The 45,348-nt window shown below is 72.3% G+C and carries 39 protein-coding genes and 1 riboswitch; of the genes, 11 read left to right on the top strand and 28 right to left on the bottom strand.

Annotation, left to right across the window (positions count from 1 at the left end):
* Positions 1–164: 164 nt before the first annotated feature.
* The 9 genes from dnaG to Q4A22_RS10910 all read right to left on the bottom strand — a co-directional run bounded on the left by dnaG (position 165) and on the right by Q4A22_RS10910 (position 12,473).
* Positions 165–2,171, bottom strand: a complete 2,007-nt coding sequence (dnaG, locus tag Q4A22_RS10950) for a DNA primase (protein WP_303179422.1) — start codon at positions 2,169–2,171, stop codon at positions 165–167.
* A 102-nt stretch (positions 2,172–2,273) separates the two neighbouring features.
* Positions 2,274–3,593 carry a deoxyguanosinetriphosphate triphosphohydrolase gene (locus Q4A22_RS10945; RefSeq protein WP_303179420.1) on the bottom strand — a complete coding sequence of 440 codons (1,320 nt, stop codon included), beginning with the start codon at positions 3,591–3,593 and terminating at the stop codon, positions 2,274–2,276.
* A gap of 5 nt (positions 3,594–3,598) precedes the next feature.
* Positions 3,599–4,789, bottom strand: coding sequence for a tRNA dihydrouridine synthase DusB (gene dusB, locus Q4A22_RS10940; protein WP_303179419.1), 1,191 nt, complete (start codon positions 4,787–4,789; stop codon positions 3,599–3,601).
* 97 nt (positions 4,790–4,886) lie between these two features.
* The gene (locus Q4A22_RS10935) at positions 4,887–5,699 is read right to left on the bottom strand and encodes a hypothetical protein (protein WP_303179418.1); all 813 of its coding nucleotides are present in this window, start codon (positions 5,697–5,699) and stop codon (positions 4,887–4,889) included.
* A 22-nt stretch (positions 5,700–5,721) separates the two neighbouring features.
* Positions 5,722–7,086, bottom strand: a complete 1,365-nt coding sequence (locus Q4A22_RS10930) for a galactokinase family protein (protein ID WP_303179417.1) — start codon at positions 7,084–7,086, stop codon at positions 5,722–5,724.
* A 55-nt stretch (positions 7,087–7,141) separates the two neighbouring features.
* Positions 7,142–8,563 carry a sugar porter family MFS transporter gene (locus tag Q4A22_RS10925; protein ID WP_303179415.1) on the bottom strand — a complete coding sequence of 474 codons (1,422 nt, stop codon included), beginning with the start codon at positions 8,561–8,563 and terminating at the stop codon, positions 7,142–7,144.
* Between the two features lie 127 nt (positions 8,564–8,690).
* Entirely contained in the window at positions 8,691–9,656 is a 966-nt protein-coding gene (locus Q4A22_RS10920; protein WP_303179413.1) for a GNAT family N-acetyltransferase, read from the bottom strand.
* Between the two features lie 4 nt (positions 9,657–9,660).
* Positions 9,661–11,043, bottom strand: coding sequence for a glycine--tRNA ligase (locus Q4A22_RS10915; protein ID WP_303179412.1), 1,383 nt, complete (start codon positions 11,041–11,043; stop codon positions 9,661–9,663).
* Between the two features lie 230 nt (positions 11,044–11,273).
* Positions 11,274–12,473, bottom strand: a complete 1,200-nt coding sequence (locus Q4A22_RS10910) for an acyl-CoA dehydrogenase family protein (RefSeq protein WP_303179410.1) — start codon at positions 12,471–12,473, stop codon at positions 11,274–11,276.
* A gap of 158 nt (positions 12,474–12,631) precedes the next feature.
* On the opposite strand from Q4A22_RS10910, the gene Q4A22_RS10905 reads away from it, so the two are divergent.
* Complete coding sequence (locus Q4A22_RS10905) at positions 12,632–13,192, top strand: MarR family winged helix-turn-helix transcriptional regulator (RefSeq protein WP_303179408.1); 561 nt, start codon at positions 12,632–12,634, stop codon at positions 13,190–13,192.
* On the opposite strand, the gene mmsB is transcribed toward Q4A22_RS10905, so the two are convergent.
* Together mmsB and Q4A22_RS10895 are read right to left on the bottom strand one after the other, a co-directional pair.
* Positions 13,134–14,090, bottom strand: a complete 957-nt coding sequence (mmsB, locus tag Q4A22_RS10900; protein WP_303179406.1) for a 3-hydroxyisobutyrate dehydrogenase — start codon at positions 14,088–14,090, stop codon at positions 13,134–13,136. The genes Q4A22_RS10905 and mmsB overlap by 59 nt on opposite strands.
* A gap of 103 nt (positions 14,091–14,193) precedes the next feature.
* Entirely contained in the window at positions 14,194–15,690 is a 1,497-nt protein-coding gene (locus Q4A22_RS10895; protein ID WP_303179404.1) for a CoA-acylating methylmalonate-semialdehyde dehydrogenase, read from the bottom strand.
* A gap of 192 nt (positions 15,691–15,882) precedes the next feature.
* Here Q4A22_RS10895 and Q4A22_RS10890 point away from each other — a divergent pair, with 192 nt between their 5' ends.
* Positions 15,883–16,119 carry an RNA-binding S4 domain-containing protein gene (locus Q4A22_RS10890; RefSeq protein ID WP_303179402.1) on the top strand — a complete coding sequence of 79 codons (237 nt, stop codon included), beginning with the start codon at positions 15,883–15,885 and terminating at the stop codon, positions 16,117–16,119.
* 45 nt (positions 16,120–16,164) lie between these two features.
* On the opposite strand, the gene Q4A22_RS10885 is transcribed toward Q4A22_RS10890, so the two are convergent.
* The gene (locus Q4A22_RS10885; protein ID WP_303179401.1) at positions 16,165–16,809 is read right to left on the bottom strand and encodes an alpha/beta hydrolase; all 645 of its coding nucleotides are present in this window, start codon (positions 16,807–16,809) and stop codon (positions 16,165–16,167) included.
* Between the two features lie 78 nt (positions 16,810–16,887).
* On the opposite strand from Q4A22_RS10885, the gene Q4A22_RS10880 reads away from it, so the two are divergent.
* Positions 16,888–17,763 (top strand): SGNH/GDSL hydrolase family protein, encoded by an 876-nt coding sequence (locus tag Q4A22_RS10880; protein WP_303179400.1) that lies wholly within the window; start codon positions 16,888–16,890, stop codon positions 17,761–17,763.
* 79 nt (positions 17,764–17,842) lie between these two features.
* On the opposite strand, the gene Q4A22_RS10875 is transcribed toward Q4A22_RS10880, so the two are convergent.
* Both Q4A22_RS10875 and Q4A22_RS10870 read right to left on the bottom strand, forming a co-directional pair.
* Positions 17,843–19,012 carry a homoserine O-acetyltransferase gene (locus Q4A22_RS10875; protein ID WP_303179399.1) on the bottom strand — a complete coding sequence of 390 codons (1,170 nt, stop codon included), beginning with the start codon at positions 19,010–19,012 and terminating at the stop codon, positions 17,843–17,845.
* Positions 19,009–20,514, bottom strand: a complete 1,506-nt coding sequence (locus Q4A22_RS10870) for a bifunctional o-acetylhomoserine/o-acetylserine sulfhydrylase (RefSeq protein ID WP_303179397.1) — start codon at positions 20,512–20,514, stop codon at positions 19,009–19,011. Before Q4A22_RS10870 ends, Q4A22_RS10875 begins: the two co-directional genes overlap by 4 nt.
* Before the next feature lie 76 nt (positions 20,515–20,590).
* Positions 20,591–20,709, bottom strand: a riboswitch (SAM riboswitch).
* Between the two features lie 131 nt (positions 20,710–20,840).
* On the opposite strand from Q4A22_RS10870, the gene Q4A22_RS10865 reads away from it, so the two are divergent.
* The 4 genes from Q4A22_RS10865 to Q4A22_RS10850 all read left to right on the top strand — a co-directional run bounded on the left by Q4A22_RS10865 (position 20,841) and on the right by Q4A22_RS10850 (position 24,937).
* Positions 20,841–22,112 carry a sensor histidine kinase gene (locus Q4A22_RS10865; RefSeq protein WP_303179395.1) on the top strand — a complete coding sequence of 424 codons (1,272 nt, stop codon included), beginning with the start codon at positions 20,841–20,843 and terminating at the stop codon, positions 22,110–22,112.
* Positions 22,109–22,807: a response regulator transcription factor gene (locus Q4A22_RS10860; protein WP_303179393.1), complete on the top strand. Its 699-nt coding sequence runs from the start codon at positions 22,109–22,111 to the stop codon at positions 22,805–22,807. Before Q4A22_RS10865 ends, Q4A22_RS10860 begins: the two co-directional genes overlap by 4 nt.
* Before the next feature lie 112 nt (positions 22,808–22,919).
* Complete coding sequence (locus Q4A22_RS10855; RefSeq protein ID WP_303179392.1) at positions 22,920–23,804, top strand: ABC transporter ATP-binding protein; 885 nt, start codon at positions 22,920–22,922, stop codon at positions 23,802–23,804.
* Positions 23,801–24,937, top strand: a complete 1,137-nt coding sequence (locus Q4A22_RS10850) for an ABC transporter permease (RefSeq protein WP_303179391.1) — start codon at positions 23,801–23,803, stop codon at positions 24,935–24,937. Before Q4A22_RS10855 ends, Q4A22_RS10850 begins: the two co-directional genes overlap by 4 nt.
* 65 nt (positions 24,938–25,002) lie before the next feature.
* On the opposite strand, the gene Q4A22_RS10845 is transcribed toward Q4A22_RS10850, so the two are convergent.
* The 5 genes from Q4A22_RS10845 to Q4A22_RS10825 all read right to left on the bottom strand — a co-directional run bounded on the left by Q4A22_RS10845 (position 25,003) and on the right by Q4A22_RS10825 (position 28,641).
* Entirely contained in the window at positions 25,003–25,761 is a 759-nt protein-coding gene (locus tag Q4A22_RS10845; protein WP_303179390.1) for a CPBP family intramembrane glutamic endopeptidase, read from the bottom strand.
* Positions 25,762–25,963: 202 nt separating this feature from the next.
* Positions 25,964–26,212: a DUF2630 family protein gene (locus Q4A22_RS10840; protein WP_303179388.1), complete on the bottom strand. Its 249-nt coding sequence runs from the start codon at positions 26,210–26,212 to the stop codon at positions 25,964–25,966.
* Entirely contained in the window at positions 26,205–26,804 is a 600-nt protein-coding gene (locus Q4A22_RS10835; protein ID WP_303179387.1) for an NADPH-dependent FMN reductase, read from the bottom strand. The genes Q4A22_RS10840 and Q4A22_RS10835 overlap by 8 nt, the downstream gene beginning before the upstream one ends.
* Before the next feature lie 32 nt (positions 26,805–26,836).
* The gene (locus tag Q4A22_RS10830) at positions 26,837–27,487 is read right to left on the bottom strand and encodes a CE1759 family FMN reductase (RefSeq protein WP_303179386.1); all 651 of its coding nucleotides are present in this window, start codon (positions 27,485–27,487) and stop codon (positions 26,837–26,839) included.
* Entirely contained in the window at positions 27,484–28,641 is a 1,158-nt protein-coding gene (locus Q4A22_RS10825) for an LLM class flavin-dependent oxidoreductase (RefSeq protein ID WP_303179384.1), read from the bottom strand. Before Q4A22_RS10825 ends, Q4A22_RS10830 begins: the two co-directional genes overlap by 4 nt.
* Before the next feature lie 238 nt (positions 28,642–28,879).
* On the opposite strand from Q4A22_RS10825, the gene Q4A22_RS10820 reads away from it, so the two are divergent.
* Both Q4A22_RS10820 and Q4A22_RS10815 read left to right on the top strand, forming a co-directional pair.
* Entirely contained in the window at positions 28,880–29,341 is a 462-nt protein-coding gene (locus Q4A22_RS10820; RefSeq protein WP_303179382.1) for a MarR family winged helix-turn-helix transcriptional regulator, read from the top strand.
* Positions 29,342–29,369: 28 nt separating this feature from the next.
* A complete protein-coding gene (locus Q4A22_RS10815; protein ID WP_303179381.1) occupies positions 29,370–31,694 on the top strand; it encodes a S9 family peptidase in 2,325 nt (774 codons plus the stop codon).
* A 46-nt stretch (positions 31,695–31,740) separates the two neighbouring features.
* On the opposite strand, the gene Q4A22_RS10810 is transcribed toward Q4A22_RS10815, so the two are convergent.
* The 9 genes from Q4A22_RS10810 to Q4A22_RS10770 form a co-directional block, all read right to left on the bottom strand.
* A complete protein-coding gene (locus tag Q4A22_RS10810) occupies positions 31,741–32,616 on the bottom strand; it encodes a hypothetical protein (protein WP_303179378.1) in 876 nt (291 codons plus the stop codon).
* Complete coding sequence (locus tag Q4A22_RS10805; RefSeq protein WP_303179376.1) at positions 32,613–33,737, bottom strand: FAD-binding oxidoreductase; 1,125 nt, start codon at positions 33,735–33,737, stop codon at positions 32,613–32,615. The genes Q4A22_RS10810 and Q4A22_RS10805 overlap by 4 nt, the downstream gene beginning before the upstream one ends.
* A gap of 192 nt (positions 33,738–33,929) precedes the next feature.
* Positions 33,930–34,256 carry a LysM peptidoglycan-binding domain-containing protein gene (locus tag Q4A22_RS10800; protein ID WP_303179374.1) on the bottom strand — a complete coding sequence of 109 codons (327 nt, stop codon included), beginning with the start codon at positions 34,254–34,256 and terminating at the stop codon, positions 33,930–33,932.
* 12 nt (positions 34,257–34,268) lie between these two features.
* Entirely contained in the window at positions 34,269–34,643 is a 375-nt protein-coding gene (locus Q4A22_RS10795) for a transglycosylase family protein (protein ID WP_303179372.1), read from the bottom strand.
* A 432-nt stretch (positions 34,644–35,075) separates the two neighbouring features.
* Positions 35,076–35,933 (bottom strand): inositol monophosphatase family protein, encoded by an 858-nt coding sequence (locus tag Q4A22_RS10790; protein ID WP_303179370.1) that lies wholly within the window; start codon positions 35,931–35,933, stop codon positions 35,076–35,078.
* A 7-nt stretch (positions 35,934–35,940) separates the two neighbouring features.
* A complete protein-coding gene (gene ligA, locus Q4A22_RS10785) occupies positions 35,941–38,280 on the bottom strand; it encodes an NAD-dependent DNA ligase LigA (RefSeq protein ID WP_303179368.1) in 2,340 nt (779 codons plus the stop codon).
* 91 nt (positions 38,281–38,371) lie between these two features.
* Positions 38,372–39,448 (bottom strand): MaoC/PaaZ C-terminal domain-containing protein, encoded by a 1,077-nt coding sequence (locus tag Q4A22_RS10780; RefSeq protein WP_303179365.1) that lies wholly within the window; start codon positions 39,446–39,448, stop codon positions 38,372–38,374.
* A 4-nt stretch (positions 39,449–39,452) separates the two neighbouring features.
* Positions 39,453–40,835, bottom strand: a complete 1,383-nt coding sequence (locus Q4A22_RS10775; protein WP_303179363.1) for a 3-oxoacyl-ACP reductase — start codon at positions 40,833–40,835, stop codon at positions 39,453–39,455.
* Positions 40,836–40,885: 50 nt separating this feature from the next.
* Entirely contained in the window at positions 40,886–42,286 is a 1,401-nt protein-coding gene (locus Q4A22_RS10770) for an acetyl-CoA C-acetyltransferase (RefSeq protein WP_303179362.1), read from the bottom strand.
* A 71-nt stretch (positions 42,287–42,357) separates the two neighbouring features.
* Here Q4A22_RS10770 and Q4A22_RS10765 point away from each other — a divergent pair, with 71 nt between their 5' ends.
* Positions 42,358–43,038: a TetR/AcrR family transcriptional regulator gene (locus Q4A22_RS10765; protein WP_303179361.1), complete on the top strand. Its 681-nt coding sequence runs from the start codon at positions 42,358–42,360 to the stop codon at positions 43,036–43,038.
* Positions 43,039–43,079: 41 nt separating this feature from the next.
* Positions 43,080–45,194: an acyl-CoA dehydrogenase gene (locus tag Q4A22_RS10760; RefSeq protein WP_303179359.1), complete on the top strand. Its 2,115-nt coding sequence runs from the start codon at positions 43,080–43,082 to the stop codon at positions 45,192–45,194.
* Positions 45,195–45,348 lie beyond the last annotated feature (154 nt).

Raw genomic sequence — 45,348 nt, 5'->3', positions numbered from 1 at the left:
CTCGAACCAGTAACCCTTCGATTAACAGTCGAATGCTCTGCCAATTGAGCTACGGGGGAATGCACGTGTTGCTCAGCAACGAGACGATACTTTACAGCCCCCTCCAGGCTTCCTCAAATCGCCCGGCCACGCGACCCCACACGTCTGTGGCTCCCGCGGCGGGGTCACACGCCCATGAGGCTGCGCCGCTGCAGCTCCAGGTCCAGGAGCTCGCGGTTGAGCCGCTGGTAGAGGTCCGGCTCGCGCTGGGCGTTGAGCCGGTTGAGGTGGGCGAGCTTGTCCGACTTCTCCCGGTTGATGTGCATCTCCACCAGCGAGGTCAGCACGCCCACCGCGTAGTTGCGCATCTGCTGCTCGGTGGCCGCGGGCAGCGGGGTCACGGACAGCTGCGCGAGGTAGCCGTGCAAAGGTTCGGGCAGGTGGTTCCGCACGGCCTCCAGCCACGCGCGCCCGCCCTGGAGCTGGTCACCCAGATCCGCGCGGGCACCCACCACGGCGTCGTGCACCACCTGGTGCACCCGGTACGTCATGCCCGCGGACTCGAAGTGCTCCCAGTAGGAGGCCGGCACGAGGTCCGGGACCTGCAGCACCACCTCCAGCGCCTCACGCTCCATCCGGGACACCGGCTCCCGGGGGTCGGGCAGCTCCACGGGACGCGGCCCCTCCGACTCCCCGGGAGAGTCGCCGCGAGCGCCCGCGGCGCCACGGGCACCCCGTGGATCGTTGCCCGTGGCCCCGCGCCCGGCCTCCTGGGTCTGCGGCCGGGACCGGGCGCCGTCGTGCGCGGAACCGGCAGGCCCGGAACCGGCAGACGCTGAGCCGGCGTGCCCCGAGCCACCGCGCTGCGCGGACTTCGCCGCCGCGCTCACCGCGCGCACCACCTCGTCCGTCTCGATCCCGAGCCACCCGGAGAGCTCCCGGGCGTAGGCCGGGCGCAAGGAGGGGTCGCGGATCTGCGCGACGATGGGTGCGCACGCCCGCATGGCCCGCAGCCGCCCCTCCAGGCTGTTGACGTCGTACTCCCTGATGGTGGCTCGCAGCGCGAACTCGAACAGCGGGGTGCGGGTCTCCACGAGGTCCCGCACGGCCACGTCCCCGCGGGCCAGGCGGAGATCGCACGGGTCCATACCGTGGGGCTCCACGGCCACGTAGGTTTGCGCCACGAACCGCTGGTCCTCCTGGAAGGCGCGCAGCGCGGCCTTCTGCCCGGCGGCGTCGCCGTCGAACGTGAAAACCACCTCGCCGCCGGCGGAGTCGTCGGAGAGGAAGCGGCGCACGATCTTGATGTGCTCCGCGCCGAACGCCGTGCCGCACGTGGCCACCGCCGTGGTGACCCCGGCCAGGTGGCACGCCATGACGTCCGTGTACCCCTCCACCACCACCACCTGCTTGGACCTGGCGATGGGTCGCTTGGCCAGGTCGATGCCGTAGAGCACCTGGGACTTCTTGTACAGCTGGGTCTCCGGAGTGTTGAGGTACTTGGGCCCCTGGTCGTCCTCGTACAGCTTGCGCGCGCCGAAACCGATCACCTCGCCGGCCACCGCGCGGATGGGCCAGATGAGACGGCCCCGGAAGCGGTCGTAGAGCCCGCGGTTGCCCTCCGAGAACATGCCGGTGAGCTTGAGCTCCTGGTCCGTGAACCCCTGGTTGCGCAAGTGGTGGAGCAGGTTGGACCACCCCTGCGGTGCGTAGCCCACGCCGTAGGTGCGGGCGGCGTCGTGGTCGAAGCCCCGCTCCCCCAGGAAGCGCTGCGCGGCGGCGGCCTGGCGGGTGTAGAGGTTGCGCTGGAAGAACTCGGCGGCCACCTTGTGTGCGTCCAGCAGCCGCTGGCGGCGGCCCACCTCCTCGCGGTTGGGAGCGCCACCCTGCTCGTAGTGCAGCTCGTAGCCGATGCGCGCGGCCAGCCGCTCCACGGTCTCCGTGAAGGGGGTGTGGTCCATCTCCATGAGGAACGCGATCACGTCCCCGGACTCGTCGCAGCCGAAGCAGTGGTACGTGCCCATCTGCGGGCGCACGTGGAAGGACGGTGAGCGCTCGTCGTGGAACGGGCAGAGACCCTTGTAGGAGCCGATCCCGGCGGGCTTGAGCGTCACGTACTGCTCCACGACCTCGCGGATGTCCGTGCGCGCCCGCACCTCGTCGATGTCTTCACGCTTGATCAGTCCGGCCACTGGCCCAGTGTAGGCAACGGGGTCAAACCCGTCCGACGCCGCCCGGGCGGGTGTGCAGTGCCCCCGGAGCACGACGCCGCCGCGCCACCCGGGCTGCGCACCTCACCAGAGCGGCTTGTCCCCCGTGCGCCAGTTGGTCCCGCGGATGCGGTCGTGCAGCGCCACCGCGGAGTGGTCCGTGAGGCACGCGATCTGGTCCACCACGAGCCGCAGCCGGGCGGCCTCTGCTCCGGGTCCGTCCCCCAGCTCCCGCCAGTCCGCGGCGAACTCGGTGGCGAGGAACCGGCCGTCCGTCTCCATGAGGGCCTCCACCAGGATGGTGAGGATCTCGTGCTGGTTGTCGTAGAGCGGCTGGGCGTCCCGCACGGTCATCACGAACGCGGTGGCGATGCCCTTGAGCACGCCGATCTCCAGCTGCGTCTCCCACGGCACCACCAGCGAGGCCCGGTAGCGGGTGAGCCGCTCGTCCCCGGCCACTTCCCGGGTGGCCTCCACCGCGGACATCGCGAAGCGTCCGATGAGCTGGCTCGTCATGTTCTTGAGCCGCGCGAGGTCCGCGCGGGTGCCGTCCATGCGCGGCACCCAGGCGGGGGTGGCCTCCAGACGGGCCAGGGCGGCGTCGAGCTCCACATCCGTGGCCTCGGGCAGGTACCAGCCGCGCGTGCACTCGATGACGCGACCGCGCTGGGCGGGCTCGGCCAGCAGCTCCAGCTGCAGGGCGTGGGCGGCCACGGCGTCCTCCACATCGTGCACGCTGTAGGAGATGTCGTCCGCGAGGTCCATCACCTGCGCCTCCAGGCACTTGCGGCCCGGCACCGCGCCCTGACGGAACCACTCGAACACCGGGAGGTCGTCCTGGTACGCGCCGAACTTGCGGTTGGGACGCCCGTCCGGCCGCGGCGGGGCGTCCGCGGCGGACCACGGGTACTTGCACGTGGCGTCCAGCGTGGCGCGGGTGAGGTTGAGCCCGGCGGGCTCCCCCGCGGGCGTCACGATCTTGGGCTCCAGGCGCACGAGCAGGCGCAGGGTCTGGGCATTGCCCTCGAAGCCGCCGATCCCCCGGGTCAGCTGCGCGAGCGCCGTCTCCCCGTTGTGCCCGAACGGCGGGTGGCCGAGGTCGTGGGACAGGCACGCGGCGTCCACTACGTCCGGATCGCAGCCCAGTGCCTTGCCGAGCTCCCGCCCGATCTGCGCCACCTCCAGGGAGTGGGTGAGGCGGTTGCGCACGAAGTCCGAGGTCTGCGGGTCCACCACCTGGGTCTTCGCAGCCAGCCGGCGCAGGGCGGAGCTGTGCAGCACGCGGGCGCGGTCCCGCTCGAAGTGGCTGCGGTGGCGGTTGTGGTGGTCCTCGGTGACGAACCGCTCGGTGTCCGTGGTCGTGTAGCCGGGAGGCAGTGCCTCCAGCCTGTCCGGGGTGTGCACGGTGCTCAGCCTCCCGAGACGTCGAGCTCGGCGGCCGCGAGACCCAGCCGTTCGGCGTCACCCAGGATCCGCGAGGACAGCCAGCCGTCCGGCAGGTGCGGCTTCTTGGGCGAGCCCGCGCGGCCGCGGGGTCCCTCCACGTCCGCACCCGGGTACGGCGCGTCCAGGTCCAGCTGGTCCAGCAGCTCGCGCAACGCGGCGAGCGTGGGCACCTGCGCCATCTTCGCGCGCAGCTCCCCGCCCACGGGGTAGCCCTTGAAGTACCAGGAGACGTGCTTGCGGATCTCGCGGCAGCCCTTGGCCTCGTCCCCGAACTCCTCCGCGAGCAGCTCCGCGTGGCGGTAGACGGTCTCCGCCACCTTGCGCACGCCGGGGCGGAAGCGGCGCGGGCTGCCCTCGAACGCGGCCTGCAGGTCCCCGAACAGCCACGGGCGCCCCTGGCAGCCGCGGCCCACCACCACACCGTCCACACCCGTGTGGTTCACCATGGCCACCGCGTCCTCGGCGGAGAAGATGTCCCCGTTGCCGAGCACGGGGATGTCCGGCAGGGCCTCGCGCAGCCGGGCGATGGCGTCCCAGTTGGCGGTGCCCGAGTAGTGCTGCTCCAGGGTGCGCCCGTGCAGGGCGACGGCGGCCACGCCCTCGTCCCGGGCCATGCGCCCGGCGTCCAGGTAGGTCTGGTGCTCGTCGTCGATGCCGATGCGCATCTTCACCGTCACCGGGATGTCCGCCACGGAGGCCTCGCGCACCGCGGTGCTCACGATCGCGCGGAACAGGTCTGTCTTCCACGGCAGGGCGGAGCCCCCGCCACGCTTGGTGACCTTGGGAACCGGGCAGCCGAAGTTCAGGTCGATGTGGTCAGCGCGGTCCTCCTGCGCCACCATCCGCACCGCCTCGCCCACGTTCACGGCGTCCACACCGTAGATCTGGATGGAGCGCGGCGTCTCGTCCGGGTCGTGGTGGATGATCCGCAGGGACTCCGGACGGCGCTCCACCAGGGCGCGCGCGGTGACCATCTCGGTCACGTACAGCCCCCCGCCGTACTCGCGGCACAGCTTCCGGAAGGACTTGTTCGTCACCCCGGCCATGGGGGCCAGCACCACGGGCACATCCACGGTCAGGGGGCCCAGGTGCAACGGTTTCAGGTTCAGCACGGCCGGTTCGCGGTCCGCGGTCTCAGTCGTCTCGGTGCTCATCGCCTGACATTCTCTCACCTGCGCCCCGCCGCACCGCTCCGGACGACGTCGCCCGGGCCGGTGGTGCGCCCGGCGTCGCCGCCCACCCTGCGCCGTCTCAGACGGAGGTGTCCCCGGCGAGCCCCGTCCCGGAGGCCGCGATCTGCTCCAGGCGCACCGCGAGCTTGAATGCGCGGATCTGCTCGTCCCGGCGGCCCAGGGTCTTGCACACCGCCCCGAGCTCCCGCAGGCACGCCACCCACTCGTCCGTGTGCGCCTCGGGGTCCGGCAGCGCCGAGTACAGGTTCGAGGCGTTCTCCAGGGAGTGCGCGGCGTCGGCCCAGGCCATCCGGTCCCGCGCGAGGGCGGCCAGGCCCTGCCAGCAGAGAATCTGCCCGGCCACGTCCCGGCGGGTCTCGCACCCGTGCAGCACCGCCTCGTAGTGCTCCTCCGCGAGCTTGCGCCGCCCGGCCGCCTGCGCCGCCGTGGCCAGGTGGGAGGTCCAGCGCAGGTCCTCGCGCGTGACGAACCCGGCCCCGCGCACGTCCACGGCCCGGGGGTCCACGCCGGCAGCCTCGGCGCCCTCCTGGAACACGCGGTAGGCGTCCCACGGCCGCCCGAGGGCGAGCAGCACGTCCCCCAGCTCCTCCAGGCACCGCACCCGCCCCCGCGCCGAGCGCGCGGAGCGCTCCGCCCGCCGGTACTGGACGGCGCCGATCCGGTAGTGGTGCTCTGCCTCGGTCAGGTTCCCGGTATCCCGCTCCAGGTCCCCCCACGACGACGCCGCGTCACCCGCCGCGCACCACGCATCCCCCAGCCGGGCCACGCGCAGGGCCTCCTCGAACAGCTTCCGGGCCTCCGGGACGTCCCCATGGTCTCGGGCGGCGAGGCCGCGCCTGAGCCGGCGGGCGGAGGTGTGGGCTGCGAACACGGGTGCCTCCCGGGACCTGGGCTCAGCGCACCCGGCGCCCAGCGGGCGACGGGGTCAGGGTGAGGAACAGGGGGTCGCGGAAGCCGTGCTCCGCGAAGGACCTGCACACGGACGCTGCGAGCACATCGAGCTCCGCCGCGGAGGCCAGGGCGATCACGGAGCCGCCGAAGCCACCGCCCACCACCTTGGCGCCCAGGGCGCCCGCGTCGAGGCACGCGGTCACGGCGGCATCGAGCTCCGGGACGGTGACCTGGCAGTCGCGGCGCATGGACTCGTGGCCGGCCACGAGCAGGCGGCCCACGAGCGGCCAGTCCGGGTCCGGGGAGGCGAGCTGGTCCGCGATCCGCACCGAGCGGACCATCTCGGTCAGGGAGTGCCGCAGCCGCAGGCGCACACCGTCCGGGTTCCCGCGCAGGGTGGCCCCGGAGGAGACGAGGGCGTCGAAGCGCTCGAGGACCGCGGCGGCGTCGTCCTCGGTGGGGTGCACGGGCAGGGCGTCGCGCAGCCGGGGCACGCCGAGGACCGCGGCAGCGGCTTCGCACTCGTCCCGGCGGGAGCTGTACTGGCCGTCCGCGAGCCGGTGGGGGGCGCGGGTGTCCACCGCGAGCCACGCGAGACCCGCGGTGGCAGGATCGGCGGGCAGGCGGGCGGCGTCGAAGTCGCGGCAGTCCAGGGCCAGCGTCTCCCCCGCGTGGGAGCGCAGGGACGCGGTCTGGTCCAGCCCGCCCGTGTTCGCACCCACGATGTAGTTCTCCGCGTCCATGCACGCGCGGGCCAGGGCGCGGCGGCGGGCGTCGTCGGGGTCGTCCTCGCCCGTGTGCAGCGAGTGCAGGGCAAGCGCCACCGAGCACTCCAGGGCCGCGGACGAGGCCAGCCCGGCGCCGATGGGCACACTGGAGTCCACCATGAGGTCTGCGCCGAACTCCGCGGGCAGTCCGAGCTCCGGCACGGCCACCGGGTGGGCGGAGGCGCCCGCGGCCACGCGGTTCATGCCCCACGCGACCCCGGCGGCGTAGCCGAACCAGCCGCCGATCGCGCCGGGGGCGATCTCCGCCACGCGGGCCTCGCGCAGCCGGTGGTCCGCGACGGACTCGTCCGCGTCCTGCAGGGACAGTGCGCGCAGCACCCCGTCCGTGCGCGGCGCGGCGGCCGTGAGCGTCACGTACTGGTGGGCGAACGGCAGGCACATCCCGCCCGAGAAGTCGATGTACTCCCCCATGAGGTTCGCGCGTCCGGGCGCGGCCCACACCCCCACGGGTGCGCGGCCGTATGCCCGCTCGAAGCGCTCGCTCAGCTCCCGCGCGCGGGCGGCGACGTCCGGCTGGGGCACCCACTGCGGGCACCCGGCTTCCTCAGACGGGGCGACGACGCTGGCTTCACAGGACACGGACGGTTTCCTCACGTGGTGGATCGGGTGGTGCGGGGCGACAGACCATTGTCCCCTACGCACCACGGAAGTGCTGCTCCAGCTCCTCCAGGGTGCGGTCCTTGGTCTCCGGGGCCACGCGGTGCACCCACACCAGGGCCAGCACCTGCAGCGCCACGAAGATCAGCACCGTGTACCCCACGCCCAGCGCGTTCGTGAGCAGCGGGAAGGTGAGGCCCACCACGAAGGTCATCATCCACAGCAGCCACGCGCACACGCCCATGCCCACTCCGCGCACGGACAGCGGGAAGATCTCGGACATGTACAGCCACGTGACGGTTCCCACGCAGCACTGCTCGAACCCCACGAACACCACGATGCACGCGAGCACCACCCACGCCCGGGCGGCGCTGTCCTCGGGGATCAGCAGGTAGGACAGCGCGAACAGCGTCAGCGACGACGCCGTGCCCACCAGGCCCGTGAGCAGCAGGCGGCGCCGGCCCACGTGCTTGAGCAGCACCATGGCGAGTGCCACGGCGGCCACGCCCACGAGCCCGGGGATGATGTTGGCGTAGAACGCGCCGTTGCCGCCGAAGCCCGAGTCCTGGAGCACGGTCACGCCGTAGTACTGGATGGCGTTGATCCCGGAGATCTGGTTGATCACGGCCATCGCGGCACCGATCCCGAAGATTCTGCGGATCCACGGCACCCGCACCAGGTCCAGCACCCCCGCGGCGGGACGCTCCGCGTCCTGCGCGGCGAGCTCCCGCACGGTCTCCGCCTCCCGCGGCGCGTACGCCTCCTCACGGATCCGGCGCAGCACGCGCGCCATCTCCTCGAAGCGCCCGTTCCTGGCGAGCCAGCGCGGGGACTCGGGCACCACGGTCATCCCGATCCACAGGGCCAAGGCGGGCAGGGTGGCGAGCACGAGCATGTAGCGCCACACGTGCGGGACGTGCCCGAACGCCGTGGCCAGCCCGGCATTGAAGACGAACGCGAGCGCCTGCCCGCCCACGAGCATCAGCTCGTTCTGGGCCACCACCCGCCCGCGCAGGTGGGCGGGCGCGAGCTCCGCGAGGAACACGGGCACGATCACCGAGGACGCACCCACCGCGAGTCCCAGCACCGCACGGAACGCCACAAGCACCCCCACGGTCGGCGCGGTGGCGCACCCGATCGTGGCGGCCACGAACACCACCGCGAGCACCGTGAGCAGACGACGCCGCCCGAAGCGGTCCGCGAGCCGGCCGCCGAACGCCGCGCCCCAGGCCGCGCCGAAGGGCAGGATGGAGGCCACCAGCCCCTCCAGGAACGGGGTGAGCCGCAGGTCCGTGACCAGGGAGGGCAGGGCACCGTTGATCACGCCGGTGTCGTAGCCGAAGAGCAGACCGCCGAACGTGGCCACGGTGGCGACCAGCCGCAGCCGTCCGTTCATGGGAGCCTCCGGCGGTGCGGCGTTCTGGGCGTTCTCACGGGCGTGCGCCTGGGATGCGGGCATCGGTGTCCTTTCGTCCGTGAATGTCTTACCACGGTCCTCACCGCGGAAAGCACATGTGCGGGGATGGGTCGGAGCGCGCGAGAGCCCTCCCACCGTGTGCGCGGCGAGAGGGCTCTCGGGGGAGGTCCTAGTCCAGGACCAGGGTCTCGGTCTCCGTGACCACCCGTGCCACCCCGGCGTCCAGGAGGTTGTCCACCACGGTCACGAGCGGGCCCATGGAGTCGTCCACCTCCAGCTCCACCGGGTAGTCGCCCACGAGCAGGGCGAGCAGGGTCTCCAGGGCGGCACCCGCCTGGGCCGCCGTGGCACCGGCGGCACCGGGCACGTAGCCCAGCAGCACGTCCGCCACCTCGTTCGGCAGCGGCTCGTCGTGCGGGTTGGCGGGGTCGAAGGGGCGGTAGCTCACCGCGAAGGCCGCGATCGGCCCCTTCCCCTCTGTACCGTCCTCCGCGCGCCGCAGCACCACGGCGCCGTATGCCCCGGCGGTGTCCGAGAGGAACTGCTTGTTGAACGCCCCGATGCTCACGTCCCCCACGGGGTCCCACTCGTGCACCGCACGGTAGAAGGCCTCCACCGCGCGGGTCAGCTCCACCGAGCCGGTTGCGAGGTCCGCCACGGACTCGGCGTCGGAGCCGTCCGGATTCTTCCCCAGGGTGGGCGCCGGCAGGGCACCGGCGTCCACGCGCACCACACGCGAGCGCATCGCGTCACGGAAGCCCAGGGAGCGGGCGAAGCCCTCCCCCGTGGACTCCGGGGCCACGCGCGTGCGCAGCGCCTGCACGGGCGCACCGTCCTCCCGGGCGGCCTCCCGCAGCCGGTCCACGAGCTCCCGCCCGATCCCCTCCCGGCGGTGGTCAGGAGCCACCTCCACGGAGAGCCACAGCCGCTGCGGGTGCCACGCAGAGGCGTAGCAGACCCCGGCTGCAACCGGCACGCCGTCGTCCGTGGCCACGAGCGTGGTGGACCAGCCGCTGTGGTCCTGCGCCCCGAGCCGGGCGCGGAACGCCTGGACGGGTGCGGACTCGACGTCGGGCCACAGTTCGAGCAGACGGAGGTCGTCGTCCTCCTGCCAGGGGCGGTAGTCGATGCTCATGCGCTCACTTCTCCAGGCGCTCGGCCAGGTACTGCTGCACGTGGTCCAGCCCCACGCGCTCCTGGGTCATCTCGTCCCGGGAGCGGATGGTCACGGCCTGGTCCTCCAGGGTGTCGAAGTCCACGGTGATGCAGAACGGCGTGCCGATCTCGTCCTGGCGGCGGTAGCGGCGGCCGATGGCCCCGGCGTCGTCGTAGTCGATGTTCCAGCGGCGGCGCAGCTCGGCGTCCAGGTTCTGCGCGGCCGGGCGCAGGTCCTCTTTCTTGGACAGCGGCAGCACCGCGGCCTTGACCGGGGCCAGGCGGGGGTCCAGGCGCAGCACGGTGCGGGTGTCCACGCCGCCCTTGGTGTTGGGCGCCTCGTCCTCCACGTAGGCGTCCACCAGGAACGCCATCATGGAGCGGGTGAGCCCGAAGGACGGCTCGATCACGTACGGGGTGTAGCGCTCGCCGGAGGCCTGGTCGAAGTACTGCATCTTGGTGCCGGAGGCCTCGGTGTGGTTGGTGAGGTCGAAGTCCGTGCGGTTGGCCACGCCCATGAGCTCACCCCACTCGGAGCCCTGGAACCCGAAGCGGTACTCGATGTCGATGGTGCCGTCCGAGTAGTGCGCGCGGTCGTCCTCGGGGACGTCGAAGCGGCGCATGTTGTCCGGGTTCACACCCAGGTCCACGAACCAGTTCCAGCACGCCTCGACCCACTCGTCGAAGTACTGCTTGGCCTCGTCCGGGTGGATGAAGTACTCGATCTCCATCTGCTCGAACTCGCGCGTGCGGAAGATGAAGTTGCCCGGGGTGATCTCGTTGCGGAACGCCTTGCCGATCTGTCCGATGCCGAACGGCGGCTTCTTCCGCGCGGCGGTCACCACGTTGAGGAAGTTCACGAAGATGCCCTGGGCGGTCTCCGGGCGCAGGAAGTGCTTGCCCTCCTCGTTGTCCACGGGGCCCAGGAAGGTCTTCATCAGGCCGGAGAACTGCTGCGGCTCGGTCCACTTGCCGTCCTGGCCCGTCTCCGGGTCCTTGACGTCCGCCAGCCCGTTCACCGGCGGGTGGCCGTGCTTGGCCTCGTACGCCTCCAGCAGGTGGTCCGCGCGGTAGCGCTTGTGCGTGTGCAGGGACTCCACCAGGGGGTCGGTGAACGTCTCCACGTGCCCGGAGGCCTGCCACACCGCGGAGGGCAGGATGATCGAGGAGTCCAGGCCCACCATGTCCGCGCGGCCGCGCACGAACGTCTGCCACCACTGCCGCTTGATGTTCTCCTTCAGCTCCGCACCCAGGGGCCCGTAGTCCCACGCGGAGCGCGAACCACCGTAGATCTCACCCGCCTGGAACACGAAGCCCCGGCGCTTGGCCAGGGAGATGACATTGTCCAGGGTGGATTTCGGGGCCATGCGGTCTCACTTCCGTTTCTCGCGCGGGCCTCGCGAGGGCTCGCGCGTGGGGATCGGTGGGCTCAGGCTCTCGACCCGCGCGGGCAGAGCCGTTCCGCTCCAGGGTAGCGAGGTTCCGCGGCACGGGCCTAACCCCCTTCCCCCGACGACGACGCCGCACGGCCGGGCCCCGCGCGCACCGCACCGGCCCGCGGCGGAGACGCCCCGGCGGCGTCGTCGACCGGGCGCCGCTACGAGACGAACGCGGAGACCCCCGTGAGGGCGCGGGCCACGATGAGCGAGTTGATGTGGTAGCTGCCCTCGTACGTGTGGATGGCCTCGATGTCCGCCATGACCTTGGCGATCCCGTACTCGCTGAGCAGCCCGTTGCCGCCCAGCACGTCCCGCGCCTGCGCGGCGGACTGGCGGGCCAGGCGCGTGGCGGTGGACTTGGCCAGGGCCGCCTGCACCATCTCCAGCTCGCCGTCCTCCTGGACCCGGCTCACCTGGGCCATCAGCCCGGAGCTCGCGGCGAGGTTGCCCGCCACCTCCGCGACCACCTGCTGCACGAGCTGGAAGCTGGCCAGGGGCCTGCCGAACTGGATGCGCTCCAGGGCGTAGTCGCGCACGATGTCGAACACCGCCTGCTGCGCGCCCACGGCCTGCCAGCCCACCCACGCCCGGGAGTCCCGGAGCAGGTCCTTGGTGGCCCCGAAGTCCGCGGCCCCGGGAAGCAGGGCGTCCGCGGGCAGCCGCAGGTCCGCGAGCTCCACGTCCGCGTTCTGCATGATCCGCAGACCCATCTTGTGCTCGATCTTGGTGGCTGTGTACCCCGGCAGGGTGGTGTCCACGGCGAAGCACTTGATGCGATGGTCCGCCGTGTCCCGGGCCCACACCAGGGCCAGGTCCGCCACGGTGCCGAGCCCGATCCAGCGCTTGGAGCCGTTGAGCACCCACCCGTCCGCGTCCCGCGTGGCGGTGGTGGCGAGGCCCCCGGCGATGTCCGAGCCGTGCTCGGGCTCCGTGAGACAGAACGTACCCAGCTGCGTCAGCTCCATGAGCCCGGGCAGCCACTTCTGCTTCTGCTCCTCGGAGCCGAATGCCAGCAGGGTGCCCACGATCAGCTCGTTGTGGATACCCAGCAGCGCGGAGAGGGAGAGGTCCGCGCGGGCGACCTGCGCGTGCACGAGGTTCTGGAACAGCCGTGAGCCGCCGCCCTGCGCCAGACGCCCCAGCCCCAGGTCCGCGAGCCCCGGCAGCAGCTGCACGGGCAGCTCTTCCCGGTTCCAGAACTCGATGCTCCGCGGGCGCACCTCCCGCTGCAGGTGCTCGGTGACGGTGCGCAGCCGGGCCCGCTCCTCGCCGCTGAGCTGGTGCTCCAGGTGCAGCAGGTCCGGGCTGGGGAGGGTGGCGGTGGTGGTGGCGCGCGGGAGTGGTGCGGCTGGGCTCATGGTCCTGGTCCTCGGTGGTGGGGAGGTCGACAGTGGTACGTCCAACAATATCGGAGGAGCGGCTTTTCTGTGCTGTGCATCACATGACGGTGCGCCCGGTCCGGGCACTCCCACCCCGCACCGTCTGCCCGTGTGGGCGCCGCACTACACTGCGGGGCATGCCCCCTCAGGACCCGCTGCCCCGTGACCCCCTAGCCGACGCCCGGCGCAACTGGGAGCGGCAGGGCTGGTCGGAGGCCGCCGGGCCCATGGCGGCCGTGGCATCGATCATGCGGGCGCAGCAGATCCTGCTGGCGCGGGCGGACCGGGTCCTCAAGCCCTTCCGGCTCACGTTCTCCCGCTACGAGCTGCTCGCCCTGCTGAGCTTCGCCCGCGAGCACCGCATGCTCATGAAACGCGCCAGCGCCCTGCTGCAGGTGCACCCCACGTCCATCACCAACGCCGTGGACCGCCTGGAGGGCGCCGGTCTGGTGCGCCGCGAGCCGCTGAGCACGGACCGCCGGGCCGTGAACGTGGCCCTCACGGCGGAGGGCCTGGACGTGGTGGGGCGGGCCACCCGGGCGCTGAACGAGGAGCTGTTCCTCACCACGGGTTTCGAGGAGCACGAGGTGGAGGCGGTTGTCGCGGCGCTGAGCGGTCTACGGGCGCGTTCCGGGGACTTCACCCCTCCCGAGAGCTCTCCCGGCTCCCTTCCCGAGCATCCTCCCGCAGGGTCGTGATGATCCCGGAGAAGTCCGTGCCCGCGTGGCCGTCCGCCACGAACCGCTCGTAGAGCTCCGCCGCGAGCCGTCCCATGGGGGCGGTGGTCCCGGTCTCGTCCAGCGCCGTGGTGGCGAGGTCGAGGTCCTTGACCATCAGCGCGCCGGCGAAGCCGGGTTGGTAGTCGTTGTTGGCCGGGCTGGTGGGCACCGGGCCGGGAACGGGGCAGTTGGTGGTCAGCGCCCAGCACTGGCCGGAGGCGTGGGAGACCACGTCGAACATGGCCTGGTGCTCCAGCCCCAGCCTCTCCGCGAGCACGAACGCCTCGCTGACCGCGACCATGGACACGCCCAGGATCATGTTGTTGCAGATCTTCGCCGCCTGGCCCATGCCGCTGCCCCCGCAGTGCACCACGCGCCCGCCCATGATCTCCAGCAGGGGCCGCACCCGCTCGAAGACCTCCCGCCCCCCTCCCACCATGAACGCAAGCGTCCCGGCGGTGGCGCCCACCACGCCCCCGGACACCGGGGCGTCCGCGGCCGTGAATCCCGCGGCGCGGGCCAGCTCCGCGGCCTCCTGCGCCTCGGAGATGTTGATGGTGGAGCAGTCCAGGAACGTGGCACCCGCGGGAGCCGCGGCGAGCAGGCCCCCGGCGGCGTCGTCCCCGGTGTAGGCCTCGACCACGTGCCTGCCGGACGGGAACATGGTGATCACCACGTCCGCCGAGCGCACGGCGTCCTGCGGGCTCTCCGCCACCTCGATCCCCTGCGCACGCGCTGCCGCGCACGCCTCGGTCACGACGTCGTAGCCGGTCACCCGCACACCCGCCGTCACGAGGTTCGCGGCCATGGGACCGCCCATGTGGCCCAGGCCCAGGAAGGCGACGGCGGGAAGCTGCTGGTTGGTGCTCTCGGTCATGGCGTTCCTCGTTCCGGGAGTGGCGGTGGCCCCGCGCGGTGCGGAGCCGAGGGAATCTGGGAGTGCCGGGGTGCCGGGACTCCGCCGGGCGACGTCGTGCGGCTCAGCTGCCCGCGGGCATCACGAAGCTCGCACCCTCCTTGGCCCCGGAGGGCCACCGCGTGGTGACGGTCTTGGTCTTCGTGTAGAACTTGAGCCCGTCCGTGCCGTGCTGGTTGAGGTCCCCGAAGCCCGAGGCCTTCCAGCCGCCGAAGGTGTAGTAGGCGATGGGCACGGGGATGGGGACGTTCACACCCACCATGCCCACGTCCACGCGGGTGGTGAAGTCCCGGGCGGTGTCCCCGTCCCGGGTGAAGATGGCCACGCCGTTGCCGAACTCGTGCTCGCTGGGCAGGCGCAGCGCTTCCTCATAGTCCGCGGCGCGGGCGATGCACAGCACCGGGCCGAAGATCTCCTCACGGTAGATGCTCATGTCCGTGGTGACGTGGTCGAACAGGGTGGCGCCCACCCAGAAGCCGTTGGGATGCCCGGCCACGGTGGCCCCGCGGCCGTCTACCACGAGCTCCGCACCCTCCTCCTCACCGGCAGCGATGTCCGCCTCGATGCGCTCCTTGGCATGCGCACTGATCACGGGGCCGAAGTCCGAGGACGGGTCCAGCGAGGGGCCCAGCGTGAGGCCCGCAATCCGCTCCTCGAGCAGCTGCCGCAGGGTGATCGCGGTGGTCTCCCCCACGGGCACGGCCACGGAGATGGCCATGCAGCGCTCGCCGGCCGAGCCGAAGGCCGCGCCGATCAGGGCGTCCGCGGCCTGCTCCAGGTCCGCATCCGGCATGACCACCATGTGGTTCTTGGCGCCGCCGAAGCACTGCGCCCGCTTGTTGTGGGCGGCCGTGGCGCTGTAGATGGACTGGGCGATGGGCGTGGACCCCACGAAACCGATGGCCCGCACCCGCGGGTCCTCGACCAGGGCGTCCACGGCGGTCTTGTCCCCGTGGACCACGTTCAGCGTGCCCGCGGGCATCCCGGCCTCCAGTGCCAGCTCCGCGAGCCGCACGGGGACGGAGGGGTCCCGCTCGGAGGGCTTGAGCACGAACGTGTTGCCCGCGGCAAGCGCGATCCCGGCCTTCCACAGCGGGATCATGGCGGGGAAGTTGAACGGGGTGATCCCGGCCACCACGCCCAGGGGCTGGCGCAGCGAGTGCACGTCGATTCCCGTTCCGGCGTCGCTGGAGAACTCGCCCTTGAGCAGGTGCGGCGCACCGGCCGCGAACTCCACGACCTCGATGCCGCGCTGGATGTCCCCCCTGGCGTCCGGGAGGGTCTTGCCGTGCTCGGTGGAGAGCAGGGTGGCCAGCTCGTCCATGTTCTCGGTGATGAGGTCCACCCACTTGAGCAGGATGCGCGCGCGCCGCTGGGCGTTGAGCCCGGACCAATCGGGGAAGGCCCGCTCCGCGGAGCTCACGGCCTCCGCGACCTCCGCCGCGGTGGCCAGGGGAACCTGCGCGCTGACCGCGCCCTCCACGGGGTTGTAGACGTCCTGGGCCCGTCCCGAGCTGCCCTCGATCCTGCGGCCGTGGACGAAGTGGGGAACGAGGGTCATGGCTGCTCCTGGGGTGTGATGCGCGTCTCCCCAGAACGTATCCCCACCTTGTTGGACGTGCAACAGTTTTCGCGGACGACGCCGTTCGTGGGCTTCTCCGGCTCGCCGCACCACCCCGGCCCCGCCCCGTGTCCCCGGCCCTCCCACGCACGGGCGACCGAGCCGCCTGGGGCGCCTGAGACAATGGGGCGCATGAGTGACAACGCCTACGAAGAGCTGCCGATCCGCGACGAGATGATCCGCCTGGGCCAGGCACTGAAGCTGGCCAACCTGGCCGAGGACGGGCACGTGGCCAAGAGCCTGGTGGCGGAGGGCAGGGTCACGGTGAACGGCGCGGTGGAGACCCGCCGCGGCGCGCAGCTGCACAGCGGGGACGTGGTGGGTGTGACCGGTTCGGGCCAGCCGGACGTGCGCATCGTCACCGGGTGACGGCACCCGCTGACGGGCACCGGCGCCCGTCAGCCGCCGCGGCGGTCAGTCCGTGAGCGCGCGCAGGTACTCCCCCACGTGGGCGATCTCCTGCGGGGACACCCCGTGGCCCACGCCGCGGTACTGCACCTTGGTAACGTCCGCGTGCTCCTGCAGCCACTCGGCCGTGAAGTCCACCATCCCGGGCGGGATCACGGGGTCCTCGGGGTCGCGGCCCCAGAACATGGGCAGGGGCTGCTCGCGCAGGGCGGCGTCGTGGAAGAAGTCCGCCTGGGCGTCGTCGGGCGCCACCGGGACCACGAAGCCGGAGAGGCCCACCACGGCGTCCACCAGGTCCGGGGCGTGGCGGGCCACCGTGGTGGCCATTGCCATGCCCTGCGAGAAGCCCAGCAGGATCACGTGGGAGTGCTGCTGGGACTCCTCCCGCAGCCACTGCACCACGGGCTCCGCGGCGGCCACCACGGCGTCCGTGGTGAAGCTGAGGTCTCCCGCCAGGGGGAACCACTGGAAGCCCGCCCCCGCGCGCTGCGGTGCGCGCACGGACGCATAGCTGAAGGAGTCCGGGAGGGACTCGCTCAGGGCCATGAGGTCTCCCTCGTGCGAACCGTAGCCGTGGAGCAGCACCACCAGCGGGGTGGCCGCGCGGTCCTCGGGGTCGTTGTTCCAGATCACGTGTGGGGCGTGGTTCATGCTCCCCATCCTGGCACGGGTGCAGGCACAGCACCGTGGAAGTCGCGCACACCCCTGGGGGCGTGTTAGAAACCGGATATGGACCAGAGCACCCCAGCGCAGAACCCGGCGGCAGAAAGCCCGCAGACCCCGGCGGTGGAGCCGCTGCACCCGTGGCACCGCATGGTGTCCGTCGGGGACTCCTTCACCGAGGGCGTGGGTGATCCCGACGACACCGTCCCGGGCGGGTTCCGGGGCTGGGCGGACCGCGTGGCCGAGGAGCTCGCCCGCACCACGGACGACTTCGCCTACGCGAACCTGGCCATCCGCGGGCGGCTCTTCCAGCCCATCGTGGACGAGCAGCTGGAGCCCGCCCTGGAGCTCAAGCCGGACCTCGTGACCATCAGCGCGGGCGGCAACGACATGCTGCGCCCGGGAGCGGACCCGGACGACATCGCCTCCCGCCTGGACGCCGTGATCGAGCGGCTCACCGCCACCGGCGCCACCGTGGCCATGTTCGACGGCCCGGACATCGGCAACACCCCCGTGCTGCGCAGCATCCGCGGGCGCGTGGCCATCTGGAACGAGAACGTGCGCACGGTGGCCGCCCGCCACGACGCCGTGCTGGTGGACCTGTGGGGTCTGCACCAGCTGGGCGACCCGCGCATGTGGGCCCCTGACCGTCTTCACTTCTCCCCCCTGGGCCACCAGCTCATCGCGTGCGAGACCCTGGACAGCCTGGGTGTGGACCACGGCCTCACCCCGGACCACCCCGAGGCGCGCCCCGAGCGCACGTGGCGCCAGGCCCGCCGCGACGACATGGTCTGGGCCCGCAAGTACTTCGTGCCGTGGGTGGGCCGCCGCCTCCGCCACCGCAGCTCCGGCGACCACATCACCGCCAAGCGCCCCGTGTTCGGCCAGGCCACGATCCCCGGCGCCGGCGAGCAGATCCCCCAGCAGGGCGAGGAGGCCTGAGCCCGCTCTGGTCAGCCCCACGACGACGGCGCCCGCGCCCCGGCAAGGGGAGCGGGCGCCGTCGCGCGCGGTGGGCTGCTCAGTCCCGCAGCACCGTGGCCCGCAGCAGCCGACCCACCTGCGGGGTCTCCAGGAGGAAGCCGTCGTGCCCGCTCGGTGAGGTGATGGTGTGCACCTCGTGCTCACCGGGCAGCGCGGCCGCGAGCTCCGCGGACTCCTCGGGCGGGAACAGCCGGTCCGAGTCCACGGCGGCCACGAGCCACTCGCAGCGGGTGCGGGCGAGTGCCTGCCGCAGGCTGCCGCGGCCGCGGGCGACGTCGTGGGACATCAGCGTCTCGTTGACGCTGAGGTAGGCGTTCGCGTCGAAGCGCGCGGCGAGCTTGTGCGCCTGGTGGTCCAGGTAGCCCTCCACCCGGTAGCGGCCGCGGCTGCCCGGGTGCGTGCCCGCGGGGTCCTCGTGCGGCTGCGCCTCCCGCCCGAATCGCGCGGCGAGCTCGTGGGCGCTGCGGTAGGTGATGTGCGCGATCCGCCGCGCCAGGCCCAGACCCTCCACGGGGTGCGGCCCGGCGTAGTAGTCGCCGTGGCGGAACCGGGGGTCCTGCCGGATGGCAAGCGCCTGGGTGCGGCCCCAGGCGAGCTGGTCCGCGCTGACCCGGGCGTTCGCGGCGATCACCGCGCACGCGGCGACCCGACGGGGGTGGCACACGGCCCACTCCAGGGCGCGGGCACCGCCCATGGAGCCGCCCACCACGAGCCGCCACCGTTCGATCCCGAGCTGGTCCGCGAGCCGCGCCTCCGCCGCCACGGTGTCCCGCACGGTGATCCGCGGGAAGCGTGAGCCCCACGGGGTGCCGTCCGGGGCCAGGCTGGCCGGGCCGGTGCTGCCGTGGCAGCCGCCCAGGATGTTCGCGCACACCACGAACCACCGGTTCGTGTCGATGGCCGCGCCCGGTCCCACGAGACCGTCCCACCAGCCGTCGGTGTCGGCCGCCGCACGCCGGTCCAGGGTGTCGAACGGCGCGGTGTCCCCGTAGCCCACGCTCGTGCCGCGTGCCACGTGGGAGTCGCCGGTCAGGGCGTGCTCCACCAGCACCGCGTTGGAGCCGTCCGGGGCGAGCTCGCCCCACGTCTCGTACGCCAGGCGCACGTCCGGCAGGCGCACCCCGGACTCCAGCTCCAGCTCGCCCAGCTCCGCGCACCGCACCACGCCGTCCCGGCGCACCGCCGGCGGCGTCTGCACCGCGCTCACGCCGCACCCTCGGCGTCCGGGCGGCCATTCGCCGTCGACGACGCCGCGGGGCCGCCTCCACGAGCCGAGCCCGCCGCCGCGTGGGCGACCCCGGCGTCTTCGTCACCCTGTGCCGACTGCGCCGACCGCGGGCGCGCCGGTTCCTGCGCGTCTCCCGTGGCCGGGGTGCCTGCCACTGCCGCGAAGCCGGCGTCGAGGTCCGCGAGGATGTCCTCGATCCCCTCGGTGCCCACGGACAGGCGCACGAAACCTGGCTCCACGCCCGCGGCGAGCTGCTCCGCCTCCGAGAGCTGCGCGTGCGTGGTGGAGGCAGGGTGGATCACGAGCGAGCGCACGTCCCCGATGTTCGCCACGTGGGAGTGCAGGCTCAGCGCGTCCACGAACGCGATCCCCGCCTCCCTGCCGCCGTCCAGGACGAAGCCGAGGACGGATCCCGCGCCGCGCGGTGCGTACTTCCGGGCGCGCTCGTGCCACGGCGAGGACGGCAGACCGGCGTAGGAGACGGAGCGCACCTCGGGGCGGGCCTCCAGCCACTCGGCCACGCGCTGGGCGTTGGCCACGTGGCGCTCCATGCGCAGGGACAGCGTTTCGATGCCCTGCTCGATCAGGAACGCGTTGAACGGGGAGACCGAGGAGCCGAGGTCGCGCAGCAGCTGCACCCGGGCCTTGAGGATGTAGGACAGGTTGGCGCCGAAGGCTCCCCCCTCCCCCAGGTCCCGCGCGTAGACCAGGCCGTTGTACGTGGGGTCGGGCTCGGTGAAACCGGGGAACCGGGCGGGGTCCGCGCCGTAGTCGAAGCGCCCGGCGTCCACGATGAACCCGCCGATCGCGGTGCCGTGCCCGCCCAGGAACTTGGTGCCGGAGTGCAGCACGATGTCCGCGCCCCACTCGATGGGCCGCACCAGGTACGGAGTGGCCACGGTGTTGTCCACGATCAGCGGCACGCCCACCTCGTGGGCGATCCCGGCGACGGCGGCCACGTCCAGGACGTCGTTGCGGGGGTTGGGGATCATCTCCCCGAAGAACGCCACGGTGTTCGGACGGGCGGCGTCCCGCCACTGCTGCGGGTCGTCCGGGTCTGCCACGAACGTGGTCTCCACCCCCAGCCGGGCGAGGGTGTGCTTCAGCAGGTTGTAGGAGCCCCCGTAGAGGGAGGGGCTGGCCACCACGTGGCTCCCGGCCCCGCCCAGGTTCAGGACGGCCAGCGTGGCGGCGGCCTGGCCGGAGGAGACCATGAGGGCACCCACACCACCCTCCAGCGAGGCGATGCGCTTCTCCGCCACCTCGGTGGTGGGGTTGGTCAGGCGCGTGTAGATGGGGCCCATCTCCGCGAGCGCGAACCGGGCGGCCGCGGTGGCGGCGTCCGGGAACACGAAGGACGACGTCTGGTGGATGGGCAGCGCCCGGGATCCCGTCACCGGGTCCGCGTTCTGCCCGGCGTGGATCTGACGGGTCTCGAAGGACCAGCCCTGGGGGTTCTCGGGGGTGGGTGCGGTGCTCATGGCCGTGCTCCTTCTGGGAAGGATCAGGGGTCCGGTGACGGTCCGCACGGCGCCCGTGCGAGAACCGGGCACCTGTGACCCGCGCTTGCCGGATGCGTCGGACGACGTCCCGGCCAGGTCTTCACCCAGGGCACCCCGCCGCGGTGGGAGGGTTGCCGGCCAGCAAGCTGGGGCTTGACGCTGGCTCTCATGACCTATCCCTCCATTCTGGGAACCCCGTGCCGTCCACGTCAAGGCCGGTGGCACGGAGGGACACAGCCAGGGGCGGCACCGACCGCGTCCGGGATGCCGGACCCGCACCCCCGCCCCCTCGGTAGGGTGGAACCATGCCGCTGCGCCCCACCGCCCCGGAGATGCCCTCGCGCCAGCGCGCCCTGCCCCCGGGATGGCGGCGCAGGGACTGCCTGGAGGCCGTCGTCCTCGCCCTGGCCGGTGTCGAGCTGGTCTACCTCTCGGACTTCATCCAGAAGGTCCCGTGGAAGACGGACGTGGGATGGGTTGCCCTGGGCGCCGTGGCACTGGCCGTGCCCCTGGCGTGGCGGCGGCGTTTCCCCGTCACCGTGATGGTGGCCGTGTCCGTCCTGTACTTCGCGCTCGCCACATGGGCGGGGGTGGAGATGTACGCCTCACAGGTGGTGCTCTTCCTGGGCTTCTACTCGGTCGGTGCGTGGTGTCCGGACCGCCGCCGGGCCACATGGTCCCGCACCGCGGTCGCGGTGGGGATGGGGGTGTGGCTCGTGTGGGTCACCGTGGACCAGTTCACGGACCCGCGAGTGGGCGAACGCGGCGTCAACGCCTACATGGCGTTCGCGGCGATCCAGTTCTTGATCAACATCGCCTACTTCACCGGGGCGTGGATCTTCGGGAACCGCACGTGGCACGCGGCCATGGAACGGGAGGACCTCCGGGCCGCGCACGCAGAGATCAGGGACCAGCAGGACCACCTGGCGGAGCAGGCGGTCACCCTGGAACGTCTCAGGATCGCCCGGGAGCTGCACGACGTGGTGGCCCACCACGTCACGGCCATGGGGGTGCAGGCGGGAGCGGCACGGGTGAGCATGCCGCGCGATCCTGGTGCGGCGGCCGAGCACCTGCGCGGCGTCGAGTCCTCCGCACGGGAGGCTGTTGCGGAGCTGAAGACCCTGGTCCACACGCTGCGCGACGGCGAGGGGGTCCCCGACTCGGTGCCCCGGCTGAGCGACCTGGAGGCGCTCGTGGCCGAGGCCCGTGCACTGGGCCAGGACGCGGTGCTCGAACGGATCGGCCCGGAGCCGCAGCTGGCACCCCCGGCCCAGCTGGCCCTCTACCGCACGGCGCAGGAGGCCATCACCAACGCCCGCAAGCACGCGGGACCTCGTGCCGCCCTGACGGTGCGGCTGCGCACCGAGAGGGAGCGTGTGGAGCTGGAGGTCAGCGACGACGGCCGCGGCGGACACCCCGGCGGGCCCGGGCCCAGCGGTACCGGACTCGGCGTGGTGGGCATGCGGGAGAGGATCACGGCACTGGGTGGTGTCCTGGAGGCGGGTCCGAAGCCGCACGGTGGGTGGCTCGTGCGCGCCACGGTGCCCGCCGTGCGTGAGCCGGAGGCGGTCCTGTGAGCCTGCGGGTGCTGCTCGTGGACGACCAGCCCCTGATCCGCGTGGGCTTCGCAGCCATCCTCGGCTCCCAGGAGGGCATCGAGGTGGTGGGCGCCGCCGAGGACGGACTCGCGGCCCTCGACCTCGCCGCCTCCCTGGACCCCGACGTGGTGTGCATGGACGTGCAGATGCCGCGGCTGGACGGGATCGAGACCACCCGCAGGCTCCTCGCCTCCGGTTCACGCGCCGCGGTGCTGGTCCTCACCACGTTCGACACGGACGAGGCCCTGTTCGACGCGCTCGCCGCCGGGGCCTCGGGGTTCCTCCTCAAGACCGCGGGCCCAGAGGAGCTGATCCAGGCGGTCCGGGTGCTCGGCCGCGGGGATGCGCTGCTGGATCCGCTCGTCACGCGGCGGGTTCTCGCGCGCGCGGCGACCGTACCCGCAGAGGGGCCCGGGACGTCGTCGTCGGCGAGGCACTCGGAGGACGCTCCCCTCCGGGGAGACGACGCCGCCCCCGCGGGTCTCACGGCACGGGAGACCGAGGTGCTGGCCGCGATGGCGCGGGGCCTGTCCAACGACGAGATCGCCCGTGAGCTGTTCGTGGGCAGGGCCACGGTGAAGACCCACGTGTCGAACGTGCTGCTGAAGACGGGAGCGCGCGACCGGGTCCACGCGGTCATCTGGGCGTTCGAGCACGGCGTGACCGGCTCCTGACCCGAGAGGGTCGGCACGGCTGGTGCCCTCCTCCCCTGGAAGGAGGGGCTCGGGCCGGCAGATCCGCCTCCCGGGGGAGGTGGCACGCCCCGCGGATTCCTAGGCTCGGAGCATGATCACACTGAACGGGGTGAACAAGTCCTTCGGTTCCGCGCACGTGCTGAAGGACCTCTCCTTCACCATCCGCCCGGGCCTGATGACCGGGTTCGTGGGCGGCAACGGCGCGGGCAAGACCACCACCATGCGCATCCTCCTGGGTGTCATGGCACCGGACTCGGGCGTGGTGGAGGTGGACGGCGCCCCGATCACCGCCGACTACCGCGCGGGGATCGGGTACATGCCGGAGGAGCGTGGCCTCTATCCGAAGATGACCGTCCTGGACCAGCTGGTCTACCTGGGCCGGCTGCACCACATGACCGGAGCCGCCGCGAAGGCCCGCGCCATGGCCCTGCTCGAACGCCTGGGGCTGCGGGAGCGCGCGGGCAGCAAGCTGGAGGAGCTGTCGCTGGGCAACCAGCAGCGGGCGCAGATCGCCGCCGCCCTGGTGCACGACCCGGTGGCGCTCGTCCTGGACGAGCCCTTCTCCGGCCTCGACCCCCTGGCCGTGGACACCACCCTGCAGGTCCTGCGGGAGACCGCGGACACCGGAGTCCCCGTCCTGTTCTCCTCCCACCAGCTGGACCTGGTGGAACGGCTGTGCGACGAGCTCGTCATCCTCGCCGACGGGCAGGTCCGAGCGGCCGGCACGCGGGCCGAGCTGCTGGCCGCGCACGCCGAGCCGGAGTGGGAGCTCGTGGCCGGCACCGACACCGGGTGGGTGCGCGGAACCCCCGGCGTGGAGGTCCTCTCCTTCGACGGCGGCCGCGTCCGTTTCCGCGCCGACTCCGCCCCGGCCGCCCATGCCGTCCTCGGCGAGGCCGTGGACAGGGGCACCGTCCACAGCTTCGGACCCGTCACCCGCACCCTGCACGAGATCTTCACGGAGGTCACCCGATGATCACCACCACCGCGTCCACGCCCACCGCCCCGGTCCGCGGCCCCCGGCGCACCCCTTTCTGGTCCGCCGTGGGCACCGTGGCTGCCCGCGAGATGAAGACGAAGGCCACGTCCCGGCCCTTCATCATCACCACGCTCATCCTGCTCGCCGCGGCCCTGGCCGCCACGCTGCTCGTGCCGCGCCTGGGCGAGGTGTTCTCCGGGGACGCGATGCACGTCGCCGTGGTCGACCAGACGGCCCCCGCCGTGTCCGCCCTCGGAGAGGACTACTCCCCGCAGCCGGTGGACTCCGTGGCGGCAGCCCGCGAGGCCGTCCGCAGCGGAGAGGCGGACGCCGCCGTCGTCCCGGACCCGGGCAGTCCCTCCGGCCTGAGCGTCCTGGCCATGACCGATGCCCCCACGGACCTCGTGCAGGCGCTGTCCACGAGCCCGGACGTGGAGCTGCTCGATCCTGCCGCGCCGAATCCCCTGCTGCGCTATGTCATCGCGTTCGGCTTCGGCATCGTCTTCTTCCTGGCCGCGATCACGTTCGGCCAGCAGATCGCCGTGTCCGTGATCGAGGAGAAGCAGTCGCGGATCGTGGAGATCCTGCTCGCGGCCGTCCCGGCCCGGGCCATGATGGCCGGGAAGGTGCTGGGCAACGCGGCCATGGCCATCCTGCAGGTGTGCCTCGTGGCCGCAGGTCTGCTGCTGGGCATGCAGATCAACGGGGACGTGCTGCCCCTGGACGGGCTGGGCGTTCCCATCCTGTGGTTCGTGGTCCTGTTCTCGATCGGGTTCGTGATGATCGCGGCCCTCTACGCCGCCGCGGCGTCCATGGTCTCGCGTCAGGAGGACATCGGCTCCACGTCCATGCCGGTGATGCTCCTGATCATGCTCCCGTACTTCGCGGTCATCTTCTTCAACTCCAACCCGGAGGCGCTGCGGATCATGAGCTGGATCCCGTTCTCGGCCCCGGTGGCGGTGCCGCTGCGCATCTTCCTGCAGCAGGGGCAGTGGTGGGAGCACGTGGGCTCGCTGCTCGTCCTGCTCGCGGCCACGGCCCTGGCCATCTGGCTCGCCGCCACCATCTACGAGCGGTCCATCCTGCGCACGGGCAGGGCGCTGAAGTGGCGGGAGGCGCTGCGGGGCTGACGGAGCGGAGGTGACGGGGACGGGGACGCGCCCCTCGTGGCCGCGGCCCCCTCGGCCCGTCCCCCTCAGAGCAGCTGCGGGGCCAGGAAGCCCACGGCGTCCAGGAGGAAGTGGGCGATCAGTAGCGGCATCACCCGTCCCCCGCGGCGGTAGCACCACACGAACACGAGGCCCATGACCAGGTTCCCGAGTGCGGGCCCCACCCCCTGGTACAGGTGGTAGCTCGCGCGGAACACGGCGGAGCAGACGGCCACGGTCCACCACGAGTGCCCCAGCCGGCGCATCCGGTCCGCGAGGAACGCCACCACGAGGACCTCCTCCACCAGTGCGTGGCGGGCTGCGGAGGCCAGCAGCAGCGGCACGGACCACCACGTGTTCTCGAGGCTCGACGTGGTGATCTGCGCGGTGATTCCCAGGGCGCGTCCCGCCTGGTATAGGGCGAGGGTGCCGCCGCCCATGACCGCGAACAGCGCCAGGCCCCGGGCGGCGTCGTGCACCGGATGGCGGCCGTCCGCCCCGATCCCCCGCAGCACCCCGGGCACACGGGAGACGGTGCCCGCCAACAGGTACACCGCGAGTGCCACGGGCACGAGGGCGAAGCAGATGCCGGTGAGCTGACGCAGGGCGTCCACCGCCGGCACGGGGCTGAGGGACCGGTTCAGGGTGGTGGAGCTCTCCGCCACGGACGAGCGCAGCACCATCTCCGCCAGGTCCAGAACCGAGTACACGGCCGAGGCGCCCAGGGAGACTCCCAGCACCAGGAGGATCTGCAGTCGGAGGTCCGCCCGGGACACGGACTGCGGCGGTTCCAGGGAGGGTGTCACACCCCCATTGTGCGTCCACCGCGTGGGCCCCGCCGCCGCTCGTGCCGGAGGACGCCTCGACAGGGTCGGGGGCGGGCGTACGGGCACGGCCCCCAGGTGGCGGGGCAACGCGGCGCTGCCGACGTCGCCGGGGTCCACCGGGCGCGGCCGCCCACCTCCCCCCTGGGGGCGTGGACGGCCGCACCCGGTCAGCACCGGAGTGTCAGTCCAGGTAGTTCTCCACGGTGCGCCCGCTGCGTTCGTGGGCCAGACCGGTGGACTGGCCGGCGTTCCGACGTGCAGCACGCTGGCGCAGCAGGTCCCACAGCCGGTCCAGCTCCACCTCCAGGTCCCCCAGTCGGCGCTGCTCCTCGGCCGAGGTGATCCGTCCCTCGGCGAGCGCGCTGCGCAGTGCGTGCTCCTCCTCGACCAGCGCGTCGATGTCGTGGTGAATGCTGCGGTCATCAGTCATGGTGCGGGTCCTCCTGCTGGGTGATGGTTCCGGTGAGTGCTTCCATGGCGGCGAGCACGGTGTCCCGGTTGCGCTCGACGATCCCTCGGGCGTCCACGAGGTGCAGGTCGTGGCCGTAGTCCTCGCCACCGAGCTCCAGCGCGAAGCCGGGTTCCACCACGCGGTTGCGGGTGACCTGGAAGACGGTGCGCAGCTGCTGTCCCGCGGAGGATCCCCCGCCGGAGCGGTGGCCGCCGTAGGTGCCGATGAGTGTGGGCTTGTCCCGCCACTCGGCGTAGACCGTGTCCACGGCGTTCTTCAACGGCGCGGGGTACCCGCCGTTGTACTGGGCGCTGAGAACCACCACGGCGTCCCAGGAGGACACCTCGCGGGCCCACGCGCGGGTGCTCTCCAGCTGGTAGTCGCCCGCCGACGGCGGGCGGGGCTCGTCCAGCCACGGCAGGGCCACCTCGGCCAGGTCGACCAGACGGAAATCCGCCGCGACCTCGTCCCGGATGCTCTCGAGCAGGGCGTCGGCGAGCTGCCTGCCCACCCTGGCGTGCCGGGTGGTGGAGACCAGCAGCGCGACCACCGGTTTCTGGGACGTCGTCATGGGTTCGTGGTCCTTTCGGATCGAGAGAGGGGTCATGCCTGGCCCAGGGAGCGCAGCAGGTCGCCGAAGTCGCCGATCTGCTCCCCGCTGGCGCGGGACATGCTGCGCTGCGCCTCGCCGAGGGCGTCGTCCCCCGTGGCGGGAGTGCTCCGCGCGCAGTGCAGCGAGGTGAGAGCCGCCAGCTCCTGGGCCGCTCGCTCGATGCGCTGCTCGAGTGCCACGGTGCCGGCACCGAAGTCCTGCGTGGCGGCGTAGACGGCGGTGGGCACCGTGGCGGCGCCCAGGTAGGAGAACAGCGGGCGCAGGGCGTGGTCGATGACCAGCGAGTGCCGCTCGCTGCCACCCGTCGCAGCCAGCAGCACGGGTGTGCGCCGCAGCGCGGTGGCGTCCAGCAGGTCCACGAAGCTCTTGAACAGCCCGGCGTAGGAGCCCTGGAAGGTGGGCGTGACGACGATCAGGCTGTCCGTGGTGGAGACCGCGTCGAGTGCGTCCTGCAGGGCGGGCGGGTTGAACCCGTCCAGCAGGGCGCTGCCGATGTCCTTGACGAGCTCTCTCAGCTCGATGACGCGCGGAGTGGGGGCGCCGGGCAGGGCGGCGCTCGCCGCCGCGGCGAGCTCGTCTGCCAGCATCCGCGTGGACGAGGGCGAGCGCAGGCCGGAGCTGATGACGGTGAGTGTGCTCATGAGGGGTCTCCCAGGGTGTTGCCGTCCTCGGCCCGGGTACCGGTCCAGCGGTCGGTGGCGGGTGCTGCGGTCTCCTCGCGCGGAGCTGCCGCGGCCAGAAGGGACTCGTGCGTGGGCGCGTCGGGAACCCCCGGGGCCCGGAGTGCGTCGAACTCGGCGCGCAGCGTGGGCAGAATCTCCCCGATCAGGTCCAGCTGCTCCATGGCCGTGCTGTGCGGGAGTCCGGCGTGGTCCACGAGGAACAGCTGACGCTGGTAGTCACCGGCGTACTCCCGGAACGAGAGGGTCTTCTCGATCACCTCCTGGGGCGAGCCCACGGTCAGCGGGGTCTGGCGCATGAACTCCTCCAGGCTGGAGCCACCACCGTAGACGGGCGCGTTGTCGAAGTAGGGGCGGAACTCCCGGACCGCGTCCTGCGAGTTCCGGCGCATGAAGACGTGTCCTCCCAGGCCCACCACGGCCTGCTCCGGAGTCCCGTGCCCGTAGTGTGCGTAGCGGGTGCGGTACAGCTCGATCATGGAACGGGTGTGACTGGGCGGCCAGAAGATGTGGTTCGCGAAGAACCCGTCACCGTAGTACGCGGCCTGCTCCGCGATCTCGGGGCTCCGGATGGAGCCGTGCCACACGAACGGAGGAATCTGGTCCATGGGACGCGGAGTGGCGGTGAAGCGGTGCAGCGCACTGCGGTGCCTGCCCTCCCAGCTGACGTCCGTCTCCCGCCACAGCCGGTGCAGCAGGGCGTAGTTCTCCACCGCCAGCTCGATGCCGTCCCGGATGTCCTTGCCGAACCAGGGGTAGACCGGCCCGGTGTTGCCGCGCCCGAGCATGAGGTCGATGCGGCCGTCGGCCACGTGCTGCGCGTAGGCGTAGTCCTCCGCCAGGCGCACCGGGTCGCTGGTGGTGACTAGCGTGGTGGCGCTGGAGAGCAGGATGCGCCGGGTGGCCGTGGCCAGGGCCGCCATGAACACGGCTGGGTTGCCGGGCGCCGCGAAGGGCGGATTGTGGTGCTCACCGGTGGCGAAGACGTCCAGGCCCACCTCCTCGGCGTGGACCGCGAGCTCCACGGTGTTCTTGATGCGCTGGTGCTCGGTGGGTGTGCGGCCGGTGAGCGGGTCGGTGGTCACGTCACCGATGGTGAAGATGCCGAAGTGCATGGGTGCCTCCTGGGACCGTGCACCGTTATTGGTGCACGTGCACACAGTGTGGCACGGGTTCGTCGGCCACGGAACCGGACCGCGTCCTCCGCGCCGCCGCAGGGATGGCGCCCGAGCACGGAGGGCCCGGCAGCCGGCTGCCCCTCCACCGGCTGAGTCCCGGCGCCCAGGCACCAGCCGGGGGCAGCGGACCGCCATCCCGTGAGACGATGACGCCACCACCACGAGAGGACAGGGCATGAACGCGCACGGGACGAGCCAGGAGGACCCCCTGACGGGTCCTCGCGTGCTGGCGTGGCGCAGCCTGATGCGGGCCCAGGTGCGCGTCCTGTCGCAGATCCGCGGGGAGCTGCGACCCCTCGGGGTGTCGGTCTCCGACTTCGACGTGCTGGTGAACATCGAGCCCGGGGAGCAGCTGCGGCACAGCACCCTGGCCGAGCGCGTGGTCCTGAGCCGCACGGGCCTCACGCGGCTCGTGGACCGCATGTGCCGGCGTGGCCTGGTGCGGCGCGACGGCGTCGCCACGGACGGCCGCGGTGTCCTGATCAGTCTCACGCCCGAGGGCGAGGAGCTTCGACGGGAGGCTGTCCGGCTCAATGCCCGCGCCGTCCACCGCGCGATGGCCGAGCTCACTGCATCGGACGTCACCGCACTGCGCGCCCTCACCTCCGCGCTGGGCCGGGAGCCCAAGGGGACCTGACCGGGGAGCGTCTCCCTAGACTGGGCCCATGACGTCCGAGCAACCCACCCGGCCCTCGAGCCCCTCCTCCGAGACCTCTTCCCCTGCGTCGCCGCCCCCGGTGCCCCCTCACCCCGTGGCTCCGCGCCGACCGGTGGAGCGCACCTTCCACGGCCACACCTTCTCCGACCCCTACGAGTGGCTGCGGGAGAAGGACTCCCCCGAGGTCCGTGCGCACCTGGAGGCCGAGAACGCGTACTCGGAGGCCGTCACCGCGGACCTCGCCCCGCTGCGGGAGCGCATCTACGGTGAGATCAAGAGCCGCACCCGGGAGACCGACCTCTCCGTCCCCGGACGCCACGGCGACTGGTGGTACTTCGCGCGCACCGTCGAAGGGGGCGAGCACCAGGTGTTCTGCCGAGTGCCGGTCGCGAACCCCGCGGACTGGAGCCCACCCTCCGTGGAACCGGGCGTCGAGCTGTCCGGCGAGGAGGTCCTCCTGGACGCGAACGCCGCCTCCCGGGACCACGAGTTCTACTCACTGGGTGCGTTCAGCGTCTCCGACGACGGCTCCCGGCTCGCGTGGTCCGAGGACACCGCCGGGGACGAGCGGTTCACGGTGCGCGTCCGGGACCTCGCAACGGGCGAGCTGCTGGCCGACCGTGTGGAGCAGACCTCCTACGGCGCCTTCCTCACCCCGGACGCCGCCCAGCTGATCTACACGGTGGTGGACGAGTCCTGGCGCCCCTACCGCGTCTACCGTCACACCGTGGGCCAGGACGCCGCCGGGGACGAGCTGCTCTTCCAGGAGGACGACCCCGGCATGTGGCTCGGCGCGGAGCTCTCCGCGGACAAGCAGTGGCTCATGCTCTCCTCCTCCTGCTCGGAGTACAGCGAGTACCGGATCCTGCGCCTGGACGAGCTGGCCGCCCACGCGCCCTCCGCCTCGACCTCGGCCGACGACGCCGCCCGGCCCCTCGAGCTGCCGTGGCGCACCGTGCTCTCCCGGCAGGACCGCGTGCTGTACGAGGTGGAGCCCATCCGCCTCGCCGGCGGCGAGCACCTGCTGCTCTCCCACGACGCGGATGCTCCCAACGGCCGGATCAGTCTCCTCCCCCTGGCCGACGCCGGGCGCCCCCTCGCGCAGCTCCCGCTCGTGGACGTGGTGCCAGCCTCGGACGCCACCCGTGTTGAGTCCTGTGTCCCCACGGCCACGCACCTGGTGGTGGCACTGCGTGAGGAGACGACGCCGCGCGTGCGGCTCATCCCCCGCGTCGCCGTGGAGCGCCTGGTGAGCGAGGTCGAACAGGGCGGCGGCGCCCAGGACGCAAAGCTGCTCGCTGGCACCGAGGCCGCGTTCGACGAGGAGCTCTACTCCGCCGCCGTGCTCTCCGCGGAGTACGAGAACCCCGTGGTGCGGGTGTCCTACACGTCCTTCGTGACGCCCCCGCGCGTGTACGACATCCCCACCGGCGAGCCCGGGGCGGATGCGCTGGACGAGTTCGGCGTGGGCGAGCCCGTGCTGCGGCGCGAGGCCACCGTGCTGGGCGGCTACCGCAGGGAGGACTACACCGTGGAGCGGGACTGGGCAGTGGCGGAGGACGGAACGCGGATCCCCGTGAGCCTCGTGCGCCGCGCGGACCTGGACCCCGCGGTGCCCGCGCCCGTGCTGCAGTACGCGTACGGCTCCTACGAGATCAGCACCGACCCCGCGTTCTCGATCTCCCGGCTCTCGCTGCTGGACCGCGGCGTGGTCTGGGCCGTGGCCCACGTGCGCGGCGGCGGTGAGCTGGGGCGCGCGTGGTACGAGAACGGCAAGAAGCAGACCAAGGCCAACACGTTCACGGACTTCGTGGCCGTGACCCGGCACCTCGCGGCGCGCCCGGACGTGGCCGCGAACCGCATCGCCGTGATGGGCGGCTCGGCGGGCGGACTGCTGGTGGGAGCCGTGCTCAACCTGGCACCCGAGCTGTACTGCGGTGCCCTGGCGGCCGTGCCCTTCGTGGACGCACTGACCTCCATGCTCATGCCCGAGCTGCCGCTCACCGCACTGGAGTGGGAGGAGTGGGGCAACCCCGTGGAGTCCGCGGAGGTGTACGAGTACATGCGCTCGTACTCCCCCTACGAGAACGTCCGGGACACCGCCTACCCGCCGGTGCTCGCCGTCACGAGCCTCAACGACACCCGCGTGCTGTACGTGGAGCCCGCCAAGTGGGTGGCCGAGCTGCGTGCCCGCACGGCGCACCCCGAGACGGTGCTGCTGCGCTGCGAGATGGCCGGCGGCCACGGCGGGGCCTCAGGACGGTACGCGCAGTGGCGGGACACCGCGTGGGAGTACGCGTGGCTCGCGCGGCAGCTGGGGGTGGCGGGCTGAGCGCGGGCACCGGGCCGGAGCTCGTGGCTGGGCCCAGCCCGGGGACCTACTGGTAGTCCTCGAAGCCCAGCAGTAGGTCCGGGTCCTGGCGCACGTGGGACAGGTGCTTGAGCTGCAGGGGGTGCAGGACACCGCCGAGCAGCCGGGTCCACGAGATGGGGTATCCCACCACCTCACCGCGTTGCTCCCCCGGGAACTCGGCGGCCTGGTCCGCGTAGTAGTCCAGGCGCCGCTCCACCTCCCGCAGCCACTCGGCGGTCAGCGGGGTGTGGGAGCGCAGCAGGTACGCGCCCATGCCGACGAGCCGGTGGTAGTGCCACGCAAGATCCTCGCCGAGCGCGCCGGGCAGCCGGGTCACGTCCTGCACCACCCGCTCGGGGTAGCCGGCCAGCCAGGCCTGCTCGTCCGCGTGCATCCGCGCAAAAGCACCCTCCCAGGAGCACAGAGGTGCCTTGAGATCGCTGTACCCTCCCCCGTGGTGGTGCATGAGGTAGGCGCGCAGGTAGTCCGAGCGGTGAACCAGGGACAGGTTCTTGTACGCGGGATGCAGGGGGTGCCCGGGGACCACCCACGCCTCCAGGTTCTCGGGGGTAACCAGCTCCACCGGCAGCCCGATCCGCTCCCGCAGCACCTCCAGGTTGGCCCGGCGCCGCGGAGTCAGCGGATTGTCCCCGACCCACAGGACGAAGACCCGCCGAGGGAGCTGCCGAGGGCCGTCCACGGCCGGGGCGTCCCGGGTGACGAAAGAGCGGCGGTACCGGGCGGCGTCGAACTCGTAGGGCTTCCACCGGGACCGCACCGGGCCCAGGGCGGTCACGGCCCCGAACACCAGGTCCTTCTGCGCACGACGACGGCGCTTGTCCGCCACGAACAGGGCGTGCTTGAGCTTGCGCGCCGCCAGCACCGGGTCCACGGGGCTCACGCGGCGCACTCCGGCTGCAGTGCGGCCACGGTCTCCGGGCTCAACCACTCCCCCACACTCCCAGCCACGATCTGCTCGGCGGCCGCCCTGGCCATGCCCGCGCTCGTCTGGAAGCCGTAGCCGCCCTGGCCCGCGAGCCAGAACACACCCTCGGCGGCAGCGTCCCAGCCGCACACCGGGAGGTCGGACGCACGCCTGGTCCGCAGTCCGGTCCAGGCCTTCGCCACCCCCGTGATCCGCAGGTCCGTGTGCGCCTCGACGGTGGCGACCAGGCGCTCCACGGCGCCCGGGTGCGGCCGCGCGTCGCACGCCTCGCTGGGCTCGGACTCTCCCACCGAGACCATGGCGCCCACGGGGTCCGGCCGGTAGTACCAGTGCCGCGCGGCGTCCATGGCCATGGGGTGCTCCGGCGGCATCGCCTCGGCCAGACGCACGAGGGCCGCGGTGCGTCGCAGCGGCTGCAGGCCCTGCAGTGCGGCCCCCAGCAATGACCCCACGTCCTCTGCCCACGCGCCGGCCGCGTTCACGACGGTGCCCGCTCGCACGACGCCGCCGGGTTCAGCCCCGCGCGCGCCCACCGCGGTCGTCAGCTCCCACACGCCACCGGCCCGGTGAGCCGTGCCCACGCGGAACCCCGTGCGCACGGTGACCCCCGCGCTCTCGGCCCGGCTGCGGTGCCACGTGAGCAGCGCGGTGGCGTCCGAGCGCACGGCGGAGTCGTCCACCGCGGCGGCGGGGTAGCGTCCCGCGTCCGCCTGCAGCTCGGGACACAGGGTGAACAGTTCGGCTCCGCTCAAAGAGCGCATTCCCGGGACCGTCTCCGCCGTCACGTCCTCGGGGGATCCCGCCACCACGAAGGGGCTCGCCCACACCAGGGGTGAGGAGAGGTGCGCGGACGCCTGGACGAGCTCGGCAATGGACCACCGGGTCAGCTCCAGGACCGGTTCCGGACCGTAGCTGGGGATGAGCTGCTGAGCGGACCGGGCGGAGCTGTGCTGGGCCACGGCGTCCTCGGCCTCCAGAACGCAGATGCCCCGTCCGGTCCCCAGCAACCGGGCCAGCTCCGATGCTGCAGACAGGCCCGCGATGCCAGCCCCGATGATCGCGATGTCGTAGTGCATGGGCCCATCGTGCCACTGCTCAGCAGACCGGGCGATAGAGATGCGGTCCAGCGCACGGCGGTGGCGGCCGCACCTCGCACACGGAAAGAGCCCCGCCCCTCACCGTGGTGGTGAAGGGCGGGGCTCTGCGGTGGCGCGTGCCGATCAGCTCGGCTGCGCCATCCGTTCGTCGACGTGCGACGAGTGCCTGGATCAGGCGGGGATGTTCAGGACCTGGCCCGGGAAGATCAGGTTGGCATCCGCGATGGAACCGGTGTTGGCGGCGTACAGGGCCTGCCAGCCACCGTTCACACCCAGCTTGTTGGCGATGGTGCCCAGGGTGTCGCCAGCCTGCACGGTGTAGGTGCCGGCGGCCGGAGCGACCTGCTGCACGGGAGCGGCCGGAGCGGTGTACTCCACGGCGGGAGCCTGGGCCACGGGAGCGGCAGCAACGGGCGCCTGGGCGACCGGGGCGGCCTGCTGCACGGGGGCAGCCTGCTGGACCGGAGCGGTCTCCTTGACCGGGGCGGCCTGCTGCACGGGAGCGGCCTCCTACACGGAGGAGGACTGGGTGCTCACGGACGCGGCGGCGCCGGAGGCGATCATGCTGGAGCACTCCCACTGGCTGGCGCCGGAGCGGGCCATGAGAGCAGCGGCGGCGGCGTCCTGCACGGAGGCGGGAGCGTCGGCGGCGGTGGCGTAGCCGGCAGTGATGGAGCCCATGCCCTGCCAGGTGGAGGTCAGGAACTGGTAGGCGCCGGAGGCACCCGAGGAGGCGTTGACCGCCTGGTAGTTTCCACCGGACTCGCACTGCTTGATGGCGTCCAGGCTGGGAGCGGCGTTGGCGGGAACGGCGAACGCACCCACGGCCACACCGCCCATCACGACAGCAGCGGCACCACGGCGAATTGCGGTTGAAGTCTTCATCATGCTCCGTGAGGCCACCTACGCTCGTTCCCATCCCTGGGTGTCTTCGCGCCGTCGTCTACCCGTGACTTTTGGTTTTAGGGGTAGTAACTACGGAATGCTGCCATCTAGACGACGTACGGTGTTGCGGCAGCATCCAGCACAATCCAGGTCACGGATCGTGTGGCCTGGGAGCGAACTTCCACTCAGGAAAGTCCGCTGAGGAAGTTGTTGATAACAGTAGCGTAACATTCGTGGTTTCGCCACTAGAACGTTATGCCTTTGTTATCCCGCTTCGGGGGACAACCCCGTGCGCGGGTACGTATCACGACCCTGGGGGCCGTTCAACTCGCGCTACGCTAGGGCACCCCCGCTGGACGGGTCAACCCGAGCGGCCCCCCGGGAGTGGATAACAGGGTGATTGCCAGCTGATAACAAGTTGATATCCAGGCGTCAGCGGGCGCTCCATGCCCCGATGACGCTGGTCAGACGGACCTTCTCGTACTCCGCCTCGAGGGTGGCGGACGTGCTGTGCGCTTGCTCACCCAGCGCGGGCGGCGGGGGCAGGTCCGGGCGCTCCACGCGGACTCCCGCCTCCTGGGCGATGAGCGCACCCGCGGCCCAGTCGTGCTCGTGCAGGCCGCGCTCGGAGTAGCCGTCCAGACTCCCCTCCGCCACCAGGCACAGGTCCAGCGAGGCGGCCCCGAGGCGCCGCATGTCGGAGAAGTCCTCCATGGTGTCCAGGAAGGCGCCGAACTGCTCCCGGCGCGCCGCGGCGTCGTAGGAGAACCCCGTTCCGTAGAGGGCCCCGCGGCGTGCCGGCTCGGGACCGGAGAGCCGCCGGTCCGTGCCGTCCCGCCGCACCCACGATCCGAGGCCGGCGACGGCGAAGTAGATCCGGTCCAGGGCGGGTGCGTCGACCACGCCCACGAGCCAGTTGCCGTGCTCGTCGCACGCCGCGACGGAGGTGGCGTAGTACACGATGTCGCGGATGAAGTTGGTGGTCCCGTCCAGGGGGTCCACGGACCAGCGCACGCCCGAGCGGTGCTCCGGCACGCGCGTGCCGGACTCCTCCCCCGTGACGGCGTCGAACGGGCGCCGCCTGCCCAGCACCTCGGAGACGGCCTCCTCCGCCGCCAGGTCGTAGGCCGTGACCCAGTCGCCGTCCGAGGACTTGTTCACGGCGTGCAGGGCCGAGACGTCCCGCCCGCGCAGCACCTGGGCTCCCGCCGCGGCGGCCTCCAGGGCCACCTCCAGCAGCTCCGCCAGCTCGTCGGTTCCGGGGCCGAGCCCCTCCAGTGCGTCCGCCATGGTGCTCCTACTCCTCGGTGTGCTTCGCGGTCTGGTTCTCTTCATCCTTCTCCGCGCTCCGCGAGGGCGTGTCCTGCCCGGCCGGGTCCTCGAAGGCCACGGGGCCCCGGGCCAGCAGCGTCTCGAACCCCGCCTCGTCCAGCACGGGGACGCCCAGGGACTCCGCCTTGTCCAGCTTGGTCCCGGCGTTCTCCCCCGCCACCAGAAAGTGCGTCTTCCGGGACACCGAGCCGGAGGCCTTGCCGCCGCGCCGGAGGATGGCCTCCTTGGCGGAGTCCCGGCTGTAGCCCTCCAGTGAACCGGTGACCACCACGGTGACGCCCTCCAGGGTGCGGGGGGTGGACTCGTCCACGGCCTCCTCCATGCGCACACCCGCGGCCGCCCACCGCTCAACGACGTTGCACCGCCAGGGCTCCGCGAAGAACTCCTGCACGGCCTGGGCGATCACGGGACCCACACCGTCCGTGCCGGCGAGGGTGCCGGGGTCCGCCGAGCGGATGGCATCCATGCTGCGCAGGGAGGTGGCCAGGGAGCGGGCGGCCGTGGGTCCCACGTGGCGGATGGACAGGGCCACCAGCACGCGCCACAGGTCCGTGTCCTTGGCCTGCTCCAGCTGCACGAACATCTGCTCCGTGGTCTTGGACGGCACGCTGGGCTTCGTCCGGGTGGGCTTGGTCCAGAAGTACGGGACAAGCTCGGGCGTGACCCGCTGCACCTTCTCCCCGCTCTCCCGGTCCGTGACGGTGCGCCGGGCGTCCCGCCAGACCATCACGTCCCGCAGGTCCTCGGGGGTGAGGTCGAACAGCCCCGCCTCGTTGCGCAGCGGTGGTGTGGAGAACTCGGTGCCGTCCGGGGCGTCCAGCGGCACCGGCTGCGTCAGGGCCTTCGCGGCCTCCTCTCCCAGCGCCTCGATGTCGAACGCGCCGCGCCCGGCCGCGTGGTTCACACGCTCCTTGAGCTGCGACGGGCAGGTCTCGGCGTTGGGGCAGCGGATGTCCACGTCCCCCTCCTTCGCCGGGCGCAGCGGGGTGCCGCACGAGGGGCACACGGTGGGCATCACGAACTCCCGCTCGGTGCCGTCCCGCAGCGCGACCACGGGTCCCACGATCTCCGGGATCACGTCCCCGGCCTTGCGCAGCACCACGGTGTCACCAATCAGCACACCCTTGGCCCTGACCACGTCCTGGTTGTGCAGCGTGGCCATCTCCACGGTGGACCCGGCCACCCGAACGGGGTCCATGAGGCCGAACGGGGTCACCCGGCCCGTGCGGCCCACGTTCACCAGGATGTCCACGAGCGTGGTGTTGACCTCCTCCGGCGGGTACTTGTACGCCACCGCCCAGCGGGGCACGCGGGAGGTGTACCCCAGCCGGAACTGGGTGCGGCGGTCGTCCACCTTGACCACGATGCCGTCGATCTCGTGCAGCAGGCTGTGCCGCCTGTCCCCGAACTCCGCGATGAACTCCAGCACCTCCGCCACGGAGCCCAGCACCTTGGAGTACGGGCTCACGGGCAGACCCCAGCCCTTGAGGACGTCGTAGGCCTGCGACTGCGTGGCGAGCTCGAAGCCGCGGGCGTGTCCGATGCCGTGCACGAACATGGACAGCGGGCGGCGCGCGGTGACCTGCGGGTCCTTCTGGCGCAGGGAGCCCGCCGCCGCGTTGCGCGGGTTGGCGAAGGGTGCCCGCCCCTCCTCCACCATGGTCTCGTTCAGCGCCCGGAAGTCCTTGGAGGAGATGAACACCTCGCCGCGGACCTCCACCTCCTCGGGGAGGTTCTCGCCCGTGAGCCGCTGCGGGATGCTGCGGATGGTGGCCACGTTGTGGGTGATGTCTTCGCCCGTGGTGCCGTCCCCGCGGGTGGCCGCCCGCACGAGCACACCGTCCCGGTAGAGCAGGTTCACGGCCAGGCCGTCGATCTTGACCTCGCTGAGCCAGGCGACCTCCGGGGCGCCGGGCAGCTCGGCCACCTGCCGCTGCGCCCGTTCCAGCCAGGCCACGAGCTCGTCCGTGGAGAAGACGTCCTCCAGGGAGTACATCTTCTCCAGGTGCCTCACGGGGCTGAACGCCGCCCCGACCTCCCCGCCCACCTCCTGGGTGGGCGAGTCGTTGGCCTTGAGCTCGGGGTGCAGCGCCTCGAACTCCTCGAGCGAGCGGTAGAGGGCGTCGTACTCGGCGTCCGAGATGACGGGCTGGTCGTGCACGTAGTAGGCGGCGCGCGCCTCGCGGACACGGTCCGAGAGCTGGGCGTACTCCTCGCGCAGCGCCTCGCTGGGCTCGTCCGGGTTGAGGCTCTGACCGTTGGCGTCCGTGGCCCGGTGGGCGGTCTTGGCGTTGGCTGTGCTCACCGCACCATTGTGACCCAGCACTCCGACACGCACGAGACACGCGGAAGGGGCCCGGACAGCGTGGTCCGGGCCCCTTCCCGCAGCGACCTGGCTACAGCGCCGTGACCCGCAGGTCCGCGTGCGGACGGTCCCGCCCGGGGTCCCACAGCTGGACGCGAGACGCGCTCCAGTGGGCGCCACGGCCGTCGTCGTCCACCGCGACCGCCACGGTGGCGGGCAGGCGGACGGGCGCGGCGAACTCCACCGACCACGCGAAGGGGACTCCCGCGGGCACCCCCGTCAGGGCCAGGGCGCGCGACGCCGTGTACATCCCGTGCGCGATCGCCCCCTTCATGCCCAGGGCACGCGCGGACGGGTCCGAGAGGTGGATGGGGTTGTAGTCCCCGCTCACCGCGGCGTACTCGCGCCCCGTCCCGGCGCCGAGGGACCACTGCCCGGTGGGCTGCGGCGCCTCGAACGCGGGCCGCTCGGCCTCGGACGACTCCCCCGCGCGGGGTTCGTCACCGGCCACCGCGGCGTGCACCCCCTTGGCCAGGTACGTGGAGCGCCCGGCCCACGCGACCGTGCCGTCCTCGCGGGCCAGGGTCACCACCGCGTCCAGCGCGGTCCCGGAGCGGTGGGCGCGCAGCCCCTCGGTCCACGCGGTGGCCGTCAGGGCCTCCCCGACCGCCACGTCCGCCAGGTGGTGGACCGTGTTGCCCAGGTGCACCATGCCGAGCACGGGCAGCGGGAAGTCCCGGCGCGTGAGCACGGACATGGCCACCGGGAACGCGAGCGCGTGCAGGGCTCCGGAGAACACGGCGGTCTCGACGGAACCCGGGGCCAGGGGGTGCGGGCTGGCGTGGACCACGCGGCAGAACCGCTCGTGCCACTCCGGCTGCGCCCGCAGTCCGTCCACCACGTGCACCACGCGGGGCAGCTCCAGCGCACCGGAGACCTTCTGGGGCCCGGAGGACCGCAGGGACGCGGGCAGCACCCGCCCCACGGGCGAGTTCCGCAGCGCGGGCAGCACCTTGCGGGACGCCGCCGACGCCGCCCCGCCCGCCGCGGAGGCGGCCGCACGGGCACCGGCGCTCGCGTACAGGGCGGGCAGCGCCACCGTGCCCGAGGGCCGGGTGCGCTCGTAGCCCTCCGGGACGGAGGGGACGGTGGGATCCACGGCGCTCATGAGATCACGCACCCACCATGTTCTGGCCGCACACGCGCAGCGTCTGACCGTTGATCCCACCCGCGGCGTCCGAGAGCAGGAAGGTGATGGCCTGGGCCACGTCCACGGGCGTTCCGCCCTGCTGCAGGGAGTTCAGCCGGCGCGCGACCTGCCGCCGGGCGGCGGGGATCTTCGCGGTCATCTCCGACTCGATGAACCCGGGCGCCACGGCGTTGACGGTGCCGCCCTTCGCGGCGACCAGCGGTGCGGTGGCGGCCACCGCACCGATCACCCCGGCCTTGGACGCCGCGTAGTTGGTCTGGCCGCGGTTGCCCGCCACGCCGCTCGTGGACGCCAGGCACACGATGCGAGGGGCGGGGCCCAGCTTGTCCGAGGCCAGCAGGGTCTCGTTGATGCGCAGCTGGGACTCGATGTTCACGGCGATCACGGAGTTCCACCGGGCCTCGTCCATGTTCGCGAGCATCTTGTCGCGGGTGATCCCGGCGTTGTGCACCACCAGGTCCAGGTGGCCGTAGTGAGCCGACACCAGGTCCAGGATCTTCTGCCCGGCCTGCGGGTCCGTGACGTCCAGCTGCAGCGCGGGAACGCGCAGCTCGTTGGCGAGCGCGGTGAGCGCGTCACCGGCCGCGGGCACGTCCACGGGCACCACGGTGGCCCCGGCGGCGGACAGCGTGCGCGTGACCTGCGCGCCGATTCCGCGTGCCGCCCCGGTGACCACGGCCACCTTCCCCGCCACGGGGTGCTCCCAGTCCACCGAGGCGTCCCCGCGGTCGTCGCCGACCGTGAGGAACTGGCCGTCCACGTACGCGCTGCGCCCGGAGAGGAAGAAGCGGATGGCTCCGGTCACGCTGGGGGCGTCCACGGCCACGCCGTCCGCAATCAGCACGCCGTTAGCGGTGACACCCCCGCGCATCTCCTGGGCCACGGAGCGCAGCAGGCCCACCACACCCTGACGGGCCGCGGCCTGGGCGGGGGGCAGCTGCTCGGCGCCGGCCGCCGTGCCCGACGCCGCCCCGGTGCCGATTCCGGGTGCCGGCCGGGAGAGCGTGATCACGCGCCCACCCTGGCTCAGCTTCCGCAGCGCGGCGGCCAGTTCCATTGCGGGTCCGCCGAGGTCGGAGGGGCTGGCCACCTCCGTGTAGTCCAGCAGGACCGCGCCCACGCGGTCCACGTCCGCGGCGGCGCGCCGGACGTCGAGGTCCCAGTCGAGCAGTGCCTGCGCGGCGGCGTCGGCGGCGGGGCCCCTGCCCAGGACCAGCACCGCGCCCTGGGGGAAGTCCCCGTTGACGCGGTAGCGGCGCAGGGTGACGGGGCGTGGCAGCCCCAGCTTGGAGGCCACCTGCTTGCCCAGTCCCGAGCTGACCATGTCCAGATACGTGTCGGTCATGTGTTCCTTCTCCCAGATCTCGTGTGCTCTCGCGGTTGCCGTGGTGCCGCTCAGACCGAGCGCAGCAGCATGGCCACGCCCTGCCCGCCGGCGGCGCACACCGAGATGAGCGCGGTCTGCTGCCGGCCCTCGGCCTTGGCACGGGCGGCGAGCTCCTTGGCGGTGGAGGCCACGATGCGGCCACCGGTGGCGGCGAACGGGTGGCCGGTGGCCAGCGAGGAGCCGTTGACGTTCACCCTGGAGCGGTCCACCGAGCCCAGCGGGGCGTCCAGGCCCAGGCGCTCCCGGCAGAACTCCGGGGACTCCCACGCCTTCAGGATGGACAGCACGGTGGAGGCGAACGCCTCGTGGATCTCCACGAGGTCCAGGTCCTGCAGGGTGAGGCCCTGGCGCGCGAGCAGGCGCGGCACGGCGTAGGCGGGGGCCATCAGCAGACCCTCGTTGCCGGTGACGAAGTCCACCGCGGCGGCCTCGCTGTCCACGACCTCGGCCAGCGGCGTCAGGCCGTGCTCCGAGGCCCAGCCGTCCGTGGTGATGAGCACGGCGGAGGCGCCGTCCGTGAGGGGGGTGGAGTTGCCGGCCGTCATGGTGGCCTCCCCCGCGAGCTTCGTGCCGAACACCGGCTTCAGCGTGCCCAGCTTCTCCACCGTGGAGTCCGGGCGCATGTTGTTGTCCCTGGTGAGGCCCTTGAACGGGGTCACGAGGTCGTCGAAGAACCCGCGCTCGTACGCGGCCGCCAGGTGCTGGTGGGAGGCTGCGGCGAGCTCGTCCTGCGCCTGGCGGGTGATGCCCCAGTGCTGGGTGGTCAGCGCCTGGTGCTCCCCCATGGACAGACCCGTGCGGGGCTCGCCCGAGCTGGGGACGGCCGGAGCCAGGTCCGCGGGACGGACGTCCTTGAACGCCTGGATCTTCTGCACGGTGGTCTTGGCGCGCTGCAGCTTGAGCAGGGCACGCCGCAGGCCCTCGCTCACGGCGATGGGGGCGTCCGAGGAGGAGTCCACGCCACCGGCGATCCCGGCCTCGATCTGGCCCAGGCGGATCTTGTTGGAGATCGAGCTGACCGTCTCCATGCCCGTGGCGCACGCCATCTGGACGTCGTACGCCGGGGTGGCCGGGTCCAGCGCGGAGCCCAGGACGGACTCGCGGGTGAGGTTGAAGTCACGGGAGTGCTTGATCACGGCACCGGCCGCCACCGCGCCCAGGCGCTCGCCGGCGATCCCCGCACGGGCCACCAGGCCGTCGATGGCCGCGGTCAGCATGTCCTGGTTGGAGGCGTTCGCGTAGGGGCCACCGGCACGGGAGAAGGGGATGCGGTTGCCCGCGACCACCACGGCACGCGCGCCCGACCCGGCGGCGGGGGCGGCGGGCTTGGCGGCGGCGGTCTTCGGGCCCGCGGCCGTGGCCTCGGCGGCGCCGTTCGTGGCGGCGGGCTTCTGCGTGCTCTCGGACATGGTGGTTCCTCCTGAGGGGTGCGTGCGACGTGGATCACGTGAAACTCACAGTAGCTGATACTCTCGGTATCGTGAAACAGGTCACCCCCTCCCTGGACGGCAGGAACAGCCGCTGGCAGCGCCACCGCGCCAGGCGGCGCACCGAGCTGATCACGGCCGCGCGCGACGCCGTGGCCGCGCACGGTGCCGCCATCTCCATGGAGGAGATCGCCACGGCCTGCGGCACGTCCAAGTCCGTGTTCTACCGCTACTTCACGGACAAGGCGGGCGTGCAGGCCGCGGTGGGCGAGTACTTCGTGAACCGCATGCGACGCCGCATGGTGGCCGCCGCGAGCGAGGCGGACACCTTCGCCGCCACCGTCCACGCCCTGGTCTCCGAGTACCTGCGCTCGGTGGCGGGCTCCGGCGAGGTGTACCGCTTCGTCGTGACCGCTCCGGACGAGCAGGGCTCCGCGGTCGAGGGCTTCGTGGACTCCGTGCGGCAGCTGCTCGTGGAGCAGCACGGACGCCACCACGGCGAGCAGGACCTGCCCCCGGGCGTGCTGCAGTGCTGGGCGGCGGCCACCGTGGGCATGGTCCGCGGAGCCGGGGAGGCCTGGCTCGCGCAGGGGGACCTCCCCGGCAGGCCGGACCGCCACGCCATGAGCCGCACCATCACCACGTGGGCCGTGGAGGGCCTGCGCCCCGTGGCGAGCACCGCACCTCCGGGACCACCCGGAACCGGCGCACCCTCCCTCCCGGACCACACCTAGGACGGGCCCCTCCGTCCCCGACTCACCCTTCAGGAGCCACCATGTCCATCACCGCACCCGGCCGGAGCATCCCGGACACCGACCGCATCGAGGACCTGCCCGGGGAGGGCGCCACGGCGCCGTCGGGCATCGACACCGCGGAGCTCGGCAGGATCCTGCTGGGCCGCTGGCCCGAGGCGCGGCTTGCCGCCCGCAAGCGCGCCGAGGACCCCCGCTTCCAGTCCCAGTACAACCTCTCCTTCGAGGACCAGCGCAACGTCACGTTCGAGCAGCTCAAGCTCCTCGCGGACGCCGGGCCCCAGTACCTGGGCATGCCCGAGAGCGTGGGCGGTGCCATGAGCCCCGGCGCGAACCTCTCCGCGTTCGAGGAGCTCGTGCTCGCGGACCCCTCCCTGCAGATCAAGTCCGGCGTGCAGTGGGGCCTGTTCGGATCGGCCGTGCTGAACCTGGGCACGGAGGAGCACCACCAGAAGTGGCTGCCGGGGATCCTGGACCTGAGCATGCCGGGCGCGTTCGCCATGACGGAGATCGGCCACGGCTCGGACGTGGCCTCGATCGGCACCACCGCCACCTATGTCCCCGAGACGGACGAGTTCGAGATCCACACCCCCTTCAAGGCGGCGTGGAAGGACTACCTGGGCAACGCCGCCGTGCACGGGCGCGCCGCCACCGTGTTCGCGCAGCTGATCGTGGACGGCACCAACCACGGCGTGCACTGCCTGTACGTCCCCCTGCGGGACGAGAACGGCGAGTTCCTGCCCGGTGTGGGCGGCGAGGACGACGGCCGCAAGGGCGGGCTCAACGGCATCGACAACGGCCGGCTGCACTTCGACCACGTGCGCGTGCCCCGCACCAACCTGCTCAACCGCTACGGGGACGTGGACGAGAACGGCGTCTACTCCTCCCCCATCCCCTCCCCGGGGCGGCGGTTCTTCACGATGATCGGCACCCTGGTGCAGGGGCGCGTGTCCCTGGACGGCGCCGCCACGCTCGCGAACCAGGCGGCCCTGAGCATCGCGGTGCGCTACGCCGAGCAGCGCCGTCAGTTCACCACGGACTCGGACATCCGCGAGCAGACGCTGCTGGACTACCAGCGCCACCAGCGCCGGCTGATCCCGCGCATCGCCGAGACCTATGCCATGACGTTCGCCCACCAGCAGCTGCTGGACAAGTTCCACGAGGTCTTCTCCGGCGAGGACGAGTCCGACGGCAACCGCCAGGAGCTGGAGACGCTGGCCGCCGCATTCAAGCCCATGTCCACGTGGAGCGCGCTGGACACCCTGCAGGAGTGCCGGGAGGCGTGCGGCGGCGCCGGGTTCATGGCCAAAAACCGCTTCGTGCAGCTGCGCGCGGACCTGGACGTGTACGTGACCTTCGAGGGTGACAACACGATCCTGCTCCAGCTGGTGGCCAAGCGGCTGCTCAACGACTACTCCGCGGAGTTCAAGAACGCGGACGTGGGGGTCATGGCCCGTTACGTGGCGGACCGCGCCACGGAGGCAGGCTTCAACCGGTCGGGTCTGCGCAAGCTCACCCAGGCGTTCTCCGACACCGGGGACTCCCGCAAGTCGGTCAACGCCCTGCGGGACCCCGCGGCCCAGCGCGCGCTGCTCACCGACCGCGTGCAGACCATGGTCGGGGACATCGCGGACGAGCTGCGCTCGGTGGCCCGCAAGTCCCGCGCCGAGCAGGCAGAGGCGTTCAACAACAACCAGAACCGGCTGCTGGAGGCCGCCCGTTCCCACGCCCAGCTGCTGCAGTGGGAGGCCTTCACCGCCGGCCTGGAGAAGATCGAGGACCCGGACACCAAGCGCGTGATGACCTGGCTGCGGGACCTGTTCGGGCTGCACCTGATCGAGCAGGACCTCGCGTGGTACCTCTCCTACGGCCGCCTCTCCATGCGCCGCGGCCGGGCCCTGGAGTCCTACGTCAACCGCCTGATCGCCCGGCTGCGCCCGTACTCCCTGGAGCTCGTGGACTCGTTCGGGCTCTCCCCGGAGCTGCTGCGCGCAGAGATCGGCGGGACCGTGGAGGCGGAGCGGCAGGAGGAGGCCGAGGCCTACTACCGCCGGTTGCGTGCCAGCGGTGAGGCGCCCGTCAAGGAGCCCAAGCCGGCCAGGGATCCCGGGGCCCAGACGCGCGGCCAGCACGCCTGAGCCACTGCCCCGCCCGTGCCCTCCCCCCTCCTGGGAGCGGCGCGGACGGGCCCTGCGCGCAGAGTCGGGCCCCCCGCGGCGGCCGGCCCCCCCCCCCCCCCCGGGGCGGGGGGGGGGGCCGGCGGGCGGGGGCGCCCGCCCCGGGGCGCCGCCC

The sequence above is a fragment of the Kocuria sp. genome (assembly GCF_030530945.1).
Classification (GTDB): domain Bacteria; phylum Actinomycetota; class Actinomycetes; order Actinomycetales; family Micrococcaceae; genus Kocuria.
This window is presented reverse-complemented; position numbering and strand designations above follow the sequence as displayed.

Excerpts from the sequence above, each read along its gene's own strand:
- Q4A22_RS10895 (WP_303179404.1), bottom strand. The coding sequence starts at position 15,690 with ATGACCCTCGTTCCCCACTTCGTCCACGGCCGCAGGATCGAGGGCAGC.
- Q4A22_RS10830 (WP_303179386.1), bottom strand. The coding sequence starts at position 27,487 with ATGAGCACACTCACCGTCATCAGCTCCGGCCTGCGCTCGCCCTCGTCC.
- Q4A22_RS10815 (WP_303179381.1), top strand. The coding sequence starts at position 29,370 with ATGACGTCCGAGCAACCCACCCGGCCCTCGAGCCCCTCCTCCGAGACC.
- Q4A22_RS10850 (WP_303179391.1), top strand. The coding sequence starts at position 23,801 with ATGATCACCACCACCGCGTCCACGCCCACCGCCCCGGTCCGCGGCCCC.
- Q4A22_RS10775 (WP_303179363.1), bottom strand. The coding sequence starts at position 40,835 with ATGACCGACACGTATCTGGACATGGTCAGCTCGGGACTGGGCAAGCAG.
- Q4A22_RS10855 (WP_303179392.1), top strand. The coding sequence starts at position 22,920 with ATGATCACACTGAACGGGGTGAACAAGTCCTTCGGTTCCGCGCACGTG.
- Q4A22_RS10890 (WP_303179402.1), top strand. The coding sequence starts at position 15,883 with ATGAGTGACAACGCCTACGAAGAGCTGCCGATCCGCGACGAGATGATC.
- Q4A22_RS10835 (WP_303179387.1), bottom strand. The coding sequence starts at position 26,804 with ATGACGACGTCCCAGAAACCGGTGGTCGCGCTGCTGGTCTCCACCACC.
- Q4A22_RS10820 (WP_303179382.1), top strand. The coding sequence starts at position 28,880 with ATGAACGCGCACGGGACGAGCCAGGAGGACCCCCTGACGGGTCCTCGC.
- mmsB (WP_303179406.1), bottom strand. The coding sequence starts at position 14,090 with ATGACCGAGAGCACCAACCAGCAGCTTCCCGCCGTCGCCTTCCTGGGC.
- Q4A22_RS10790 (WP_303179370.1), bottom strand. The coding sequence starts at position 35,933 with ATGGCGGACGCACTGGAGGGGCTCGGCCCCGGAACCGACGAGCTGGCG.
- Q4A22_RS10885 (WP_303179401.1), bottom strand. The coding sequence starts at position 16,809 with ATGAACCACGCCCCACACGTGATCTGGAACAACGACCCCGAGGACCGC.
- Q4A22_RS10880 (WP_303179400.1), top strand. The coding sequence starts at position 16,888 with ATGGACCAGAGCACCCCAGCGCAGAACCCGGCGGCAGAAAGCCCGCAG.
- Q4A22_RS10870 (WP_303179397.1), bottom strand. The coding sequence starts at position 20,514 with ATGAGCACCGCACCCACCCCCGAGAACCCCCAGGGCTGGTCCTTCGAG.
- Q4A22_RS10760 (WP_303179359.1), top strand. The coding sequence starts at position 43,080 with ATGTCCATCACCGCACCCGGCCGGAGCATCCCGGACACCGACCGCATC.
- Q4A22_RS10920 (WP_303179413.1), bottom strand. The coding sequence starts at position 9,656 with ATGAGCATCGACTACCGCCCCTGGCAGGAGGACGACGACCTCCGTCTG.
- Q4A22_RS10910 (WP_303179410.1), bottom strand. The coding sequence starts at position 12,473 with ATGAGCCCAGCCGCACCACTCCCGCGCGCCACCACCACCGCCACCCTC.
- Q4A22_RS10825 (WP_303179384.1), bottom strand. The coding sequence starts at position 28,641 with ATGCACTTCGGCATCTTCACCATCGGTGACGTGACCACCGACCCGCTC.
- Q4A22_RS10925 (WP_303179415.1), bottom strand. The coding sequence starts at position 8,563 with ATGCCCGCATCCCAGGCGCACGCCCGTGAGAACGCCCAGAACGCCGCA.
- Q4A22_RS10795 (WP_303179372.1), bottom strand. The coding sequence starts at position 34,643 with ATGAAGACTTCAACCGCAATTCGCCGTGGTGCCGCTGCTGTCGTGATG.
- Q4A22_RS10840 (WP_303179388.1), bottom strand. The coding sequence starts at position 26,212 with ATGACTGATGACCGCAGCATTCACCACGACATCGACGCGCTGGTCGAG.
- Q4A22_RS10905 (WP_303179408.1), top strand. The coding sequence starts at position 12,632 with ATGCCCCCTCAGGACCCGCTGCCCCGTGACCCCCTAGCCGACGCCCGG.
- Q4A22_RS10915 (WP_303179412.1), bottom strand. The coding sequence starts at position 11,043 with ATGGCCCCGAAATCCACCCTGGACAATGTCATCTCCCTGGCCAAGCGC.
- Q4A22_RS10770 (WP_303179362.1), bottom strand. The coding sequence starts at position 42,286 with ATGTCCGAGAGCACGCAGAAGCCCGCCGCCACGAACGGCGCCGCCGAG.
- dusB (WP_303179419.1), bottom strand. The coding sequence starts at position 4,789 with ATGAGCACCGAGACGACTGAGACCGCGGACCGCGAACCGGCCGTGCTG.
- Q4A22_RS10865 (WP_303179395.1), top strand. The coding sequence starts at position 20,841 with ATGCCGCTGCGCCCCACCGCCCCGGAGATGCCCTCGCGCCAGCGCGCC.
- Q4A22_RS10805 (WP_303179376.1), bottom strand. The coding sequence starts at position 33,737 with ATGCACTACGACATCGCGATCATCGGGGCTGGCATCGCGGGCCTGTCT.
- Q4A22_RS10780 (WP_303179365.1), bottom strand. The coding sequence starts at position 39,448 with ATGAGCGCCGTGGATCCCACCGTCCCCTCCGTCCCGGAGGGCTACGAG.